Raw genomic sequence first — 55,146 nt, 5'->3', positions numbered from 1 at the left:
CGCAGTTTCACCAGGGCGGCGGCAAAGCTCGGAACCTCGCAGTCGACCCTGAGTTCGACAATCAAGGAGCTTGAAGCTCGCCTTGGCGTCCGCCTGCTGACGCGTACGACGCGGAGCGTCTCTCCGACCGAGGCCGGCGAGCGACTTTTCCAATCTCTCGTTCCCCGCTTCGAGGAAATCGAATCCGACCTCGCAAGCCTGGTGGCGTTTCGCGACAAGCCCTCCGGAACGGTCCGCATCACCCTGTCCGACCATGCGCTCCAGACGACCGTCTGGCCGAAGCTCCAGCCCTTGCTCAACGACAATCCTGACGTGCGCGTCGAGCTCTACAGCGACAACGGCATGAAGAACATTGTGGAGGAGCGCTTCGACGCAGGCGTGCGGCTTGGTGAGAGCATCGACAGGGATATGATCGCAGTGCGCATCGGGCCGGATTGGAGGCTCGTGGCCGTGGCTTCGCCGGACTACTTTTCCCGCCATCCGGCTCCGACCGCGCCCCAGGACCTGGTCGATCACGATTGCATCAATATGCGGCAGGCGACGTTCGGCGGACTGTACGCCTGGGAATTCGCCAGGGATGGCCGCGACCTCCGTGTGCGGGTGGAAGGCCAACTTACCTTCAATTCGTCCATTCCCATGATCGAGGCTGCGACAAGCGGCTTCGGCATCGCCTACGTCCCGGAAAACCTCGTCAGCCACCACATCGCCAAGGGACGCCTCAGGCTCGTGCTTGACGACTGGAGCCCGCCTTTTGCCGGCTATCACCTCTACTATCCGAGCAGGCGACAGCTCTCCCCTGCGATGGCGGTGATCATCGACGCGCTCCGCCATCGCATCTGACCGCAGGGACTGTTTGGATTGAAGCTGACATTGGCAAATGGCAGGTTCTACCTGGGCATCGCCCGGCTGTTCATGCCGCCGCTGCAACAGGCACTGCGCCGCCGCTGCGATTTTGTTGGTGGAAGGCTTCCAAAAAAGGAAGAACCCGGAATCCCGACTGGGAAGCTTATGCCACCCGATCTTTTCGCCGGTTTTTCCGAACTGTTGAATTTTGTTTCTGGAGTGTGTCTGGGGGGCTTGGCCGGCCCTTGTTCACCCTTGCGGAGGGAATGCTGCAGCGCGCCCTACATGAGCGAGCCTCATGCAGACGGCGCCAGCGAGGCTGCCTACGGCGCTGCCGATTTTCTATCGCTGGCGCCGACCTTCGCGCTGATGGTACTGCTGACCTGTATTTTCAGGGGCGAGGCAACCATGAGGTGCATGGGGCGGACAGGGCGCTTTGGCCGCTGGATGATCTGCGGTTTTCGTGGGCATTCCTCTGGTTTCCAAGGCCGCCAGATGGAACAGCACTATTGCAGGCCCAAGAGCGCTTTGAGCGCACTCCATGCGGCCGCTGCCGCTTCGCCAATTGGCGCATCAGCGAACTTAGCCGCGAGATAGGTGACGGTGCCGACAAGGGCCGCCTTCACTGTTGCCAACGATAGCCATTTACTGCCAAGCAATCTTCGGCCGGCCTCTAGTTCCGCAATACGCCGCTCCTGATCCTCAGGGTCCGCTTCACGGTAGACGTTGCTCTCGCGCACGACGACAATCAGTTGATCTACTGCGGCCACAGCTGTCAGGTAGGCAGCTGAGTTGTGATCTAGGCCGACAATCCTGTCTGAGGCCGGCGCGAGGCCGCGTGTCCCGGCTTCCAGATTTTCGATGTGTTCGTAGCTCAACACGCCAGCCATGAGCATTGCTCGGCTATCATCGAGACCTGCAACTGCCTTCAAGACTCCGCCAGTATCAACCTCGAATCTGTGTGCGAATTCAATCGTCCGATCCTCTTCCCCCTCAACGCATCCAATGACGATCCGTTGACCCAGAAAATCGATTTCAATCTGGCCGATACCATTGTCGTCGAAGGTCTGGTCTCGTTTGAAAGACAGCAGCGGTTCGCCCAAATAGTCTCGAGAAACTGTCAGCGCGCGCGCATATCCAGTTGCGCTCAAACGCGCCGATGGTCCCTGCTGGCCGGGTTCGGCAGGATCTCGGTCCGTTGCCATCATGCCAGCCGCCGTGAGTCGTTGCACGGCTGCATCGACGTCACCCTCGCTGCAACGCCAACCTTCGAAGCGAGCTATCCGGCGAACGTTTCCAGTAAACTCAGCACGACGCGTCGTCAGAGGACTTAACTCCTCATCTGATGCCATCTGCTCGCGTTTCGCCAAGGCAATCAGGATCAGATTCTCCAACTCTTTCTTGGTTGGCTTGCGGTTCTTCAACTCTGCTGATTTCAATCCTATTCTCTCCCAATTGCCCAGATCGAACCGTCAGATAAATGATAGCCAAGCGGCTCGCATTGCCACGCCGACTAAAGCCACCAAAAGGGTGCTGGCAATCCCAAGTCCGAGCAGCACCCGATTCTGCGCTTTGTCCACCGCGTGTATTCGATTGCTGAGGTCGGTGTTCTTGTCATTTACTTTTTTGATCTCCTCACGCACTCGCCTATCCAGCGCATATATTGAATCCACTACACCGGTAATGTTGTTGATCATGGCCGGCGGAATGCCATCGGGCCCGGGCTTCGATTTGCGCTTTTTTGAAGGCGCATCGAGGTCGGCAATCCAGAGTAGGAACAGCGGCAGCCCCCGCTGGAGGTGCACCGGCGCAGGTCCCACGTTAAACACGGCGAAAATAAGCGGCCCAGACCAACCCGGGTCGACATGAAACCCGGATACGTTGACCAGCCCTTTGAGTTTGTACGTCGCTTTGATGGAGATGAAGCCCATAGCCTCGATTGGGATCGTTATGGTTTCTTCCGTCAACAAAAATGCGAATTGCCCTGGCGGGATGGCAAATGGCTCATCTACATCGAGCAGTTGCTTGGTGTGGGAGGCGGGAGCCGCTTGCTCGAGCCCAGGGGTGATATAGATCTCCCTTCCGACCCGCAGCGTAACGGCGTTGCAGTCAACCAGATCCTTGTTCGAACCATCTACAAGCCTGCCAAGTTTCGCCTCAAGTGTCTGACTGCTCCAGAATGTCATGTCGCCCCCCTGTATGTATCACTATGCTCTATACTTACGCCAAAGCAGCCGTTTTCACGACACCGTAGATTCGTTGAAATCCTGCTCCCCAAAACTCCGGAAAAATTGCATTATGTTCCGCGGGGAGAATCGGTATGAGCGTGGCTGATGGAACTGAACTGATGCGATCGCAGGCGTCGCTTTTCGATGATGCCGAAGCACCGGTTGGCCTCGACGAGTATCAGCAATTCACCATCCGCACCGATCGCAACGCTCATCCGGGTACGGAGGGTCTCGGCTTCGTCCTGCTGGGCTTGTTCGGGGAGGTAGGCAGTCTGCTCAGTGCACTCAAGAAGAAACAACGCGACAAGGACGCGTTCGTCGCCTACCACGATGCCGTGATTGAAGAACTTGGCGACGCGCTCTGGTACTTCGCAAACGCCGCACTCCGCGCAGGTCTGTCGCTATCAACTCTTGCCCAACACGCGTCTGCAACGCTAGAGAAATGGGACTATCATGGCTTGGCACGAGCGGTGACTTTCGCAGACCTTCAACAAAGCCATTCCCTCTTTGCTGGCCCCATCGCCAGCGATATTGTTGAACAGCGCCTGCTTGCGCTCGCAGGAAAAGCCGGCCGGCTACTCGAAGATTGGAGCAGTGGGCGGATCGCAGCCAACCGCGATGTTCTCTCGGCTGACCTGGTCGAGATATTCCGGGCATTGCTTATCGCCGCCGACGATGCCGAAGTCAGCTTGGACGAAGCGGTCAGGCGCAACGTCGTCAAAACGCTAGGTCGTTGGCCCGACCGCCTTGACTGGGGACCGCTCTTTGACGCTGACTTCCCCTCCGACGAGCAGCTTCCTCGGCATATGACGATGGTCTTCACGGAGCGTACGGTGGCTGGCAGATCTTATGTCGTCCAGCAGCTCAATGGGGTGAACATTGGCAGTCGCCTCACCGACAACCGGCACGAGCCCGACGACTACCGCTTCCATGACGTCTTTCATCTGGCCTTTGCTGCGATCCTGGGTTGGTCGCCAACGCTCCGTGCGTTACTGAGCATTAAGCGCAAAAGTCGACCTGAGATCGACGAGAACGAGGACGGTGCCCGCGCCGGGATTATCGAGGAGGGCATCTCCACCTGGATATTCAACCATGGGGTCCGTAATGCTGATTTTCGCAACGTTGCGACACTCGACTATGGGCTTCTTAAAGCAGTCCACGAACTCGTCAGAGGCTATGAAGTTGAGGCGCGACCACTTTGGCAATGGGAACGCGCCATCTTAGAAGGGTTCCGTATTTTTAGGGATTTGCGTCATCATCGAGGCGGCGCTGTAACGATCGACCTTGAGCGCCGGACGATTGACTTCGAGGTGCCTCAGTGAAACGCACGAGCAAACAGGTCGACATGTTTGTCAATCGCGTGGCGGAACTCTCATTCGACTCCACCTTCAATCCCTACGCCGAAGCTTGTGCCGAGCATGATGGTGCTGACGCACCCGCAATACGGCGACGGAACCTCTCGCTCGTACTCGACGCCGCAATCTCGCACGGGGTCGATTCTCTCTGGATTGCCCGCGACCTCGGCTACCGTGGCGGGCGTCGAACAGGGCTCGCTTTGACTGATGAAGTGCACCTCGGCGCCCATGCAAGCCTATTCGGAACGCCGCCACTGACGCGAGCGACAAGGGGACCGGCGGTCGCCGAGCGTACAGCCACGATCATCTGGCAGGTCTTGAAGCACCTCGATCAACCTATCTTTCTTTGGAACGTGTTCCCACTTCATCCACACGAACGCGGTGACCCCATGTCTAACAGGTGCCACACTCGTTCCGAGCGACAAGCGTGCAGACCACTGCTCATGCGGCTGCTCGATATGCTCCAACCCAAAACGATCGTCGCGATCGGTCGCGACGCTCAGATCGCACTTGCCGATCTTGGTGTTGATGCCAACAAGGTCCGTCATCCGAGCTATGGCGGCCAGGCTGAATTCATCGCCGGCACTTGCGACCTGTACGGTCTTCCGGCACGTTCGGTTCTGAAAGAGCCTCTGCTTCTATGAATCAGGCAGCTTGGACCTTTGGCGGGGCAGCTTGGATCGTTTCGCACTGCGCATAGAGGGCTTTGATCTGATCTTGCGTGGCGCCAGCAGTGTCGATTTGAGCGTGCGTCGACAGGATTGAAAGCGGGCCAAGCTCAACCTTAGTTTCGTCCGCTACGAACGCCATAAGCCGTCCCAGCCCTATGAGGTTACCGAGAAGCTTCTCGGTATAGAAGTGGTTGCGATAGACAGCTGAGAGCAGAAGGCGATTATTTTCGTCCAGTTTGAAACTCAAATGGCTAAGACATTGCCTGCCGATCGGCGATCCAATGCGGTCCTTCATTGGATTGTAAATTGGTAGCTCGTAGACATTTCGATAGGTGCGGTTCCCCGCCAGATTTCGCTTCATATCGGCGATAAGGTCGGCGAGGAGGTTCTCCGGCTTTCCGCCGGTAGGGTATGCCATCATGCGCTCGAAATAGCGCCCCCAATCGCGCGACGAGCGTTTGAGCCGAGGGAAGATTTTTTTTATATAGATATCGTAAAAGGCTGGCGAACCATGCGCCTCATATGTCGCCTGTGGGAAGATCGTGTTGGCAACTGTCCTCACGAGAAAACCATTTTCCGTGTGAACCGAAAGAAAGATGTCAACAGCTTCGATCATGGCGGCGTCTTGCACCGACAATGCAACCGGGTCTTCCACATCGACGACGATATGATGACCTTCGTGTCCCGGCAGTGCATACACGGCTTTGGACGCAGCCAGCCAAGCGCTGGCGCAGCTAGGCTGCGAGATTCTGGGCAGGAACATGAATTTCCTCCGTCAAAAGGGCGACGCGGGTGAGCCGCGGTGCGATGAAAGTCTCGGGGAGCCAAGCATGGCCAACCAGACCCCAATCGGTCCCCCAACTGTTTCGAACGAGAATGGCGCGTCCACCGTCTATCCTGCCATGACCAACGGCGATGACGGCGTGCCGCCGCGCGGGATCGGCAGCCTCGCCAATGGGAGCACGAACAATGCCAAAGGCATCTGGCGAATAGAATGCATCGGACAGCATCATCAGCATCACCGCCGGGCTACCGGCATCGATATGCGCAATGATCTCGTTGACGCCGTCAAGTTGAGGTTCTCCATTTCTGCGGAATACCAGCACTTTGTCAGGCGGGCCGTAGCCGTCGAGATTGGCCGGCAGGGTCGCGAGGTATGGCCAATCACTTTCGACCGGCTGCCCGTCCTCCTTCAAGGCAGCAAGTATGTCGGTCAGGCGAGCGCCAACCGTTGGCGGACGGCCCGCACGCCGTTGTGCATGGTAAAAAGCAAATTCGCACGACAGCGCAGTCCAAGGATCGCGCAACGCAGCGTGAGTATCGCTAGCGGCGAAGGCTAGACAGGTGGGGCGCGCACCCTGATCGCGCACTGGGCCGAAACGAGGCCTGAGATCAGACACCACGTCGATCGCCATCATGCGGCCTCAAGCGCCTGACGATGTTGCTGGCGCTGGTCCTTGTACCAACCCTGTTGCTCAGCACCGGTGAGACTATATTGGACCGCGAACGTATTGAGAGTAACGGTCGGCTGCCATGGCCTGCGCTCGGCAAGCCGCAACTCGCCGGTACGACGATCGCGCGCCATGGCGGTAATCAGCCGCATCGTCGGGCCGCCAATGCCTTCGACATCGGAGTCCTCGCGCCCGTCAGCGACGACCGCTAGGGCTTCCCCGTCGATTGACTCGATTTGCCAGAGATAGCCCGCGCCACTATGCTCGGCGAGCTTGACGACGAACAGGTCTTTCGGCCCGCCATGAAGACGCACGTCCGCGTCGCGCTCGGTTACCAACCACACATCGACATCGCGAAAATTCTCCGGCGCATAGCTACGCAGGAGAGCCTGCTTAACCTTCTTCAGTTCGAGGTCTGCCATCAGACGCGCGGTTGTACGGCTGAACACCTCATAGCGGTGCAACGTCCAGACGGTTGCGGCATAGCTTGTGCCGACTCTAAGTGCCAATTGATAGACCAGCGCGGGATCATGAAGATGGGCATCGGTCCAGTCCTGACGCTCACAATGCCAATCAAGCAACCAGCGTGGCAGAAGAAACGCTGCAGCAAAGGCTTCGGCTTCCACTTCATGAAGGCTATCGCCGGTGCGCGCCTGAAAGGGTGCCCGACCCAGAATGCTTTCGTCGTCAAGGCTTGGCGTGTGCCCAAGATAATGGTGCCCAAGCTCGTGGGCCGCAGTAAAGCGCTGCTGACTAAGCGGACGTTCCGTCGTTACTAGAACGCCTGGCGTGGGCTCGCGATAGTAAGCGCCGAGCAGACCGTCCAACTTCGTGAATACAAGGGGCACACCGAGTCGCGTGATCGTGTCATAGACGTCGACACGGCCAATGCCACGCACGACCTTGGCTTGGATCCCAAGGTCGCGGTGAAGGCGCGTGGCTTCGAGCGCCGCCCTTCTGATCGCGCTGGCGTAGTCAGCCATCACTTCGCCCCTGGCGTCGCGCGCGTCTTAAGGAACTCCGCGAAGCGACCTAGTTCCTCGCGATCCTTAACCGATAGCTTTGCAGCCTGACGGGCGAGAAGCGCTACGTCTGCGGGTAGTGACGCAGACGCTTCCTCTTCGCCGGTGAAATGGCCAACCGGCTGACGATACAGCTCCGCAAGGCGTTTCAACTCGAGCGCCTCAACCTTGCGCTGGCCACTCTCGATGTTGGTGATCGCTGTGCGAGGCACCTTGAGGAAGGTCGCCACTTCATCTTGTGAAAAGCCAACATATTCCCGAGCTTGACGCAGTTGCTCGCCAAGACTGCGCCGTTCGGCATCATCGTTGGAAAGATTGGGGATCGTCATGCTTTGCCTCCTGCGTGATGCTTGTTCCACTTCGTTTCGATCCGGCCGACGACATGGTTCACTGCGGCTTCGATGGAGCCATAGCCCCCTGCCTTGACCACGCATTCCGTCACTTTAAAGGGTAGGATGTCGTCTAAATTCGAAAGGAGCTCCACAACGGTGAGGGAGTCGATCTCAACAGCCAGGACGACAACCTCCGTGTCCGCCTTTGGTAAGGCCTGTCCTTTGCGCCGGAAGCGCGATCGGACCGCACGCAAGAGCTCTTCCTGCATTACCGCAGCGATGGCGGTGCCCGGATAAGCCGGCACCGTCTTCGCAATAGGAACTGTCGTTACATCCATGATCGACTCCTGGAACTGACGAGTACGCATATAGCATGGCAATGTCCGAAAATCAAACATTTGTTGTCCGTTTTGTATTTTTGCGGTATGTGTCAGCCTTGACGGGAGTGGCGGATGATCATTGGCATTGGAACGGACTGCTGCGACGTGGAGAGGATCGCAGGTGCAATCGAGCGGCGCGGTGATCGTTTCCTAACCCGCTTGTTTACCGATGCCGAGCGAAAAGCAGGGGCAAAACGACCTGAGCCCGCACCTTATTTTGCCAGACGCTTTGCGGCTAAGGAGGCGTGCGTCAAGGCGCTCGGATCGGGGATTACCGAGCACCTCGGCTGGCATCAAGTCGAAGTTCTGAACGGACCCAAAGGCCAGCCAATCTTGCGATTGACTGGCAACGCGCTGCGGCGACTCAATAAGCTGATACCGAAAGGGCACGAACCGGTCTTGCACTTATCTCTCGCTGATGATCCTCCAATGGCACTCGCGTTCGTGATTCTTGAAGCCAGGCCTAAGGTATGACTTTCGCAAGCCCGCATCGTGCCGGTGATTGCCATCATTCCCGCATCTGATGGATACCCCTTGCCATCCCGAAATTCTAATCCTAGTCTTCTCTGAGAAAACGTTTTCTCAAACCTCGCAACATCCGCATCCACCCACCTCGACACGCCGCAGCTCAGTAAGAGAAAACCTTTTCCCAAACCGAGGACCGACACCCCAACAATGGCTTCCACCTCGCCACCACCCGCCAAGACCCCCGTCACCCTGCGTGAAGTCGCGGCGATGGCTGGTGTCAGTGTGGCCACGGCCTCCAAGGCGCTGAACGGGCAGGGGCGGATGACGGCCGAGACGCGGCAGCGCATTCGCGAGACGGCGCAGCGGCTCGGCTTTCGCCCCAACAGCCTGGCGCAGAGCCTGCTGCGGCGGCGCTCCTTTACCGTCGGGCTGTTGACCAACGATACCTATGGCCGCTTTTCGCTGCCGGTCATGTCCGGCATTTCCGACGCGCTGGTCGATGCCGGCGTGTCGGTGTTCATGTGCAATGTCGAGGACGATCCGCGGCTGGCGCAGCTGCATGTCGAGGCGATGCTGGACAAGCGCATCGACGGCATCATCGCCAGCGGCAAGCGCATCGACCGCCATTTGCCGGTCGACCTCGCCAATCTCGGCGTGCCCGTCATCTACGCCTTCAGCCAGCCCGATCCCGATGCCATCGCCTTCGTCTCCGACGATGCCGGCGGCGCGCGGCTGGCGGTCGAGCATTTTTGCCGCCTCGGGCGGCGGCGCATCGCCCATGTCAGCGGTCCCGCCAGTTTTGCCGTGGTGAATGAGCGGGCACAGGCTTTTCGCGATGTGCTGGCCGCGCACGGCCTGCCGGTGACCGAGCCCTTGCTCGGCTCGTGGTCGGAAGCCTGGGGGCATGAAGCCGTCGGAAAGCTGTTCGACGGCCCAATGCTCTTCAACAAGAAGGGGGAGAAACCCGACGCCGTGTTCTGCGGCAACGACCAGATCGCGCGCGGCGTCATCGATGCGCTGCGCGAGCGCGGCTTAGGCGTGCCCGGCGATGTCGGCGTCATCGGCTTCGACAATTGGGAGATCGTGGCCGAGGCGACCCGCCCGCCGCTGACCTCGGTCGACATGAACCTGGCAGCGCTCGGCCGCGAGGCCGGCCTCACACTGCTTTCGCTCGTCGGCGGCCAACCCGCCGCGCCGGGCATTCGAAAACTGCCGTGCCGGCTGGTGGTGCGTCAGTCATGCGGCCGTCCATTGGGCGGCTAGGAGAACGCGCGGCGCCATCTAAGGGAGCGCCGCAACAGGGAGGAGGAGAAAACCATGAGGAGGAAAACCATGAAGACCATGATTACCGGGTTCGCGCTCGCCGCGAGCATCATTGCCTTGCCTGCAATGGCCGCCGACACCGCCAACATCTGGGTTCGCGCCGACGGCTCGAACTTCATGCCGCGCATCGTCGATGCCTTCAACAAGGGTCATGAGAACCAGGTCAAGCTGGACATCATTCCCAATGCCGAGATCATCCCGAAATATGGCGCCGCCGCCGCCGGCGGCACGGCGCCCGACGCGCTGTCGCTCGACCTGATCTATACGCCGTCCTTTGCCGCCGCCGGCCAGCTCGAAGACATCACCGACTGGGCGAAATCGCTGCCCTATTTCGCCAGCCTGTCGCCGGCGCACGTCAAGACCGGCACCTACAAGGACCACATTTACGGGCTGCCGTTCTCGGCCGACGCCTCGGTGCTGATCTGGAATAAGAAACTGTTCAAGCAGGCGGGGCTCGATCCCGACAAGGGGCCGGCCAACTGGGCCGAGATCGAGGCCGATGCCGAAAAGGTCAACGCGCTTGGCGGCGACATCAAGGGCTTCTACTTCTCCGGCAATTGCGGCGGCTGCAACATCTTCACCTTCACGCCGCTGATCTGGGCCTCGGGCGGCGACATCCTCTCCGAGGACGGCTCGAAGGCGACGCTCGACAGCCCGCAGCTGCGCGGCGCCATCGACCTCTACCGCTCGATGGTCAAGAAGGACCTGGTGCCGGCCGGCGCGCAGACCGACACCGGCGCCAATTTCTTTGCCGCCTTCGCCACCGGCAATATCGGCATTTCGCCGTCCGGCGCCTTCGCCATCGGCGCGCTCAACACGCAATATCCGGATATCGACTATGGCGTCACCTTCCTGCCGGGCAAGGACAGCGGCTGGTCTTCGTTTGCCGGCGGCGACAATTTCGTCGTCACCAAGGGCACCAAGAAGCTCGCCGTGGTGAAGGAGTTTCTCGACTTCGCCTATTCGCTCGAAGGCCAGACCATCCTGGCCAAATACGGCAGCCTGCCGGTGCGCGGCGACATCGCCAAGGAGGCGCTGAAAGATCTCGATCCGCGCTACCAGATCGCCGCCGAAGCCATGGCCAAGGGCCGCACGCCCTATTCCGTGGTGTTCAACGACCTGATCAACTCGGCCAACGGTCCGTGGACGCAGATGATCAACGAGGTCGTCTTCGGCGACGACGTCGATGGCGCCATCGCCAATGCACAGGAGACCATGCAGTCGATCATCGACCAGGCGCAGAAATAAGGACTGGCCGGCGGCGAGGGCGCATGACGCCCCTGCCGTCGCAGGTCCTGATCCGGCCGCCCGATCCGTCTCCCTGGACGGGCGGCCGGCGCTCCTTACCCTCCCCCTTGTGGGGAGGGTCGCTGCGAAGCAGCGGGGTGGGGGAGGTGTGTCCCACCGCCCTACGAGATCCAACGGAAGAGCAGGCATGACCCCTGGCATTCGCAATCATGGCACCGACGCCCTACCTCCCCCTTGTGGGGAGGTCGGACCGGTTCGGATGGGGGGGCGGCGCGGGCGGGGGGGGGGGGGCGGGCCCGGGCCGGGGGCCGCCCGCCCCGCCCCGCGGGCCCGCCGCGGACGGCGCCCCCCCCCCCCCCCCACCCCGCTGCTGCGCAGCGACCCTCCCCACAAGGGGGAGGGTAAATGACCGCCATCACCACCACCCCGCCACGCGCCAGAAAACTGGTCGGTGCCGGCCGCCGGCAGTGGATCGGCCTGCTCTATGTCGCGCCGGCAGTGGCACTGGTCGTCGTCTTCTTCATCATCCCGCTCGGCATGACCGCGTGGATGTCGCTGCACAACTGGCCGCTGATGGGCGAGCATTTTTATATCGGCTTCGACAATTACCGGGCGATCCTGCGCGACAACCGTTTCTGGAACGCGCTGAGCTTCACCGCCTACTACACCGTGATCGTCACCATCGTGATCTTCGCCGTCGCCTTTCCGCTGGCGCTGTTCATCGAAAAGCCCAGGCGGCTGACCGGCTTTTACCGGACATCCTTCTTCATGCCGGCGGTCGTCGGTTTCGCTTCCGCCAGCCTGCTCTGGTCGTGGCTGCTCAATGTCGATTCCGGCCTGTTCAGCCCGGCCGCCTACGACCTCGGCCTGACCGGGAAAAAGTTCAACCTTCTGGCGACCTTCCAGCCGGCCTTCTGGTCGATCATCGCCATGGTCGTCTGGAAGGTGGCGGGCTTCACCATGATCATCCTGATGACCGGCCTGCAGTCGATCCCGACCGATCTGCAGGAAGCCGCGATGATCGACGGGGCAGGGCCGTTCGCGCGCTTTCGCGCCATCACCCTGCCGCTGATGCGCCGCACGCTGGCGCTGGCGCTGATCCTGTCGATCGCCGGTTCGATCCTCGCCTTCGACCAGTTCTACATCATCCTGCGCGGCGGCCCGCGCAACCAGACGCTGACCGCCGTCTACTGGATTTTCAACCAGTCCTTCGTCTCGTTCAAGCTCGGCTATGGCGCGGCGCTGTCGATGATCCTGCTGGCCATACTGGTGGCGCTCAGCCTGGTTCAGCTGTGGCTGCTGCGCAAGCCGGAGGGCATCGACTGATGGCGCAGGCAAGAAGCCGCAGCAGCCGCCTCTGGCTCAGGATCGCCGAGCATTCGACCGGCATGATCGCCTCAGTGCTGTTCATCGCGCCGATCGTCTGGGCCGTGCTGTCGACCTTCAAGCCGGCGCAGGAGGCGCGCCAGCCGCCGCTGCCGCCATGGCCGACGACCGGCTTCTCGATCGAAAACTACCGCACGCTCGACACCTTTGGCGACGGCCTCTGGCTGCCGGCGCAAAACAGCCTCTATGTCGCCTCGATGACGGTGATCCTGTCGGTCATCGTCAGCGTGCTGGCCGGCTATGGCTTTTCGCGCTTCCGCTTTCCCATGAAGGATGTGCTCTTCATTGTCATCCTGTCGACGATCATGATCCCGTTCCAGTCGATCCTGACGCCGATCTTCCTGGTGCTGACCAAGGTCGGCCTGCACAACACGCTGACCGGGCTGGTCCTGGTCTACACCACGCTGCAATTGCCGTTCTCGATCTTCATGATGCGCAACGCCTTCGACGCGGTGCCGCGCGAGATCGAGGAGGCCGCGCGCATGGACGGCGCCAACAACGTCACCATGCTGCTGAAGGTGATGCTGCCGCTGGTCTGGCCCGGCATCGTCACCATCGCGCTGTTCGCCTTCCTCGGCGCCTGGAACGAATTCCTGGCCGCACTCGTGCTGATGACCGACCAGTCCAAATTCACGCTGCCGATCATGATGACGGCGCTTCAGTCGGGCCGCTTCGGCGCCATCGACTGGGGCGCGGTGCAGGCGGGCGTCACCGTGATGATGGTGCCGTGCCTGGTGCTCTTCCTCTTGCTGCAGCGCTTCTACATCCGCGGCCTGATGGCCGGCGCGGTGAAATGACCCGCCGTGAAATGACCACTATCCAACGGAGTGACACGATGACCGTTCAACCAACCGCCAAGCCCGGCAAACTCGCCTTCCGCCCGCTGCCGGTGCCGCAGGTCGATGTCCGCGGCTTCTGGGGCGACCGTGTCGATGCCGTGGCGTCGCGCACCGCCGACATCCTCTACGAGCGCTGCGTCGAGGCGCGCATGCTGGAGCAGATCGACCCGGACCGGCCCTCGCCGGGCGTCGTCATTCCGTTCCATTCGCCGTCGCCCGACGAGGCGGCCAGCCCCGGCTTCACCGGCTCGACGGTGACGACGCAGATGTTCTGGGACTCCGATTGGGGCAAGACCATCGAGACCGCGGCCTATTCGCTCTACCGGCGCAAGAACGCGGCACTCGAGACGAAGATCGATGCCGTCATCGACCTCTACGGCAGACTGCAGCAGGAAGACGGTTATCTCTCCAGCTGGTACCAGCGCATCCAGCCCGGGAAGCGCTGGACCAATCTGCGCGATTGCCACGAGCTCTATTGCGCCGGCCATCTGATCGAAGGCGCGGTCGCCTACTACCAGGCCACCGGCAAGCGCAAGCTGCTGGATATCATGTGCCGCTATGTCGACCATATCGCCGACACCTTCGGCCCGGAGCCGGGCAAGAAGAAGGGCTATTGCGGCCATGAGGAGATCGAGCTGGCGCTGGTCAAGCTGGCGCGGGCAACCGGCGAGCAGAAATACATGGACCTGGCCAGGTATTTCATCGACCAGCGCGGGCAACAGCCGCATTATTTCGACGAGGAGGCGCGTGCGCGCGGCGCCGACCCAAAGGCCTATCATTTCAAGACTTATGAGTACAACCAGTCGCACAAGCCGGTGCGCGAGCAGGACAAGGTCGTCGGCCATGCGGTCAGGGCGATGTACCTCTATTCCGGCATGGCCGACATCGCCACCGAATATGGCGACGACACGCTCAGGGTAGCGCTCGACCGTCTGTGGAACGATCTCACCACCAAGAACCTCTATATCACCGGCGGCCTCGGGCCGTCGGCGCACAATGAGGGCTTTACCAGCGACTACGACCTGCCCAACGAAACCGCCTATGCCGAGACCTGTGCCTCGGTCGGCCTCGTGTTCTGGGCCAGCCGCATGCTCGGCATGGGTCCCAACGCCCGCTACGCCGACATGATGGAGCGGGCACTCTACAACGGCTCGATCTCCGGCCTGTCGCTCGACGGCTCGCTGTTCTTCTACGAGAACCCGTTGGAGAGCCGGGGCAGGCACAATCGCTGGAAATGGCATCGCTGCCCCTGTTGCCCGCCCAATATCGGCCGCATGGTCGCCTCCATCGGGAGCTATTTCTACTCCCTCTCGGATGATGCGCTGGCCGTTCATCTCTACGGCGACAGCACCGCGCGCTTCGACATATCGAACCGGGCGGTCAGTCTGATTCAGACCAGCAATTATCCTTGGGATGGCGCGGTCTCGATCCGGATCGAAGCCGACGCGCCGGTCGAGTTCACCTTGCACCTGCGCGTCCCCTCCTGGTGCGGCAAGGCGGCGCTCAAGGTCAACGGCGCCGCGGTCGGTCTGGACGGCATCACCAGCGACGGCTATGCCGCGATCCGGCGCGAGTGGCGCCAGGGCGACCGGGTCGAACTCGATCTCGAAATGTCGATCGCCCGTCTGTTCGCCAATCCGGAGGTGCGTCAGGACATCGGCCGCGTCGCACTTGCGCGCGGTCCGCTGATCTATTGCGTCGAGGAGACCGACAATGCCGGCCAGTTGCATCGGATCGCTCTGCCGCGAACGGCAAAAATCGAGGCGCATGCCGAGCCGAACCTGCTCGGCGGCATCGTCACGCTTTCGGCACTTGCCAGCAAGGAAGCTCAGGAAAACTGGGAAACCGGGCTCTATCGCACCGATCCGCCGGCGGTGAGCGAAACGAAAATCACCGCCGTCCCGTACTTTGCCTGGGACAACCGTGAACCCGGTGAGATGCTGGTCTGGCTGCGGGACGGATGAGTTACAGGCTGACAAACGCCGTCAGCGGCAAATGATCCGACGCAACCCGCGACAGCGGCGTATCATGAGCTTCCACCGACGAGACCATGCCGTGCCGGTTGGCCATGATCCGGTCGAGCGCCAGTACCGGCAGGCCTGAGGGGAAAGTCGGCACCGCCGCCGGCGTGAAACCAAAGGTGGCGTGCAGCGTCTTGAGCGCCGAGCGGTTGCCCAGCCGCCATTCGTTGAGGTCGCCGAGCAGCAAGGTCGGCCTTTCATCCTGGTTGCTCATGATGTCGAGCACGACGCGGGCCTGCTCCGAGCGCGAGCGGCGCAACAGGCCGAGATGCGCGGCGATGACGCGCAGAGTGCGCGTTTCGTCGAGGTCGATCTCGGCAACCAGCGCGCCGCGGGGCTCCAGTCCCGGAAGCTTGATCTGATGGACGTCGCGCACCGTGCCGCGCTTGAACAAAAGCACGTTGCCACGCCAGCCATGGCCCTTGCCGCTTCCGGAAACCGGCACCGGCACCAGCCCGGTTTCGTGTTCGATCCGGGCAAGATCGAGCAGCCCGGCGCGGTCGCCGAATCGGTTGTCGGCTTCCTGCAGCGCGATGACGTCGGGGCCGATCTCGCGGATGACGCGGGCGGTCCGTTCGGGGTCGAACCTGCGGTCGGTGCCGATGCATTTGTGGACGTTGTAGGAGGCGACCACCATCTGGGCCCCTTCAATGTGCTTGCGCGGCGTCGCGTTCGCCTTGCGCGCTTTCCTGCCGCGGATCGACAGGAGCACGGTTTCAGGAAGGCTGCGTCCGTTTATATCCATAGGCCTGCGTTCAATCTGTCCTGATTCTAAAGATAGGGCGATCCCAGCCATAACAACCGGTCAAAAACCCGGATGACAAATGGCCGCGCTCTTAGGGTTGCGAGTGTGACGGGTTTGGCGGAAGCGATTGCCGCTCCGATGCGCCCCTCGATCTCGGCGGCAAAGCCGGTATCCAGCACCTCCAGGTCGATTTCGAAATTCAGCCGCAGCGACCGGGCGTCGAGGTTGGAGGAGCCGACATAGGCCCACACGCCATCGACCGACAACAGCTTCGAATGGTCGAACGACCCTTCATGGCGCCAGACGCGGCAATAGTGCTTCAGCACCTGGTCGTATTGCGCCGTCATGGCGCGGCCGACCAGGAAGAGATTGTTGACCGCGGGCACGACGATGTCGATCTCGACGCCGCGCCGGGCAGCCGTGACCAGCGCGCTGACAAATTCCCGGTCCGGCAGGAAATAGGGCGACATGATGCGGATCGATTTGCGGGCGACGGAAAATGCGCCCATCAGCAGCTTGTGGTTGGTTTCGATGCTGGCATCCGGCCCCGACGCCACCGCCCGCACCAGGATCGGCTGACCGGGAGGCGGCGAGGGCTTTGCCACGTGCCAGACCTCGTCCTTGAGCGCCTCGTTGCCGGCAAAACGCCAGTCCTCGGCGGCAACCGCGAACAGGTCGGCCACGACCGGCCCCGTGACCTGGAAATGCGTATCCGCCGAGCTGGCAGTGCCAGCGAATTCAGCCGAGAACCCCTTGCGGATGTTCATGCCTCCGGTGAATGCCACCGCGCCGTCGACGATCAGGATTTTCCTGTGCGTCCTCAAATTCGCATAGGGAAGTCTCAGGCCCATGACGATGTTGCCGTTGAACAGATCGACGGTGACGCCGGCTTCCCGGAGTGTCCCAAGAATGCTGGGCACGGAATAGCGCACGCCCACCGCATCGATCAGCACGCGAACCGTCACACCGCGCCGGACCGCTCCGGCCAGCGATCCGACAAAACGTCGTCCGATCTCGTCATTGTCGAAGATGTAGGTCTCGAGCAGAATGCTGCGCTGTGCACTGTCTATCGCCCGGCACATTGCTGCGTAAGCTTCGTCGCCGGTCCTGAGGATCGTGATCGCGTTTGCCGACGTCAGTGCGCGCCGCGCCACCCTGTCGCCTAGCGTCTTCAGGCCGGCAAAGCGCTGGCCGAATTCGGCTGAAATGAGTGCTTCGAGCGCAATGTCGTGGTCGTGTTTGGCTGTCTCGGCTTCACCGGCGACGGGCCGCATGGCGCTGATCGTGGCGCGGCGGATGCGGTTGATGCCGGCAATGGCATAGATGATCGCGCCAAGGAACGGCGACAAGATCATCACGCCGACCCAGCCGGTGGCGGCGCGCACGTCTTCCTTGGTCATGATTGCGTGGACGATGCCGATGGCGGCCATCAGCATCGGAATGATCACAAGGATCAGAGGCCAGTAGGTCACAAAGGTCTGCCACATCGGCAGGACTATCGAGCCAGCGGCCGCAGAAGGCAATGCAACGGATCAACCAGGACGGAAGCGCTCGCGCGTCAGTCCTTCGCCCGCTCCACATAAGCACCGTCAGCCGTCATCACCACCACGCGGGTGCCCGGCGCGATGTGCGGCGGCACCAGCGTGCGCACGCCGTTGGAAAGCACGGCCGGCTTGTATGACGAGGACGCCGTCTGGCCTTTGGTCGTCGGCTCCGTCTCGACCACTTCGAAAGTAGCGCGCTGCGGCAGCACCAGGGCTATGGCGATGCCGTTGAACTGCGAGATCTGCACCGCCATGCCTTCGAGCAGGTAGGGCGCCATGTCGCCGACCACGCTTTCCGGCACCGCGACCTGGTCGTAGCTTTCCGGGTTCATGAAGTGATACCCCTCGGCGTCGGCGTAGAGGAAGGTGTGCTCGCGCTCCTCGACATAGGCGCGCTCGACCTGCTCGGTGGTGCGGTAGCGCTCCGAAACCTTCACCCCGTCGGAGATGCGGCGCATGTCGAGCTGGGTGACCGGCGTACCCTTGCCAGGGTGGATGTTTTCGGCAAAGAGGATCACGTAAAGCTTGCCGTCCTTGTCGACGACATTGCCTTTACGGAGCGAACTGGCGATGACCTTCACCACGGTTTTCAATCCTAGACTTCGTTGGCCTGAAACGATCGTTCGGCGCAAATCGGCTGCGAGAGCCGTCGCCGTAGCGCATCTTGGCCCGAACCGCCAGCCCTGTCAGCAATTCCGTTGCCCGGCAAACCCATGACTGGCGCTTCGCCCTGGTGGACGCCGGATGTTCACGCCGACCGCCGGCCGCGGCTGATGGCCCGCAACGCCATAGCTGCCGCAATGCGCGGCTGGTTTGGCGAGCGCGACTTCATCGAGGTCGAGACGGCGGCATTGCAGATTTCGCCCGGCAACGAGGCGCATCTCTCAGCCTTCGCCACCGAGGCGATCGGCGCCGACGGCGCGCGCCGGCCGCTTTATCTCCACACCTCGCCGGAGTTCGCCTGCAAGAAGCTGCTTGCCGCCGGCGAGCGGCGGATCTTCAGCCTGGGCGCCGTCTGGCGCAACCGCGAGCGCGGCCCCTTGCACCATCCCGAATTCACCATGCTGGAATGGTATCGGGTCGGCGAAACCTATGACAGCCTGATGGCCGATTGCGCCGAACTGCTGAAGCTGGCAGCCGAGCGGGCCGGCGCCAAAACCTTCCGCTTTCGCGGCCGCGAGGCCGATCCGTTCGCCGAACCGGAACGCGTGAGCGTGGCGGAAGCTTTTGCGCGTTACGCCGGCATCGATCTTCTTGCCACCGTTTCTGCCGATGGCGGCACAGACCGCGCCGCACTCCATGATGCTCTGGTCAAGGCCGGCCTGCGCACGGCCGACGATGACAACTGGGCCGATTTGTTCAGCCGGGTAATGGTCGAGAAGGTCGAACCGGTGCTGGGGCAGGGGCGGGCCACCATCTTGTACGGCTATCCGATCTCGGAAGCGGCGCTCGCCCGGCCGAGCGCGGAGGACCAGCGCGTGGCCGAGCGCTTCGAGCTCTATTGCTGCGGCGTCGAGCTCGCCAATGCTTTTGGCGAACTGACCGATCCGGTCGAGCAGCGCCGGCGCTTTGCCGCCGAGATGGACGAGAAGGAGCGCGTTTATGGCGAGCGCTATCCGCTGGATGAGGATTTTCTCGCCGCCCTCGCCATCATGCCGCAAGCCAGCGGCTCGGCGCTTGGCTTCGACCGGCTGGTGATGCTGGCAACGGGCGCGACGAGGATCGATGACGTGATCTGGACGCCAGTCGCCACTCCTTGACGGAAATCGGCCTTGGTTAAACTCACAAACCGGTCAAGCCGCGCGTCTGTGGCGGCCGCCGCGGATGGGCTTTGCGGGCCGCTTGGGCGCTATGCCGCAGCGGGACAATTGCCCGTGCGCCATTGCACAAGCCGCATTGGGACAATAGATGGTGCAACAGCCGCTACCGCCCGGCGCGGCTTCAGCCAGGACCATGCGCATGACCGATACACCAGAGGCAGCGAAATTGACCGACCGCGTCGCGGCACTGGTCGAGGCTGCCAAGCGGGCCGGCGCCGACGCCGCCGACGCGGTTGCCGTGCGCGGCCGCTCGATCGGCGTGTCGGTGCGGCTGGGAAAGGTCGAGAACACCGAAGCGTCCGAGGGCGACGATGTCTCGCTGCGCGTCTTCGTCGGCAACCGGGTGGCGAGCGTCTCGGCGACGGCGGCATCGGACCCCAAGGCGCTGGCTGAGCGCGCCGTGGCCATGGCCAAAGTCTCGCCCGAGGACCCCTATCAGGGTCTCGCCGATCCGGCTTTGCTGGTTGGCAAGGTGCGCGACCTCGATCTGTTCGACGCCACCGAGGTTTCGGCCGATCAGTTGAAGGAAGCGGCCCTTGCCGCCGAGGAAGCGGCCCTTGCAGTCAAGGGTGTCACCAATTCGGCCGGCAGCGGCGCCAGCGCAGGCCTCGGCGGGCTGGTGCTTGCCACGTCGGACGGCTTCGTCGGCCACTATGTCGCGTCGCGCTTTTCGCGTTCGGCCAGCGTGATTGCGGGTGAGGGCACCGGCATGGAGCGCGACTACGAATACTCCTCGAACCAGCATTTTTCCGATCTCGACGCGCCGGAGCTGATCGGCCGCAAGGCCGGCGAGCGCGCCGTGCGCCGCCTCGGCGCCCGCAAGGCGGCGACCGGTCCGGTCAACGTGGTGTTCGATCCGCGCGTCGCGCGCGGCATTGCCGGCCATCTCGCCGGCGCCATCAACGGCGCTTCGGTGGCGCGCAAGACCAGTTTTTTGCGCGAGATGATGGGCAAGCAGGTTGCGTCGGCTGCCATCACCGTCACCGACGAACCGCTGCGGCGTCGCGGTCAGGCCTCGCGCCCGTTCGACGGCGAAGGCGTCGAGGGCGAAAAGCTGTTGATGGTCGAGAACGGCGTGCTGAAGCACTGGTTCCTGTCGACGTCCGCCGCGCGGGAATTGGGGCTGACCACCAACGGACGCGGCGCGCGCAGCGGCTCGTCGGTATCGCCGTCTTCGACCAATCTCGCCATCGAGCCGGGCGACAGGACGCCGGAAGACCTGATCAGGTCGCTGAAATCCGGCTTTTATGTCACCGAAGTGTTCGGCCAGGGCGTCGACATGGTGACCGGCGAATACAGCCGTGGCGCATCCGGCTTCTGGATCGACAATGGTGAGCTTGCCTATCCGGTGGCCGAGGTGACCATCGCCTCCAATTTGAAGACGATGTTCCTCAACATGGTGCCGGCGAGCGATCTTGACCGCGATTTCGGCACCGCCGCACCGACGCTGCTGATCGAAGGAATGACCCTTGCCGGAGCGTGACCCGGTCATATCGGCCGGGGCCTCGGAAGACCTCGATCTGCTGCGCGACGCCGCCCGCGAGGCGGGCGCGATCGCCATGCGCTATTTCGGCAAGAACCCGCAAGTGTGGATGAAGGGCGGCACCTCGCCGGTCAGCGAAGCCGACCACGCGGCGGACGCCTATCTGCGCGAGACCCTGCTTGCGGCGCGGCCGGACTATGGCTGGCTATCAGAGGAAACGACTGACGATCCGGCGCGGCTTCTGGCGCGGCGCACCTTTGTCGTCGACCCCATAGACGGCACCCGCGGCTTTCTCGAAGGTCTGCGCTCGTGGTGCGTCAGCGTCGCGGTGGTCGAGAATGGCCGCACACTCACCGGTGTGCTCGAATGTCCGGCCAAGGGCGAAACCTATTGGGCGTTGCCTGGCCATGGAGCTTTCTGCAACGGCAAGCCGATTGCCGTGCGCCAGTTGGGCGAGACGGTCGAGATCGGCGGGCTGAAGCAGTTGATCGACCTGATGCCGCCGCAATGGCAGGGCCGGGTGCGGCGGGCGGCGCACATTCCCTCGCTCGCCTACCGGCTGGCGATGGTCGCCAACGGCACGCTCGACGCCACCTTCGTCAAGCCCAACGCGCATGACTGGGATATCGCCGCCGCCGATCTCATCTTGCGCGAGGCTGGCGGCGCCGTGCTCGACGGCCATGGCCGCGCGCCGCTTTATGCCGGGGAGATCATCCGTCACGGCGCGCTGGTCGCCGGCAGCGGCCAGCTGCTGACCGTGCTTGCCGGCGTCATTGCCGATACGGAAGCGTGATCGAAGGTTCCAAAGTCGGCAGCTTTGGGCTAGACCTGTCGCAAACTCACAATATGTGAAGGACCGAAATGGCCGCGGAAGACGGAAAGAAACAGCTTTTGCACCTGGTGTTCGGCGGCGAGCTGAAGCAGCTGGGCGGCACCGAGTTCCGCGATCTCGACGCGCTCGACATCGTTGGCGTTTATCCGGACTATCAAACCGCGCACACCGCGTGGAAGGCAAAGGCGCAAGCCAGCGTGGACAATGCCCATATGCGCTATTTCGTCGTCCATCTGCACCGGCTGCTCGACCCTGAAAGCAAGGCCGCCGGTTGACAGCGATGGAGCATGAAGCGGTGAAAGGGCAGCCCACCGGCGCCGCGGTCCGAAGAAGACGCGGGGGCAGTTCGAAGACATTCTGGCGCAAGATCCGCGAGCCGTTGGCGCAGTCGCGAATCGTCAAGAGCATGATCGTCAGCCTGCTCGCCCAGTTCGTCCGCCTGGTGCGCCTGACCAACCGCGTGGTCGAAGGCTCGGCTAAATTTTCAGGCGGCGACTACGCCGAATTCGAACCCGGCATCATCGCGCTCTGGCATGGCCAGCATCTGCTGACCCCAGCCTATTATCCCAAGGGACGGCCGCTGGTCGCCATGGTCTCGCGCAGCGCCGACGCCGAACTCAACGCGCTGATGATCGAAAAATTCGGCATCGAGGCGGTGCGCGGCTCCGGCGGGCGTGAAAGCACGAAGCATCTCGACAAGGGCGGCGCCAAGGCGCTCATCGCCCTGAAAAAGTCACTCGTGGCCGGCAAGAACGTCGCCATGATCGCCGACATTCCCCACGGCACGCCGCGCGACGCGGGGCTTGGTATCGTTCTGCTGGCACGCCTTTCCGGCCGGCCGATCATGCCTGCCGCCATCGCCACCAGCCGCCGCAAGGTGCTGGAAAGGAGCTGGGACAAGACCACCATCAACCTGCCGTTCGGCCGCTCCTCGATCGTCATCGGAACGCCGGTTTTCGTGCCGGCCAATGCCGACGAGGCCGAAATGGAGCGCAAGCGCAAGGAAGTCACGGCCGCGCTCAATGCCGCAACCGCCGAGGCCTATCGGCTCGTGGACGGCAGGCCATGAGCGTCGGCTGGGCGCGCGCCTTCCTGGCGGCCTACCGCCTTGCCGGTGCAGCCGCCTATCCGCTGATGGGTCCCTATGTCGCCTGGCGCACATCGCAGGGCAAGGAAGACCGCAGCCGCAGCCGTGAGCGCTACGGCGTTGCCGGGCGGCCGCGCCCCGAAGGGCCGGTGATCTGGATCCATGCGGCAAGCGTCGGCGAGACCCTTGCGGTCGTGCCGCTGGTGCAAAGCATCCTCGACTACGGTGTCAACATCGTGCTGACGACGGGAACAGTGACCTCGGCGCAGGTTGCCGACGAACGGCTGGGCGACCGCATCATCCACCAATATGTTCCGCTCGACCTGAAGCCGGCCGTCAGCCGCTTTCTCGATCACTGGCGGCCGGACCTGGCTATCATCGCCGAATCCGAGATATGGCCGATGACGATCCTCGAGCTCGGCGCCCGCCACGTGCCGCAGGTGCTGGTCAACGGCCGGCTTTCCGACCGTTCGTTCAAATCCTGGAAGAAGCGCGCCAACATCGCCGAGGCGCTGTTCGAGAACCTCGCCCACGTCGTTGCCCAGTCGGATGTCGACGGCGAACGGTTTCGCGCGCTTGGCGCCCGGCCGGTCACCGTGTCCGGCAACCTCAAGGTCGACACCTTGCCGCCGCCGGTCGACGAACGGGCGCTGGCGACGCTGAAGCGCCAGATCGCCGGCCGCCCGACCTGGGCGGCAATTTCGACCCATGACGGCGAGGAGGTGGTCGCGGCGGAAGTCCACGCCACGCTCTACAAGCGCCACCATGGCCTGCTGACGATCATCGTCCCCCGTCATCCCGACCGCGCCGAAGCGCTGGCCGCACAGATTTCCGGCATGGGCCTGAAGCTGGCGCGGCGCAGCAAGGGCGACCGGATCACCGCCGACAGCGATATCCTGCTCGGCGATACGATCGGCGAGATGGGGCTTTATCTCCGGCTGACGGAAATCGCCTTTGTCGGCCGCTCGCTGACCTCGGAAGGCGGCCAGAATCCGTTGGAGCCGGCCATGCTCGACACCGCTGTGCTGGCCGGCCGCAACGTCCAAAATTTTCGCGAGGCCTATCAGCGCCTGCTCGACAGCGGCGGCGCCAAGCTGGTGCGCGACCGCGACATGCTGGCCGGCGCCGTCAATTTCCTGCTGAGCAATGAAGTTGCGCGCCATGAGATGATGGCGGCCGGTGCCGCCACAGTCGACCAGATGCGCGGTGCGCTGGCGCACACGCTGAAGTCGCTCGAGCCTTATATCCAGCCATTGATCGTCAAGTCGCGCCTGAAGGGCGCCGACGGGCGATAGGTGGCGTCGGAAGCACCACCTTTCTGGTGGGAAGCGCCGGACTGGCGGGTCTTTGCGCTGTCGCCGCTATCAGCCGTCTATGGCATCGTCGCCGGCCGCCGCATGCATCGGGCGGTACGTGAAAAGATCGACGCGCCAGTGCTTTGCGTCGGCAACTTCACCGTCGGCGGCAGCGGCAAGACGCCGATCGCCATCGCGCTGGCCAAGCAGGCCCGGCGCATGCAGCTCAATCCCGGATTCCTGTCGCGCGGCCATGGCGGCTCGTTCGCGCAGCCGCATGTCGTCGATGCCAGTCACGACGCTGCAAAGCATGTCGGCGACGAGCCGCTGCTTTTGGCCGAGCACGCGCCGGTTGCGGTGAGCCCCAACCGCGCTGCCGGCGCCAAGCTGCTCATGGAAGCCCATGGCTGCGATTTCCTGATCATGGATGACGGTTTTCAGAGCGCACGCATCCATATCGATTATGCGCTGGTCGTCGTCGACGCCCGTTACGGCATCGGCAACGGCCGGGTCATTCCGGGCGGTCCGCTGAGAGCCAACATCGTCGACCAACTGGTGTTCACCGACGGGCTGTTGAAGATGGGCGAGGGCGCTGCCGCCGACCAGGTCGTGCGCCAAGCGGCGCGCGCCGGCCGGCCGATCTTCGAGGCGCATGCCGAGCCCGCGGCCAAGGAGCGGTTCGCCGGCCGGCGGTTCCTCGCCTTTGCCGGCATCGGCCACCCCGAAAAATTCTTCGACACGCTGCGCGGCAGTGGTGCGGAAGTGGCGCTGAGCCGGTCGTTTCCGGACCATCACTTCTATGCCCCTGATGAACTCGCGGAACTGGCGGCAACCGCGCGCCGCGATGGACTGGGCCTCGTCACCACCGCCAAGGACGCCGCCCGGCTGCGCCACGGCGCTGCCCCGGCCGATTTCCTCGCTGAACTCGCCGTGCTGGAGATCGACGCCACGTTCGAACTCGACACTGTGCCGGAGCGCATCATCGACGAGACGCTGGATGCCTGGAGACAGCGCCGGCTGCGAGGGTAGGGCGCTCCCGCGTTGACACAGGATATTTCTCGCCGCTTATCACTATTATAAGTCAGACCGGCTTCAGCGCGGGGGGTGGATAGGTTGCGGGCACTCTTTGTGGGCTTTGTTCTTGTGGCGATGGCGAACCCATCTTCGGCGCAGGCACCCACCGCGACCGACAGCGAATTTCTGGTCTCGGTCACCGAAGCGGACGGTGCTACCCACGTTCGGCCCTCAAACATTGTACCGCTTATCCCCGATAGCGCCTGCTTTGAATGGCGCGTACGTCTGGCGCAAGGCGACAGACTGGTATCGGTCACCGAGGTGTTCGCGCTTCCCGCGGAGCCCAGGCAGTGGGGTGGTATCGACGGAAACGAATACAGCTTGAGCAAGCTATCGGGCGATCGAAGGGTCTCCGAGACCACCATGTTCTACAAACCGCAGGACGGATGGATCTCGCATGGCTGGTGCATGGCCGAGGGTGATCCGATCGGGCCGTATTCCATCAAAGTGCTTGTCGGAGATCGGCTTGTTCATAAATTCGACTTTTCGGTCGAAAACGCGCCGGCATCCTCAAAGCCATAGTCCTGCAGGCGTTCCAGGAAAATCAGATCGACGGTGAGCCTTGCTTTCCGGTGTGCCGATCTAACCCCGGCTGCGCAGGTCCGGATGCATCTCGATCTCGCGGCGCAGCGAGGCGGCGGCGCTGACATAGGGCTCCTGCCTGGCGACGCTCCAATATTTGAGCTCGTCCAGCGGAATGCTCTCGCCGGTCACCGCGCAGCGCACGAAGGCGCCGGGGCTGGTGACCTGGAAGTCGCCGTCGAGATAGCGGATACGGGCTTCCTTGCCGCCGGGGCCTTCGAAGCGGTTCATCATGGAGTGGTGCCAAGGTTCATGCTGATTTCATCGCCATAAATTGCCGGCAAGGTCAAGCTTGACGCAATGCTGAGGCGCTATTGTCGCTCCAAACCATTCTTATGGGACCGGCATGGACATTTCATCCGCCCGCCTGACCGCGCTGCTGCGTGAGGCCATGATGTTGGCAGCGTTGCCGTCGGCGAAGGCCGATCCGGCGAAAGCAGCACTTATAAAGGCGCTGGTGCAGCCGCCGACGCCGTCCGGCGCGCCTTTGCAGCCGGCAGCGGCGCCGGCGCTGCAGGCGCTGTTGTCCGCAGCCACCGCAAAGGGGCAGCAGACGGGTTCTGCCGAGATCCTGCAGGCCTATCTGGCGCTTGCCGAACCGGGTGACGCGGCGCCCGACGATTTCGGGCCGACAACGGCTGCGACAGGCAAGGCGACGCCAGCCAACGACGATGCACAGCGCGGTCTGCCGGTGCCGCCGGCCAGGGCCGATGATGGCGCTGCCGCAAAGCCGGCAGGACTGCCCTGGTTTGCGCTTCTCGCACCGGGGGTTTCGCCGCCGCGCCGCGCCTCCGCCACCGACGCGGCGGCGAAGCGGGGGCAGGCGATGTCTGGGTCGAATGACACGGTCCAGCCCGAAGGCCGGCAGCAGATGCGTGTCGGCCTGATGGCGCTGGCAGCCGGGTTTCTGGCCGTCGCCATTGTCGGGCTCGCCTTGCTGGTGCTTGGCTGAGCACCGAACGATCGCCGCTATCGCTCGGCTTCGAGGAAAGCTTCCATCTTGTCCATCGCCAGCCCCGCCTCGACAGCGATACGGCGTGAAAGTTCGGCGGCAGCCGTACGCGGCCGCCCCAGCGGCCGGTCCAGCCAGTACGACACCGGGTTCAGCGCCGTGCGCTCGTCGACGGCGACGATGCGGCCTGCCTCCAACTGGTGTCCGGTCAGCGGCGGCCGTGCCAGCGCGATGCCGAGCCCATAGGCGGCAGCGTCGAGCACCAGATTATACTCCTCGAAGCGGCGATCCTGCGGGCGCGGGCGGTAGTCCATCCCTTGCGCGGCAAACCAGGCACGCCAGCCGGAGGCGTCGGAATCGTTGATCAGTGGAAACCTCAGCAGCCGGGCCGGGTCGCCGCGGCCGATCTCGCGGGCAAGGCCGGGCGCGGCGACGGGAAAGACATGTTCCTCGAACAGCTTCACCGAGATGCGGCCCGGAATGCCGCCGCGGCCGCAGCGGACCGACAGGTCGATGCCTTCATCGGCAAGGTCGGCTTGGCGGATGTCGACGTCGAGCACGATGCGCAGCTTGGTGGGATTGTTCTCCAGCGCCGCCATGCGTGGCATCAGCCACAGCCCGCTGACGGAGGGTATCGAGGTCAGCCGCACCACGGCGGTGCCGCGCGGCTCGACCCAGCGGTCGGAATGGCTGGAGATCAGCGCAAAGGCTTCCGCCGTGCGCAGATGCAGGCGGTTGCCCTCGATGGTCAGCGAGACGCCGCGCGCGCCGCGGTCGAACACTTTCAGGCCCAGCCAGTCTTCCAGCTTGGCGATCTGCCGGCTGACGGCGCCGTGGGTGATGTTGAGCTTCTCGGCCGCGGCCGAAAAGCTCCCCGTTCGCGCCGCCGCATCGAAGGCGCGCAGGGTCTCGAGCGGCACCATTGTGTCTGAGCTGTGATCCACAGTCACAGGTGATCCTCGATTTGATCGTTTGTCAACCGCGCCGAAAAGGCGCTTTCTGCCTTTCAACACTCTGGGAACCCGAGGACAGGCAGATGAGCGCAACGACCAGCATGTCGAATCCGACACAGCGGATGGACACCACGGCGGCCATCGCCGTGGCGTTGACGGTGGTTGGCTGGGCCTCGGCCTTTCCGGCGATCCGTGCCGGCCTCGCCGCATTCGGGCCGCTGGAACTCGGTGCGCTGCGCTTTGCCATTGCCGCGGTGCCGGCGGCGATCTTTCTTGCCGTCAAGCGCCCGGCGCTGCCGAGGCTCGACGAAGTGTGGCGCCTGGTCTTTGGCGGCGCCATCTTCGTCGCGCTCTACACTGTCATGCTCAATTTCGGCGAATTGACGGTTTCGGCGGGTGCCGCCGGTTTCATCATCAATGTCAGCCCGATCTTCACCGCCATCATGGCAATGGCATTGCTCGGCGAGCGCTTCTCAAGCTGGGCCTGGTTCGGCACGGCGATTTCTTTCGCCGGCATCGGCATCATCGCCGTGGCCGACGGCAATGGCTTGAGTTTCGACACCGGCGCGCTGCTGGTTCTTGGCTCCGCGCTGTGCTCGGCCGTCAACACGATCATCCAGAAGCCGCTCTTTGCCCGCCATCACCCGCTGACCATTTCGGCCTCCAACATGATCCTTGGCGCGCTTTGCCTGGCACCCTTTCTGCCAAGCGGCTTTGCGCAGGCCGCGGCCGCCAACACGGCCGGTATCGGCGCCGTGATCTTTCTTGGCATCGTGCCCAGCCTGATCGCCTATGCCGCATGGGCAACCGCACTGTCGCGCCTCCCGGCAGCACGCGCCTCGAACTTCCTCTATCTGGTCTCGCCCATGTCAGCCCTGATCGGCTTCTTCTGGCTGGGCGAAGTGCCGACGCTGCTCGGCATAATCGGCGGTGCGCTGGCGCTCGGCGGCGTCATCGTGGTGAATTTGAAGCGTTAAAACAATGATTGGAGCTGTTTTCGGACTCAAACCGGGAACCGCTTCCATCAGAATGCAGATATCCAGAGGAAGGACAGCTATGGTACGCTGCCTTCACTGGGGGACGGAATGGGAAGACTGTTCATATCGGCAATGTTTTGCGTTTTGCTGCTGACCGGGAAAGCCGCCGCGGGCTGGTATCAGGTCGAAAACTACGAAGGCTCCATCGGACCTAACCCCGTCCACCTATCGCTGCAGAGATATGACAGTTTCGGCAGCGGGATTACGGTCGAGGGGAGCTATTTCTACGACGCGAAGCAAAGCCCGATAGCGGTGTACGGCAAGATCAGTGGCACCAGCGTCTTCCTTTGCGAGATTGCGGACGACAGGGAGTTCGACCGGGTGCTGGTCATGGGATCGAAAACGCCCGTTGGCACCGCCGGATGTCCGTTTTCTCTCGACCTTGGCGAAAGCGGCGCAACAGGGACTTGGAGCAAGGGCTCGGACAAGTTCCCGATCACGCTGAAGAAGGTCGCAAGCCTCGATGATACCGGCGAGGCGAAGGTTGACGGCACCGTCGAGATTCCCTTCTGGGCGCAGACAGCCACCCACAGATTTGCCGGGGTCTACGAGAAAGCGGGCTTTCTCGTCTGCATGAATAAATTGCGGGTCATCGATAAGAAGAAAAAGAAGGTCGTTCAGGAGATCGCTTTCGATGACGACGATTGCGATGCCGGCATGCTGATGACTCCCATCTACATGAATGTTCAAAAACAGGTTGGGAGAAGCTTCGAGATAATCTCCGTGAATTTTCGCGGCGGTAGCGCCGGCTACTCAAGGGATTACGTTTTCTCTCATAGGTTCAAGGATTATCGCCTGTTGGTGAATTGAGCGTGTGGCCTGACCTGGCTTGTGCTCACCGCCTTCCGAACAACCGCTCGATATCGGCGAGCTTGAGTTCGATATAGGTCGGGCGGCCGTGGTTGCAGGTGCCGGAGCCGGGAGTCGCCTCCATCTGTCGCAGCAGTGCGTTCATCTCCTCGGCCTTAAGCAGCCGGCCGGAGCGCACCGAGCCATGGCAGGCCATGGTGGCGGCGATCTTGTCCAGTCGTTCCTTCAGCGTCTCGATCGTGTCGTTGTCGGCGATCTCGTCGGCAAGATCACGCACCAATTGCTGGACATTGGTTTCGCCGAGCATCGACGGCGTCTCGCGCACCGCCACCGCGCCGGGACCGAAACGCTCAATGCCGAGGCCGAACCGGGCCAGCGTTTCGGAATGCATGGCCAGCCGCTCGGCGTCCTCCTCCGGCAGGTCGACGATCTCCGGCAAGAGCAGCATCTGCGAGGGCACCGCGCGCGAGTGCAGGGCATTCTTCAACGCCTCGTAGACCAGCCGCTCATGCGCGGCGTGCTGGTCGACGATGACAAGCGAATCCCTCGTCTGGGCGACGATGTAGTTCTCGTGGACCTGCGCGCGGGCGGCGCCCAGCGCGGTGCCGAGCAGCGTCTCGGCCGGCTCGGCTAAGCCGGCACGCGCATCGGCGCTGGCGAGCGGACCGGCGTCGAATGCAGCCTGGTCGTTTTCGCGGAAGCCGGCGCCGTCAAATCCCATATCCAGCGGCCGCTGTGGCGAGCGGTCAAAGCCCGAAAAGCCCGAGGCCCGGTAGGCCGCGTCATAACTGCGATGACCGTTGGCAGGACCCGCATGGGCGTAGGAGGCGGCTCCCGGCCGGAACGCCGCCACCATCCCGGCGGCCCCGCTGGTGGCGGCGCGGATGCCGGCATTGGCCAGCGCCTCGCGAATGGCGCCGACGATCAGCCCGCGCACCAGGCCGGGGTCGCGAAAGCGCACATCGGCCTTGGCTGGGTGGACGTTGACGTCGACGGTCGCCGGATCGAGCGTCAGGAACAGCACGGTCACCGCGTGCCGGTCGCGCGGCAGCACATCGGCGAAAGCGCCGCGAATGGCGCCGGCGATCAGCTTGTCGCGCACTGGCCGGCCGTTGACATAGGCATATTGCTGCAGCGCGTTGGCGCGGGTGAAGGACGGGATCGAGACGTGGCCGGTCAGGTGCACGCCGTCCCGGCTGGCGTCGATAGCGATGGAATTGTCGGGAAACTCGGCGCCCATCACCTGAGCGACGCGGCGCAGGCTGCCCTCGGTACTGTCATCGGTCGCCGGCAATTCCAGCGTCGAGCGGTCCGAGCCGGCCAGCGTGAAGCGCACGGCGGGGAAGGCGATGGCGATGCGCTTGAGCACGTCGCTGGTGGCGGAGCTTTCGGCGCGCTCGCCCTTCATGAACTTGAGCCGGGCCGGCGTGGCGAAGAACAGGTCGCGCACCTCGACCGTGGTGCCGCGGTTGGCCGCCGCCGGTTTGACCGCCGAAACGCGGCCGCCTTCGATGGCGATCTCGGCTGCAGCGTCGCCTGCGGTTGTGCGCGAGCGAACCGACAGTCGCGACACCGAACCAATTGACGGCAATGCCTCGCCACGGAACCCGAGCGAGCTGATATCATGAATGTTGTCGGCAAGTTTCGAGGTGCAGTGGCGCGCAATGGCCAGCGCCAGTTCCTGTTCGGGGATACCGGAGCCGTCATCGGTGACGCGGATCAGGTTCAGCCCGCCGCCGGCAGTGACGACCTCGACGCGGGAGGCGCCGGCGTCGAGCGCGTTTTCGACCAGTTCCTTCACCACGCTCGCCGGACGCTCGATGACTTCGCCGGCGGCGATCTGGTTGATCATCGTTTCGGAAAGCTGGCGAATGGGCATGGGGGTATTATAGGCGGATTCGAAGGGTGTGCGGAAGGCTTCAATGAATGCCGGACATTGGAGATGCCAGCGGGACAGCACCCCCCTCTGGCCTGCCGGCCATCTCCCCCGCAAGGAGGGAGATCAGATGTCACGACGGCTTTCGCCAATCTTCAATGCTTGAAGGGTGACGCGACATATGAACTGCCAATCTCCCCCCTTGCGGGGGAGATGTCGGGCAGGACAGAAGGGGGTGTGAAGGAACTCCGCGATAGTGACTACGCTGCAACCGATTTCAAGCCTGCGCCGCCAGCCAGTCCCTGACTTTCCGCGCATTCTCGCTCAACTCCCGGTTCTTCGGCCAAACCACATAGAACGCCTTGCCGGTTCTCAGCACATGGTCGGTCACCGGCACCAGCAGCCCCGACGCCAGGAGCCGTTCGGCCAGATGCCGCCAGCCGAGCGCGATGCCCTGGCCCTCCATGACGCCCTGGATCACGAGGCCGTAATCGTTGATGCGCAGGCCGCGCGCGGTGTTGTCGAGCCTGCCGCCCGCAGACTGGAACCATTCGTCCCAGCTAGCCGCCTCGCGGTAGGGCTCCTCGAGGTGGATCAGGCGATGCGTCGCCAGCTCCGCGACGCTCCTTGGCATGCCGAATTTCGCGAGATAGCTGGCGCCAACCACCGGAAAAATCTCCTCGTCGGCCAGCGGCAGCGAATGATAATCGGCCCAGTCGCGCGGTTCGCCGCCGCGAACGGCGAGCGGGATGCCCTCGGCGATGATGTCGAGATCACGGTCGGCGGTCTGGATGCGCAAGTCGATGCCCGGCAGTTCGTCGCGGAACTGCTGCAGGCGCGGCATCATCCAGAACGAGCCGAAGGCGGTCGACGCCGCCAGCGTGACATGGCCGCCGCTCGCCTGCAGGCGCAGATCCTCGGCCGATTTGCGGATATGCGACAGACCGAGCGAGACGTCGGCATGGAAGCGTTCCCCCGCTTCTGTCAGGACGACCTGGCGGTGGCGGCGCTGGAACAGCTGCGCGCTAAGCTGTTCCTCCAACCCGCGCACCGCATAGGAGACGGCGGCCTGCGTCATGCCGAGCTCGCGCCCGGCGGCGGTGAAGCTCGACAGCCGGCCCGCCGCCTCGAAGACGATCAGGCTGCCGGCCGAGGGCAGGAGGTGGCGCAGGCTTCGCATAAGCTGAGCTTATACAAGAGATCAGGATTTTCCAGCGTCACATCCATATTTCCTCTCGCTAACTTGGTTGGACGGAATGAGGAGGCTCCATGAACGCACCGGCCGCTGAACTGACTGAGCAAACCCACCGCCGCGGCGGCGGTCGCCTCGGACGCAAGGCGCTGAGGAGCGCCCCCGTCACCTCGTTCCCAACGCTGGTCCGCGAGATTCCCACCTACCAGATGGTCCCGGACGAGGCGGTGGAACTGATCCACCAGGAGTCACTCGCCATCCTCGAAGAGGTCGGTTGCGAGTTCCGCGACGACGAGGCGATCGCCATGTGGAAGGCGGCGGGCGCCGACGTGTCCGAGACACGCGTCCGCATCGACCGCGGCCTGCTGATGGAACTGGTCGCGAAGGTTCCGTCCGAGTTCACCCTCAATGCGCGCAATCCCGAGCGCACCGTGAGCGTCGGCGGCAAGAACTCCATCTTCGCGCCGATGTATGGCGCGCCTTACGTGCGCGACCTCGACAACAACCGGCGTTATGGCACGCTTGAAGACCTCAACAATTTTCACAAGCTCGCCTACATGGCCCCGGCGCTGCATTCGTCGAGTTCAATCATCTGCGAGCCGATGGAGATCGCGGTGCCGAAACGGCATCTCCACATCATCCATTCGGCGCTGAAGCACTCCGACAAGCCGTTCATGGGCATCGTTACTTCCAAAGATCGCGCCGAAGACACGATGGCGATGGCCGGCATCGTCTTCGGCGAGGAGTTCGTCCGCGACAACCCGGTCCTGGTGTCGATTACCAACTGCAACTCGCCGCTGGTGTGGGACGCCACCATGCTGGACGCGATGAAGGTCTATGCGCGCAGCAATCAGCCGCTGATCCTGGCGCCCTTTGCGCTGTGCGGCGCATCGACTTCGGCCTCGGCCGTCGGCGCGGTGGCGCAGGTCAATGCCGAAGCATTGGCCGGTGTCGCTTTCACCCAGCTGCTGCGTCCTGGTTCGCCGCAAATCTACGGCCAGTTCATGGTGACGGTCGACATGAAGACCGGCGCGCCGATGGGCGGCACACCGGAAGCCGCCCAGATGATGTATCTGATGGGCGCGCTGGCGCGGAAATACAAACTGCCCTGGCGAACCTCCGGCTTCCATGTCGGCTCCAAGCTCAACGACGCCCAGGCCGGCTATGAATCCAACATGCTGATGCATGCCGCCATCCTCGCCGGCGCCAATTATATTTGGCACTCCGCCGGCTGGTTGGAGGCCGGGCTGACCTGCGGCTATTCGAAATTCGCCACCGACTGCGAGCAGCTTGTCGGCTGGTACAAATATGCCGGCGGCCTGCCGTTCGACGACTTCAAGGAGGCCATGGCGGCGATCCGCGAGGTCGGGCCGCAGGGCCATTTCCTCGGCACCCAGCACACGCTCGATCATTACGAGTCGGCATTCTTCATGCCCACCATCATGGATTTCAACTCCTACGAACAATGGAAGGCTGGAGGGGCGAAGGACCACGACACGCGCGGCCGCGAGAAAGCCCGCAACATGCTGGCCGACTATGAAGAGCCGAAACTCGATGAGGGCATTGCCGAGGGCCTCAGGGACTTTATCGCGCAGCGCGAAGAGAGGCTGCCCGACAGCGTTAGCTAAGAGAACGACGAATGAGTTGATAACGGGCGAAGACCCGATGGGAACCGCAAGGGAGAAAGATATGACACTTTTCAAAAGCAATGGCGATCGCGTGCCAACGGCCATCGAGGCGATGGCGCAAGAGACGCGTGCTGGCCGTATGGACCGGCGCGAGTTTCTTGCATTGGCAAGTGCGTTCGGCGCATCGACGGCGCTGGCCTACGGCATGATCGGCCTTGCCGCGCCGGGACAGGCTTTTGCCGAGGAGCCGAAGAAGGGCGGCACGCTGCACATATCGATGTCGGTCAAGGCCCAAAAAGATCCGCGCACCTATGACTGGGTGGAACTCGCCAACATCTCGCGCTGCTGGCTGGAGCCGCTGGTCCGCTACACCAGGGAATTCACCTTCGAGCCAGTGCTGCTCGAAAGCTGGGACATCAATGACGACGCCACGGAATACACGTTGCATGTGCGCAAGGGCATCACCTGGAACAATGGCAATGCTTTCAACGCCGATGACGTGGTCTTCAATGTTACCCGCTGGTGCGAGAAGAAGGTCGCCGGCAACTCCATGGCCGCTCGCGTCGGCGGGCTGATCGACGAAAAGTCGGGCAAGGCCAGGGAAGGCGCGATCGCCAAGGTCGACGACAATACGGTCAAGCTGACGCTCAGCGCGCCCGACATTTCGCTGATCCCGAACCTCACCGATTATCCCGCGCTCGTCGTCCACCGCAATTTCGACGCCGAAGGCGCCGACCCGGTCAAGAAGCCGATCGGCACGGGCCCGTTCGAACTGGTCTCCTACGATGTCGGCCAGAAGGCGGTGGTCAAGCGTCGTGAAAACGGCAAGTGGTGGGGTGGTGAAGCGCCGCTCGACAGCGTCGAGTTCATCGACTACGGCACCGACTTCAACGCTTCGATCAACGCCTTCGAATCCGGCGAGATAGACCTCAATTTCGAGACGCCGGCCGACTTCATCGACATCCTGGATAAGATGGGGCTGGAGAAGTCCGAGGTTGCGACGGCAACCACGCTGGTTGCCCGCACGAACGTTACCCACAAGCCCTATGACGACCAGCGGGTGCGCAACGCGCTGCAGATGGCGGTCGACAACAATGCGGTGCTGGAACTCGGCTATGCCGGGCGAGGGACGGTCGGTGAAAACCACCATGTCAGCCCTATCCATCCTGAATATTTCGCGCTGCCCAAGAAGACGCGCGACGCGGCCGGCGCCAAGAAACTGATGGCCGACGCTGGGCAGGCCGATTTCGAGCACGAGCTGATCACCGTCGAGGACGATTGGCAGAAGAACACCGGCGACGCGATTGCCGGCCAACTGCGCGACGCCGGCATCAAGGTCAAGCGCACGGTGCTGCCGGGCTCGACCTTCTGGAACGACTGGACGAAATATCCCTATTCGATGACCATCTGGTACATGCGCCCGCTTGGCGTCCAGGTCCTGGCGCTTGGTTATCGCACCGGCGAGGCCTGGAATGAATCGGCCTATTCCAACCCGGACTTCGACGCCAAGCTGAAGCAGGCGCTGTCGCTGATCGATGTGGAGAAGCGGCGTGAGGTGATGAAGGATGTCGAGCAGATCCTGCAGGATTCCGGCGTCATCATTCAACCCTTCTGGCAGAAGCTCTACAGCCACATGAACAAGAAGGTGAAGAACTACGGCGTCCACCAGACCTTCGAGATGGACCTGCAGAACGTCTGGCTTGATGGCTGAGACGGTGCAGCCGGGGCTTCATGAGCCGCAAAAAAACCGATATGCAGGATGTCTGGTATTGCACCTTGCCGCCAAACGTCCGGAGTGCCTGCATGAAACCGATAGTGCTTGCCGCTGTCTTTTCGATTGCCTTGCCAGCGACAGTGCTGGCCGGGCCGGCTTCCAACGCCGTCAAGTTCTTTTATGTGCCTGAAGTGAAATTCGAGGGAGACGCAAAGTACCGCGACCGCTTCACCGAGCCGGTGACCAAGCTGTTCGATCTCAACGACCAGGCAACGAAGAACAAGCCCGACGAAGTGGCCTGCCTCGACTTCGATCCCGGCCTCGACGCCCAGGATTTCGACCAGAAGTCGATTGCCAAGACATTGAAGCTGGCCGAGACCGTCAATGGCGATACGGCCGAAGTCACCGCCACCTTCAGCCTTTTTGCGGAAGGCGATGATTCCAAACGCGAAATGCTGTGGTCGCTGAAGAAAATCGACGGCAAATGGAAGGTCGCCGACATTACCTCCAAGACCAGCAGCTGGACGCTGAGCGCGCTGGAATGCATGCCCGACAAAGCGCCGGAGTGATCCTGTGCTCCGCCGTCTTGCCCTGGCGCTGTCGCCCATGTGCGTGCTGGCGGTGGCTATGAGCGCAGCCGCGGCACAAGGCCTGTTGGGCCCGCCGCCAGCCAATGCCCCGGCCGTGACGGCACCGGCCGGCGCAGCACCGCCCGCAAATCCACCCGGGACAGCGGTGGAAGCGGCGACACCGCCGGTTGGGTGGTCGCCGGCCGACGCCGCACCGGCCGCACCCATTCTGCCGGGATCCCCGACGGCGGTGGTGCGGCCATTTTACGATCAGGTGGGGCTGGAGATCGATCCGGCGCAGCGCAGCCACTTCATCGACCCGGCAAAAACCGTTCTCGACAAGAGCGACGCGTTGCGCAAATCCGGGCAGGGCGAATGCCTCGACCCCAACATGGCGCTCGACAATGCCGACTATGACAAGGCCGAGATCGATAAGAGCCTGAAGACACTCGAAGCGATCAATGGCGACCAGGCCAAGGTCATTGTCGCCTTCGTCGTCGCCGGCAACCCGCATCGCCTTGAATGGAAATTCAGGAAAGTCGACGGCGACTGGAAGATATCCGATCTGCTTTCGGTGACCGGTGAATGGGCGCTCAGCCAGTATCAGTGCGAATAATGTTGATTGAGGGTCAGCGCCTGCGATCCTTCGCGCCCCCCTCTGTCCTGCCGGACATCTCCCCCACGGGTGGGGAGATCAGCAGTTCCAGCGTCTCGCCCGCTCCGCATCATTTGAGATTAGCGAAAGCCTATGTGGCGGCCAATCTCCCCCCGTGTGCGGGAGATGTCCGGCAGGACAGAGGGGGGCGCTGTCCCGCTAAAGGTCCGCAAAATAGCTTCAGCCCCTTCCGCGATAGGGGGCAACGCCGGTGTCGGGCAACCAGGCGCCTTCGGGCGGAGCGCCGGTCTGCCAGAAGACATCGATCGGAATGCCGCCGCGCGGATACCAATAGCCGCCTATGCGCAACCACAGCGGCTTCGTTGCCGCCACAATGCGGCGGCCGATCATCACCGTGCAGTCTTCATGGAAAGCGCCATGGTTGCGAAACGAAGTCAAAAACAGTTTGAGCGACTTCGATTCCACAAGGGTGGCATCGGGTGCGTAGTCGATGACGATATGAGCGAAATCCGGCTGTCCGGTTACCGGGCAGAGCGAGGTGAATTCCGGGCAGGTGAAGCGCACGATCGCCGGCGGTCCGTCGCCGCGCTGGAACGGCACGGTCTCCAGGACCGCGGTCTCCGGGCTCTGTGGCGTCTCGACGTGGGCGCCGAGCTGGGTGAGGGTTTTGGTATCGATCATCGTGGTTTTCCTGGGGATTTTCCACGCTCATTAGCATCGGATCAAAAAGTGTGCAGCGATTTTCGGATAAATTCGATGCTTAAGACAAGAACTGGAGCAGCGCGCGCTGCTCCGACACAAACTGGAATGGTAGGAAGATGATGACCAGCAACGACCCGCTTCTCCAGCCTTACCAGCTCAAACACCTGACGCTGAAGAACAGGGTGATGTCGACCAGCCACGAGCCGGCCTATTCAGAGGACGGCATGCCGAAACAGCGCTACCGGCTCTACCATGCCGAAAAGGCCAAGGGCGGCATGGCGCTGACAATGACGGCGGGCTCGGCCATCGTCTCGCGCGACAGCCCGGCCGCCTTTGGGAATCTGCATGTCTATGACGACCGCATCGTGCCGTGGCTGGCCGAACTGGCGGACGCCTGCCACGAGCATGACTGCAAGGTGATGATCCAGATCACCCATCTTGGTCGCCGCACCGGCTGGAACAAGGCCGACTGGCTGCCGGTGCTGTCGGCCTCGCCGGTGCGTGAGCCGGCGCACCGCGCGTTCCCGAAAACTATCGAGGACTGGGACATCGAGCGCATCGTCGCCGACTATGCGTCCGCTGCGCAGCGCTGCCAGGCGGCCGGCCTCGACGGCATCGAGTTCGAATCGTACGGCCATCTGATGGACGGGTTCTGGTCGCCGGCCACAAACCATCGCGACGACGAGTTCGGCGGTTCGCTCGACAACCGGCTGCGCTTCACCGACATGGTGCTGGATGCCGTGCGGGCTGCCGTCGGTGAGAAGTTCATCGTCGGCATCCGCATGGTCGCCGATGAGGATTTTGACAAAGGCCTGTCAAAGGCGGAGGGCGTCGAGATCGCCAGACGGCTCGCCAATTCCGGCAAGGTCGATTTCCTGAACATCATCCGCGGCTCGATCGAAAGCGACGCGGCGCTCACCAAGGTTATCCCGGTGACCGGCATGCGCTCTTCCCCTCATCTCGATTTCGCCGCCGAGGTGAGGGCGGCAACGAAATTTCCGACCTTCCATGCGGCGCGGATTTCCGATGTCGCCACGGCGCGCCACGCCATCGCGACCGGCAAGCTCGATATGGTCGGCATGACCCGCGCCCATATCGCCGACCCGCACATCATCAAGAAGGTCATGGAAGGTCGCGAGCACGAGATCCGGCCTTGCGTCGGCGCCACCTATTGCCTCGATCGTATCTATGAAGGCGGCGAGGCGCTGTGCGTCCACAATGCCGCGACCGGCCGCGAGGCCGAGATTCCGCATATCATCGTCATGACCGAAGGGCCCAGGCGGAAAGTCGTCGTCGTTGGCGCCGGCGCCGGCGGGCTGGAGGCAGCTCGCGTCATGGCCGAACGCGGCCACCATGTCACCGTGCTCGAAGCATCCGGTCAGGCCGGCGGCCAGGTTCGGCTGGCGACGCAGAACCCGCGCCGCAAGGAGTTGATCGGCATCATCGACTGGCGGCTGGCCGAACTCGACCGGCTCGGCGTCGGGATCCGCTACGACACCTGGGCCGAGCAGGACGATGTGCTGGCGCTGTCGCCCGACGTGGTGGTGATCGCCACCGGCGGCCTGCCGCAGAACCCGCCGCTGACATCGGGCGACAATCTCGTCACGTCGAGCTGGGACATCATGGCCGGCAGTGTCAAGCCGGCGGAGAACGTGCTGCTCTTCGACGACAATGGTGGCCACCAGGGCATGGGCGCGGCGGAGCTGATCGCCAATGCAGGGTCAAAACTGGAGCTGGTTTCGCCGGAGCGCTTCTTCGCCCCCGAAATGGGCGGCATGAATCACGTGCCCTATATGCGCGCCTTCCACGAGAAGGGCGTCACCATCACCATCAACACCAGGCTGCGCTCGGTGCGGCGCGAAGGCAATCAGCTGGTTGCCGAACTCGCCTCCGACTTTGCCAATGGCTGGCGCGGCGAGAGGCGGGTCGACCAGGTGGTGGTCGAGCACGGCACGGCGCCGCTCGACGATCTCTATCTCCGGCTGAAACCGCTGTCGAAGAATGGTGGAGCGGTCGACTATGAGCGGCTGGTCGGCGGCGGCGATATTTTTCCTTCACGCAATCCCGAAGGCGGCTTCGTGCTGTTGCGCATCGGCGATGCGGTCGCATCGCGCAACATCCACGCGGCCATCTATGATGGCATCAGGTTCGGCTTGCGGGTGTGAGCTTTACAAGCGGCCTACGGCTTGTTCCAAAACTCGATCTCACCCTTCCGGCGGGCGCAACTCGATCGATCAAAGTGATGGGTGGCGCGCAGCCAAACCTCTGTGCGGAGAGCCACCTTGCACATCCGTCCGAACTGCGCGCCGCGTACGCCACCGCCCGGGAGCCAGGCGACGCACGATGCGGAATGGTCTTCAACCGGGAGGCGACATGCGGCAGGGCTCAAATCATCCTGGCCGTCGCCATGCAAAGCACGGTGAGTACCAGAAGCCAGGCGGCGATGCGCTCGCCGCGGGCCATTTTGGTGCGCAGCGCCGCTTCCGTTGCGGCGTCCGCGCCGGCAAGCTGCCGGCTGGTCTTGCGGACGACGACGCTGAGAACGCCGGCAGCGGCGAAGGCGGCCAGGATGCCCAGCGCCAGCACCATTTCCATCGAGCCGAAATAGGCGCCGTGGAAGAAATACCAGAGCAGGGCGCCGGTCACGAACACCATGCCGGCCGAGCCCATTTGCGGTCCGATAAAGCGCTCCGCCCTGATCTCGGGGTCGCGGGCAAGCGTGATGGTGGTGCCGGCCCAGAACACGCCGGACATGACGTGAAGGCCGATAACGACGATGTAGACATATTGCATGACCGCTTCCTCCTTGCCGCCGCCCGTCCTCGGATCCCTGTCGAACGCGGATAATACGAACTCGGCAGATCGACACGCATGATAGTTAGATATCAAATGGTTCGATGTCAATGTATAATGCCGCGTTCCATCGCTCGGCGCCTTGTTCTACTGTCGGCGCATGACTCCCTTTGACCGTCCGCCAATCGGCATGAATCTCGCGCGCACCTCCAAGCTGGTGGCGCAGGCATTTGACGCCGCTTTGGTCGAGGCCGGGGGCACGCTGCCGGTGTGGCTGACCTTGCTTTCGGTCAAGTCGAGCGAGCTTGCCAACCAACGCGAACTTGCCGGCATGATCGGCATCCAGGGCGCCACGCTCACCCACCATCTCAACGCCATGGAGGCGCAAGGCTTGCTGACGCGCCGCCGCGATCCGGACAACCGCCGGGTTCATCTGGTCGAGCTGACGCAGGCGGGCGAAACGATGTTCCTGAAGCTGCGGGCGGCGGCTCTCATCTTCGACAAGCGGCTGCGCGCGGGATTGCCGGACGACAGGCTGGCGGAGTTCGCCGAGGTGCTGGCGGCATTGCGGGCGAATGTCGCGCCGGCCAAATGACCGGCACCGGTGGGCAATAGTCTAGGCTAAATTGCCCTGAAGCACCTTCAGCTTGGCTTTCTTCGGGCTGCGCGCCAGCAGCCATTCGCGCGCTTTGTCCTGCGGCATCGGGAAGGCGATGGAATAGCCCTGCACCTGATCGCAGCCGATTGCCATCAGCGAATCGAGCTCGGCTTCGGTTTCCGCGCCCTCGGCGACGATCGAAATGCCGAGACCGCGCGCCAGCTCGGTGATGGCGCGCACGATCTTGGTGTTGTCGCCATTCTCGTTGATGTTCTGGACGAAGCGGCGGTCGATCTTCAGCCGGTCGATCTCGTTGGGATTGACGTGGCTGAGCGAGGCATAGCCGGTGCCGAAATCGTCGAGCTCAAGATGGACGCCGGCAGCGCGGATGTGGCGCAGCTTCGCCGCGATGCCCGTCTTCTCGTCGTCGAGAATGACGGATTCGACGATTTCCAGCGACAGTTTCTGCGGAGCAAGGCCGGCCTTTTCCAGCGTTGCGAACAGGAAGCGGTCGAAGTCGGGTTCGCGCAGCTCGGTGCCGGACACGTTGACGGCAAGCCGGCCGAAAGCGATGCCGGCGCGATCCCATTCGGCTGCTTGCTCGATCGCCTTGGTAAAGACGATGCGGCCGATCTCGGGCATGAAGCCGCATTTTTCGGCGACCGGAATGAACTCGCCCGGCGCAATCATGCCGCGCTCGGCATGCTTCCAGCGCACCAGCGCCTCGATGCCGCTGATGGCGCCGTTGCTCAGCGACACCTGCGGCTGGAAATAGACCTGGAAGGCGTTCTCCGAAATCGCGACCTTGATGTCGTGCTCGAGCTGCTTGCGGTAGTCTAGCTCGCGCCTGAGTTCCTCCGAGAAGAACGAGAAGCTGCCGCCGCCGAGCTTTTTGGCGGAATAGAGCGCGAGGTCGGCGTGGACGAGCAGATCCTCGGCATTGTCGGCGTCGATGGGATAGACGGCAATGCCGGCGCTGGCCCCTGGAAGGATGGTCGTGCCCTGGAAGGTAATCGGCTCGTTGATCTCCTCCAGGATGCGACGGGCCAGCATGTTGATGTCCTCGGGGCCGCCGGCGCCATTGAGGATCATCACGAATTCGTCGCCGCCAAGGCGCGCGCACAGATCCGACGCACGGCAGGAATCGCGCATGCGCTGCGCGGTGACGACCAGCACATAGTCGCCGGCGGCGTGGCCGAGTGTGTCGTTGATCTGCTTGAACCGGTCGAGGTCGAGCTGGATGACCGCCAGCCTCTCACGCCGGCGATGCGCGCCCTTGATCAGCGTTTCGAAGTGGTCGGTCAGGAAGGTGCGGTTGTGCAGGCCGGTCAGCCCGTCATGTACGGCGATGAAGGCCATCGAGTTGCGGGCATCGACAAGCTCATGGGTCTTGCGCAGGATCGCCTTCGACATCGGCCGGAAGATGAAAAGCGCCACCAGCACGATGACGCCGATGGTGGCGTAGAACAAGGTGCGGTGGAGATCGAGGAGCTTTTCCGACCGCTCGTCGGCGAATGCGGCGATGCGTTGGCCGAGCGCGGCATAACCCGACAGCGTCGCATTGGCGACGGAAGCATCGAGATTGACGCGCTCGCCGCCGCCCTTGTAGGCGGCATTGCCGGAGAGCTGGGATTCGAAGGACGAGATCAGCCTTTCGCCATTGGCGACCAGCCCGACCGAGAAATAGTCGAGGTGGAACGGCTTGCCGTAGAGCACGCTCTCGATCGACTTTGGATCGGACAATGCTGGCGACAGTGGGTCGGCTCCCGTCTGTTTGAGCAGCAGGTCGTAGTTCGTCTCGAACTCGGCGGTCGCCTGTTTCAGCGCGGCAACCAGGGCCGGCTGCTTGTCACGCGCGGCGGAGCCGGTTGCGCTGGTCAAAAAGACAATGCGCTGCGACAGCGCCTTCTGGGTGCTGACGATGTCGAGCAGAGTATGGTTGTGCTGTTGCGCCGCCATCATCTGCTGCAGCAGGATGAAGGAGGCCATCACCATGGCGGCGATGATCAGCAGCGCCAGCCAGTAGCCGCTCTTGATCAGCAGGATGAGTTTGCCCGAGACGGTTTGCGCCGGCTGCTGCGACATATTCTAGGTGACCCCTCGGTCGACGGATTTCTGCCACCGATTCGTGGCAAGAACACCATTGCCTTGAAAGGGTTAACAGGTCTGGAAGCCGGCGGAACTGCTGCTTCCGCAGTAAACGAAAGCTGCCGAGATGGTTATCATGTTATTTCGCGGCATGGCCGTATTCGCGTGCCTGCTACTCCAGCATGCTGGCCATGCGATCGGATCGCGCCAGGGTTGAGGCAGCCGCGCCACCGAAGCGGTCGCTTTTGCGGTGGATTTTTAGTGCGCGTAGCGCGACAGTCGCGCCAATCTCAACAGGACCTGATCATGAGCGCGGCATTCCTCTCCCATATCGACAACGAACTGCAAGGGCTGAAATCCGCCGGGCTCTACAAATCCGAGCGGGTGATCACCTCGACCCAGTCGGCTGAGATCGAAGTCGGCGGCGACAAGGTGCTGAACTTCTGCGCCAACAACTATCTCGGCCTCGCCGACAGCGCCGAGTTGCGCACCGCGGCCAAAGGCGCGCTCGACCGCTACGGTTACGGCATGGCCTCGGTGCGCTTCATCTGCGGCACGCAGGAAGAGCACAAGCAGCTTGAATCAACGATTTCATCCTTCCTCGGCCTGGACGACACCATCCTTTACGGCTCCTGCTTCGACGCCAATGGCGGCCTGTTCGAAACGCTGCTCGGCGAGGAGGATGCGATCATCTCCGATGCGCTGAACCATGCCTCGATCATCGACGGCGTGCGGCTGTCGAAGGCCAAGCGCTTCCGCTATGCCAACAACGACATGGCCGACCTCGAAGCGCGGCTGAAGGAGGCGAAAGACTGCCGCTTCCGCCTGATCGCCACCGACGGCGTGTTCTCCATGGACGGCATCATCGCCAATCTGAAAGGCGTCTGCGACCTCGCGGAAAAGTACGGCGCCATGGTGATGGTCGACGACAGCCATGCCGTCGGCTTCGTCGGCAAGAACGGCCGCGGCTCGGCCGAGCATTGCGGCGTCGAGGGCAGGGTGGATATCATCACCGGCACGCTCGGCAAGGCGCTCGGCGGCGCCTCCGGCGGCTACACCTCCGGCAAAAGCCAGGTCGTCGACTGGCTGCGCCAGCGTTCGCGGCCTTATCTCTTCTCCAACACGCTGATGCCGGCGATTGCCGGCGCTTCCATCAAGGTGTTCGAGCTGATCCGCAATGGCGACGCCCTGCGCGAACGCCTCTATGCCAATGCGGCGCGCTTTCGCTCCGAAATGGGCAAGCTCGGCTTCACGCTGGCCGGCGCCGATCATCCGATCATTCCGGTGATGCTGGGCGATGCCAGCCTGGCGCAGGAAATGGCGGCGCGCATGCTGAAGCGCGGCATTTATGTCATCGGCTTTTCCTTCCCGGTGGTGCCGAAAGGCCAGGCGCGCATCCGCACGCAGATGTCGGCGGCGCATTCCAGCGCCGACATCGACCGCGCCGTGGCAGCGTTCGCGGCGGTCGGCAAGGAACTGGGCGTGATTGGCTGAGAGTTTTACCCTCCCCCTTTGTGGGGAGGGTCGACTTCCGACCGCTTGCGAAGCAAGCGGGCGGGAGGCGGGGTGGGGGTCTGCAGGGTCACGACCTCCGCCAGTTTTTGACCCCCACCCGGCCCTTCGGGCCACCCTCCCCACAAGGGGGAGGGTAAGGAGTTGTAGCATGTCGAACATGATGAAGGCGCTGGTGAAGGCCAAGGCCGAACCGGGCATCTGGATGGAAGAGGCACCGGTGCCGGAGATCGGCCCCAACGACGTGCTGATCAAGGTCAAGAAGACGGCGATCTGCGGCACCGACGTCCACATCTACAATTGGGACCAGTGGGCGCAGAAGACCGTGCCGGTGCCGATGGTGACCGGCCATGAATTCGTCGGCACGGTGGCCGATTTCGGCGCTGCGGTCACCGAATACAAGGTCGGCCAGCGTGTCTCCGGCGAAGGTCACATCGTCTGCGGCCATTGCCGCAATTGCCGCGCCGGCAGGGGGCATCTCTGCCGTAACACGCTCGGCGTCGGCGTCAACCGCCCCGGCGCCTTCGGCGAATATCTGGCGATCCCGCAGCACAATGTCGTGCCGATCCCCGACGATGTGCCCGACGAGATCGCCGCGATCTTCGATCCCCTGGGCAATGCCGTCCACACCGCTCTGTCCTTCGACCTGGTCGGTGAAGACGTTCTGGTCACCGGCGCCGGGCCGATCGGCATCATGGGCGCGCTCGTTGCCCAATGTGTGGGGGCGCGAAAAGTCGTCATCACCGACATCAACCCGGTGCGGCTGGCGCTGGCCAAAAAGCTCGGCGTCCAGCATGTCGTCGATGCCTCGAAGGAAAAACTGCGCGACGTTATGCCGGCGCTGGGCATGACCGAGGGTTTTGACGTCGGCCTCGAAATGTCGGGCGCCGCGCCCGCCTTTCGCGACATGATCGACACCATGAACAATGGCGGCAAGATCGCCATTCTGGGCATCGCGCCGACCGGCTTCGAAATCGACTGGAACAAGGTCATCTTCAAGATGCTGCACTTGAAGGGCATCTACGGCCGCGAAATGTTCGAGACTTGGTACAAGATGATCGCCCTGGTGCAGGGGCCGCTGGATGTGTCGGGTCTGATTACGCACCGCATTGGGATCGACGATTTCCAGACGGGGTTTGACGCGATGCGGAGCGGCAGTTCGGGCAAGGTGGTGATGGATTGGTGAGGCACGTGTGGGTGCAAGATGGCGGACAATGAGCACGGTCGTATCATTGCCTCGCAGGCAAAGCTCGTACTGAAGCCGGCCGGATTTCGACGCAAAGGGCAGTCCCGAATCTGGATCGCCGATCGCGGCTTCTGGCTAAGTGTAGTCGAGTTCCAGCCCAGTTCCTGGTCCAAGGGCACTTACCTTAACGTAGCAGTCCACTGGCTCTGGGGTTCGCTTCCGGAAGCGATTACCTTCGATCGCGTTGAGCGCATTGGACAGTTCGTTCCGTTCGAGAGCCCGCCACAGTTTCTTCTCGCGGTTGATCAAATGGCCAAGAAGGTCGTCGAAATCGATCAGGTTCACCGATCGATGTTCCCTTCCGTCCAGGCGACAGCGAAAATCCTCGTGAGTGAATTGCAGCCGGGCGCCTACGGCGAGTGGGCGGCCTTCCACGCCGGGGTGGCGGCTGGTTTGGCCGGTGGTTTTGAAACGGCAAGGCGACTGTTTGAAAGCGCTCAAAGACACGCGGCTTCGCAAGCGCAGGCGCTTCTAGCCTACATTGATGATCCGGTGGCATTTCGAAGCCGTGTCAGAGGCTTCATTGAAGCCGAACGCGCCTATTACGGTCTAGGGGCGTTGCCTGCCGCATTCGCGATCTGATTTCAGCGACGGTCGAACTTATGGGAAGATCTCAACCCAAGGTGAGTTTTGCCTCCAGCGCCGCCACCCCATTCACAATCGCCGCCCGCTCTTCCGTACCAAGCCTCGCCAGCAACTGCCGTTCAAAGGCTTTCGCCAGCGGCACCATCTCGCGATAGGCGGCCAGTCCCGCCTTGGTCAGCGCCAAATGCTCCACACGCCGATCATTCTCGTCCGGCGTGCGCGTCAGCCAGCGCCGCCGCTCAAGCTCCGCCACCGCCCGCGAAACCTTGGTCTTGTGCATGGCCGACTGCTCGCCGAGCGCCGTCGCGGTCATCGTGCCGCGCTGTCCGAGCCCAGAGAGTGTGCGCCATTCCGGCCGCGTCAGACCGTGACGGTCGCGGTAGATTTTTGAAAATTCTCGGCTGACAGCGTCGGCCAGCCGGTAAAGCCGGTAGGGCAGGAAATTTTCGAGTTCGAGGGTTTCCATATGCGCACCGTGGATGCGGCATCAGCCGTTGATAGTTACATTTTCGATGGTTACAAATGAAACCAGTTTGGTCAACATCGCCGGCAGGCCGCGCTTCGCGGCGGTCGGGATCAGGGAGGATCGGATGGAATTTTCCTACATGCCGGGCTTCGGCAATGATTTTGAGACCGAAACGCTGCCCGGCTCGCTGCCGCAAGGGCGCAATTCCCCGCAGCGGCCGGCTTACGGACTTTATGCCGAGCAGCTCTCGGGCTCGCCCTTCACCGCCCCGCGCGGCACCAATGAGCGCTCCTGGCTCTACCGCATCCGGCCGAGCGTAAAACACACCGGCCGCTTCAAGGCGGCGAGCTATCCCCTGTGGAAGACCGCTCCCAATGTCGGCGACCACGAGCTGGCGCTCGGCCAGTACCGCTGGAACCCGGTGCCGATGCCGAAGGAGCCGACCGATTTCATTCAAGGGATGCGCACCATCACCACCGCCGGCGACGTGCTGGGCCAAAGCGGCATGGCGGCGCATGTCTATGTCGCCAACCGCTCGATGGTCGACGACCATTTCTTCAACGCCGACGGCGAGTTGCTGATTGTCCCCCAGGTCGGTGCCTTGCGCTTTTTCACCGAGATGGGCGTCATCGAGCTTCGGCCCGGCGAGATCGCCGTGCTGCCGCGCGGTCTGGTGTTCAAGGTCGAGCTCGCCGACAAGGAAGTGCGCGGCTATGTCTGCGAGAATTACGGCGCCAAGCTGACGCTGCCCGACCGCGGCCCGATTGGCGCCAACTGCCTGGCCAACCCACGCGACTTCAAGACGCCCAGCGCCTGGTTCGAGGAGAAGGAAACGCCGTGCCGGCTGACGGTGAAATGGTGCGGCAATTTCCATGTCACCGAGATCGGCCATTCGCCGCTCGATGTCGTCGCCTGGCACGGCAACTACGCCCCCTACAAATATGATCTGGCGACGTTTTCTCCGGTTGGCGCCATCCTGTTCGACCATCCCGATCCGTCGATCTTCACCGTGCTGACGGCGCCGAGCGGCGAGGAGGGCACCGCCAACATCGACTTCGTCATCTTCCCGCCGCGCTGGCTGGTGGCGGAGGATACGTTCCGCCCGCCCTGGTACCACCGAAACATCATGAGCGAGTTCATGGGCCTGATCCACGGCCAGTATGACGCCAAGGAGGAAGGTTTTCTCCCGGGCGGCATCAGCCTGCACAATCTGATGCTGGCCCACGGCCCAGACGCGCCTGGCTTCGAAAAGGCCTCGCGCTCGGAGCTGAAACCGGTCAAGCTCGACAACACCATGGCCTTCATGTTCGAGACCCGATTCCCGCAAATGCTCACCCGCTACGGCGCCGAGCTTGAAACGAGGCAGGACAATTACATCGATTGCTGGACCGATCTGAAGAAGCGTTTCAACGGCACGCCGGAGGGCGACTGGTCTTGAGATCAGCCCAATGAACGACCGGCTGGTGCTTCTCGGCTCCAAGGGCGGCCCGGCGCTGCGGCCGGGCGGGCCGTGGCCGAGTTCGTCGCTGCTGGAGCTTGGCGGGCGAACCATCGTCGTCGATTGCGGGCTCGGCGTCACGCGCGGTCTGGTCGATTCCGCCGTCAGCCTGAAGGCGCTCGACCTGGTCTTCGTCACCCACCTGCATTCCGACCATGTGCTGGAACTGGGTCCGTTGCTCCACACCGCCTGGACCGCCGGCCTCGCCAGCCCGGTGACGCTGTTCGGACCACCCGGCACCGGCCAATACTGGCGCCGCTTCTGCCAGGCGATGGAGTTCGACATTGAAATTCGCATCGTCGATGAGGGCAGGCCGGACATTCGCGAAATGGCTTCGATCGTGGAATTCGGCGAGGGCGAGATTTTTGCGCAGCGCGGCCTGAAGGTCTCGGCACTGCGCGTCGACCATCCGCCGGTCACGGACTGTTTCGCACTGAGTTTCGACCACGCTGGCAAAAGCATCGTCTTCTCGGCCGACACAGCCTTCTTTCCGCCGCTCGCAGGCTTTGCCCGAAATGCCGACATTCTCGTCCATGAGGCCATGCTGGAAGAAGGCATCGAGCGGCTGGTCGCCAGGACCGGCAATGGCGCGCGGCTGAAAGAGCATCTGCTTGCCAGCCACTCATTTGCCGAGCAGGCAGGTCGCATCGCCAGCGATGCCGGGGTGAAGAGGCTGGTGCTCAACCACCTCATTCCGGCCGATGATGCCGCGATCGGCGAGGCCGACTGGGAGGCGGCCGTCAGGAAATCGTGGGCGGGTGACTTGACGATTGCCCGCGACGGCCTTGTTGTGAACTTAGACGGCGCCAAAGCCGCATCAGGAGAGGAAACCGCATGAAGCTTGCCACATTGAGGGACGGGACGCGCGACGGAAAGCTTGTCGTCGTCTCGCGCGACCTGACGCGCTTCACCGACGCCTCGTTCCTGGCGCGCACGCTGCAGGCGGCACTCGACGACTGGCAGCGGATTTCGCCGCACCTGGCGACGATCGCCGAATCGCTGGAGAACAATGCGGTGCCGTCGGCACGCTTCCATGAGCATGACGCCCATTCGCCGCTGCCGCGCGCCTATCAATGGGCCGATGGTTCTGCCTATGTGAACCACGTCGAGCTGGTGCGCAAAGCCCGCGGCGCCGAGATGCCGGCAAGCTTCTGGACCGATCCGCTGATCTACCAGGGTGGCTCGGATTCCTTCATCGCGCCGCGCGAGCCGATCCGCACGGCGGACGAAGCCTTCGGCATCGACATGGAGGCGGAAGTCTCCGTCATCGTCGACGATGTGCCGATGGGCGCCAGCCTCGACCAGGCGCGCGCCGCCATCCGGCTGGTCATGCTGGTCAATGATGTGACGCTGCGCGCGCTCACCGGACCCGAGCTCGCCAAGGGGTTTGGCTTCTTCCAGTCGAAGCCGTCCTCGGCTTTTTCGCCGGTGGCGGTGACGCCGGACGAACTCGGCGACGCCTGGGATGGCGGCAAGGTCAACCTGCCTCTGCTCGCCGACGTCAACGGCAAGCCGTTCGGCCGTGCCAATGCCGGCGTCGACATGACCTTCGACTTCCCGGCGCTGATTGCCCATGCCGCAAAGACACGGCCGCTGGTTGCCGGCACCATCATCGGTTCCGGCACCGTCTCCAACAAGCTGGATGGCGGGCCGGGCAAACCGGTGGCGGCCGGCGGCGCCGGCTATTCCTGCATCGCTGAACTGCGCATGATCGAGACCATTGAGTCTGGCGAGCCCAAGACGCCGTTCCTGCGCTTTGGCGATACGGTGCGTATCGAGATGAAGAATAAAAGCGGAAACTCGATCTTCGGCGCCATCGAGCAGAAGGTCGAGAAGTCCCAGGCATAAGAGGGGGCAATAGTGACGGGAGAGGCGTTCTACCTGCTGGCCGGCGTCTGGGCGCTGGCCATTCTGGTGGTCTTCATCCAGGCGATCCGGCTGAGCTACCGCATCGAGGCGCGCTCGCCCGATCTGACCAACCGCAGTGGCTACCCGCGCAAGGCGATGATGTTCCACACCATCACCAACACCAATGTGGCGCGGGACGAGGAGACGCAGGCGATGCGGCGGCGCATGAACCGCCTTTTGCTGATCGTTGTCGCCGGCTTCGCGGTGATGGCGGCAGGCTTGTATCTGATGCGATCGACGGGAGCGTGAATGGCAGATGGCCTATACCGCTTCTTATCTTTGGTTTCTTGGGCTTTGCAGCGTCGCAACCGGCTGGCTTTTGATTTCCGCAATTCGGCTCTGCCGGCAGGTCGAGGATCGGTCTGAAAGGCTGCGTAATTTCAGCAGCGAGGCGCGCCTGCCGAGGCTTGTGTACGTCGCTTTGAACCGGGAAGTCGCAAGCGATGCAGGAACGCAAGAACTGCGCCGCGGTATGAACGCTCGTCTTCTGGGGATAGCTGCCATACTCGTCATTCTGAAGTTGGTGGACTTGGTCGGTTGGCCAAGCGCATAACATGGATATTCTCACCCACTTCAGCCGCATGGCCGGCAACAATCTCTGGTCGAATGACCGGCTCTACCGCGCTGTGCTTGCGCTGAAGCCCGGCGAATTCGAAGCCGAACGCACCAGCTTCTTCCCGTCGATCAAGGCAACGCTCAACCACATCCTTGCGGTCGATCATCTCTATCTCGATTTTCTCGAAGAAGGCGGCGTCGGTGCGGCCGCCTATGACGACTACGTGCCGTTCGATGTGCCGCAGGCGCTGTTTGCCGCCCAGGTCGCAGCAGATCGACGCCTGATCGCCTTTTGCGAGAAGCTGTCGGAGGCGGATCTCGACCGTCAGGTCATCACCGACCGGCGCGAGGATGGCATGATCCCCGAAAAAATCGGCGACATTCTCGCCCATGTCTTCCTGCACGACATCCACCATCGCGGCCAGGTGCACGCGATGCTCTCCGGCACGTCAGTCGCGCCGCCGCAACTGGACGAGTTCTTGCTCGATTATGATTTGAAGGTGAGGAGGGAAGAGGTCGTGCGGCTGGGCCTCTGACCTTTATCTGGTGTACTCGTTCCATTCAGGGCCGAGTTTGTCGAAATCGTCAGAAATCCAAATCTTGCCCTTCAGGGCACCTATGCGCGACAACAAGTCTTCTCGAACTGGTGGCACGAGCCGCGCCGCGATCTTGCCGTGATGAGTGATGACTATCTCCTCGCCGGCCTCCGCGCGGCCGACGAGTTCCGTTAGTTTGGCCTTTGCTTCGGTTATGGAGACGTTCACGGTTCACGCCGCCTTGCCATCGACCTTGATCACGCCGCGCTTGATCTGGTCCTGCTCGATCGACTCGAACAGCGCGCGGAAATTGCCTTCGCCAAAACCTTCGTCGCCCTTCCTCTGGATGAATTCGAAGAAGATCGGGCCGATCACGGTTTTGGAGAATATCTGCAGCAGGATCTTGGTCATGCCGCCGTCGACCACGCCTTCGCCGTCGATCAGGATGCCGTGCTTCTTCATCCGCTCGATCGGCTCGTCATGCCCGTTCACCCTGTTGTACGACATGTCGTAGTAGGTCTCCGGCGGACCGGGCATGAACTTCAGCCCGTTGTCGGCAAGCTTGTCGGTGGCGGCGTAGATGTCGTCGGTGCCGACAGCGATATGCTGGATGCCTTCGCCATTGTACTTCTTCAGATACTCGGCGATCTGGCTGGTGTCGTCCTTGGACTCGTTCAGCGGGATACGGATCTTGCCGCAGGGCGAGGTGATGGCGCGGCTGACGAGGCCGGTGATCTTGCCGTCGATGTCGAAGAAATGGATCTGCTTGAAGCCGAACAGCTCGCGATAAAAGTCCCACCATTTGTCCATCTGGCCGCGATAGACATTGTGGGTGAGGTGGTCGAGGAAATAGAAGCCGACGCCTTGCGGCCGCGGGTCGCGTTCGCCCAGCCACTCGAACTCGGCATCATAGGCCGAGCCCTTCTTGCCATAGGCTTCGATGAAATAGAGCAGCGAGCCGCCAATGCCGACAATGGCCGGCACGTCGAGCGCCTTGTCGTTGCCGTCGTAGGGCGTGGCGCCTTTCGATACCGCATGCTCGAATGCGTGCTTGGCATCGACAACACGCCAGGCCATCGAGGCGGCGCAAGGGCCGTGTTTGTCGACGAACTTCATCGCATGCGAGCCCGGTTCGGCATTGACGACATAGTTGATATCGCCCTGGCGCCAGACGGTGATGTCCTTCGTGCGGTGCTTGGCCACCGCCACATAGCCCATGCGGGTGAACAGTTCTGCTAGCTTCTGCGGCTCCGCATGCGCGAACTCGACGAACTCGAAACCGTCGGTGCCGGCGGGGTTTTCCTTGCTGATCTTTGCGGGCGGGGCGTCGTGCGGGAAGGGACCCATGGCATTCCTCCAAACGGATGGTGGCCGCATCGGACCACGAGATGACGCATGATAGTGCGAAGTGACCGCACGGTGCTTGCATTCAAACGCTTGAAATGATCATCTTGTGCGTAATTCATGCATGATTGGAGATGAATCGATGAATGAAGCGCGCATCGATCAATTTGACCGCAAGATAATGGCTCTCTTGCAGGGCGACGCGCGGCTCACCAACAACGATCTCTCGGAGCGCGTGAACCTGTCGGCATCGCAATGCTCACGCCGCCGCCAGCGGCTGGAGGAAGACGGCTACATCAAGGGCTATCGCGCCGTGCTCGACCGCGACAAGCTCGGCTTCTCGCTGGTCAACGTCATCTCGGTGACGCTCGCCACCCATAACCGCGACAATGCCAGGCGCTTCGGCGAGCTGCTGGCGCGGCTGCCGGAGGTGCAGGAGGCGCACGCGCTGACCGGCGAGATGGATTATATCTTGAAGGTGGTGACGCCCGATCTGAAATCATTGTCGGAATTCGTCAACGGTGTGCTCCTGCCGCACGAATCCGTGCAGCATGTGAAGACGGCGATCGTGTTGGAGACGCTGAAGGAGACCGGCGCGCTGCCGATCTAGTTTGAGAGAGTTTCAGTTGATACGTCGGCGGGACAGCACCCCTCTCTGGCCTGCCGGCCATCTCCCCCGCAAAGAGGAGATCAGCAGCTTTGTCCAGCGCTCATCCTGCAACGTCGGCGATTGGCGAAGAGCGAAGGCGACATCCGATCTCCCCCCGGGGGAGATGTCCGGCAGGACAGAGGGGGGTGTGAGGGATCGCCAGCGCCTCAGGATGCTCACCCCTTGGACTGCTGAATCAGCCCGTAGAGATTGGTGCAGCGCGCGCCGGAGCGGCAATAAGCAAATACCGGGCCTTCGAGCGCGTCGAGCGCTTCGGCCTGATCTTCGACATTCTCGGCTGTGATCTGGCCGCTGATTACCGGGATGTAGCGGAAGGCCAGCCCCGCGGCTTCGACCGCCGCCTTGACGCTGTCGGCCGAAGGCTGGTCGGGCTGCTCGTCATCCGGCCGGTTGCAGATCACGCTCTTGAAACCTGCTTCCTTGATGGCGGCGGCATCTTCGGGCTGGATCTGGCCCGAGACCGAATAGTCCTCGCTGATTTCTCGATATTCCATGGCTCTCATCCTCTCAACCTGGTTTGGCGCGAAGTCTTGCCACTCTCACACGAGGTCGGCAATCCGCGCCGGAAAGAAATACCTCGGCGCAGATAGACATTTGCGGTCTAAGATCCAACCCAGGCTCAAGAGGTTTCGCGCTGTTGGCCTTGCCCGAAGCCGGCAGCGACTCTAAACAGGCGCACCGACAAACGAAGGAACCATCCCATGAGCATTCGTCGCATCGATGTTGGCCCGCGCATGAGCCAGATCGTCATCCACGGCAACACCGTCTATCTCGCCGGCCAGGTCGGAACGCCCGGCGCCAGCGTTGGCGAACAGACGAGGTCGATCCTCGCATCTATCGACGAACTGCTGGCCAAGGCCGGCACCGACAAGACCAAGATCCTGCAGGCGATCATCTGGCTGGCCGATATGGGCACCTTCGCCGAGATGAACAAGGAATGGGACAAGTGGGTCCCGCAAGGCAACACGCCCGCCCGCGCCACGGGTGAGGCCAAGCTTGCAGGGCCGGAATACACCGTCGAGATTATCGTTACGGCGGCGATTTAGAGCGCGGCGCCTTACCCTCCCCCTCGAGGGGAGGGTCGGCGAGTAGTCGAAGCGAAGCGGAGACTGCGAGACGGGGTGGGGTCGGCGAGGCTGCACCGCCCCCCCCCCCCCAAACCCCAGGCGCCGGGGGGGGCCAGGAACGCCCCCCCCCCCAAGAGCGGGGGCGGGTGAGCCCCCGCCCAACGCCCCGCACCGCCCCCCACAAGGGCGACAACCCCCCGGG

58 protein-coding genes (1 of these 58 only partly in view) are annotated in these 55,146 nt (G+C 62.8%); 37 read left to right on the top strand and 21 right to left on the bottom strand.

Features of this window, described 5'->3' with window-relative positions; all coding sequences use genetic code 11:
- A protein-coding gene (locus tag NKJ88_RS26810) for a LysR family transcriptional regulator (RefSeq protein WP_352446213.1) crosses the window boundary here: on the top strand, positions 1 to 840 show its 3' portion. 54 nt of this gene lie to the left of the window's left edge; only the last 840 of its 894 coding nucleotides appear in the window; its start codon lies beyond the left edge, outside the window; its stop codon occupies positions 838 to 840.
- Positions 841 to 1,349: 509 nt separating this feature from the next.
- Here NKJ88_RS26810 and NKJ88_RS26805 read toward each other — a convergent pair.
- Together NKJ88_RS26805 and NKJ88_RS26800 are read right to left on the bottom strand one after the other, a co-directional pair.
- Positions 1,350 to 2,282 (bottom strand): hypothetical protein, encoded by a 933-nt coding sequence (locus NKJ88_RS26805; RefSeq protein WP_352446211.1) that lies wholly within the window; start codon positions 2,280 to 2,282, stop codon positions 1,350 to 1,352.
- A 33-nt stretch (positions 2,283 to 2,315) separates the two neighbouring features.
- Positions 2,316 to 3,029, bottom strand: a complete 714-nt coding sequence (locus tag NKJ88_RS26800; protein WP_352446209.1) for a dCTP deaminase domain-containing protein — start codon at positions 3,027 to 3,029, stop codon at positions 2,316 to 2,318.
- 134 nt (positions 3,030 to 3,163) lie between these two features.
- Between NKJ88_RS26800 and NKJ88_RS26795 the strand changes: the two genes are divergently transcribed.
- Together NKJ88_RS26795 and NKJ88_RS26790 are read left to right on the top strand one after the other, a co-directional pair.
- Positions 3,164 to 4,393 (top strand): nucleoside triphosphate pyrophosphohydrolase family protein, encoded by a 1,230-nt coding sequence (locus tag NKJ88_RS26795; protein ID WP_352446207.1) that lies wholly within the window; start codon positions 3,164 to 3,166, stop codon positions 4,391 to 4,393.
- Positions 4,390 to 5,070: a uracil-DNA glycosylase gene (locus NKJ88_RS26790; RefSeq protein WP_352446205.1), complete on the top strand. Its 681-nt coding sequence runs from the start codon at positions 4,390 to 4,392 to the stop codon at positions 5,068 to 5,070. Before NKJ88_RS26795 ends, NKJ88_RS26790 begins: the two co-directional genes overlap by 4 nt.
- A 1-nt stretch (position 5,071) precedes the next feature.
- On the opposite strand, the gene NKJ88_RS26785 is transcribed toward NKJ88_RS26790, so the two are convergent.
- From NKJ88_RS26785 to NKJ88_RS26765, 5 genes are read right to left on the bottom strand one after another with little or no spacing between them, the layout of a single operon-like run.
- Complete coding sequence (locus NKJ88_RS26785; RefSeq protein WP_352446203.1) at positions 5,072 to 5,860, bottom strand: thymidylate synthase family protein; 789 nt, start codon at positions 5,858 to 5,860, stop codon at positions 5,072 to 5,074.
- Positions 5,832 to 6,515 carry a C1 family peptidase gene (locus NKJ88_RS26780; protein ID WP_352446201.1) on the bottom strand — a complete coding sequence of 228 codons (684 nt, stop codon included), beginning with the start codon at positions 6,513 to 6,515 and terminating at the stop codon, positions 5,832 to 5,834. Before NKJ88_RS26780 ends, NKJ88_RS26785 begins: the two co-directional genes overlap by 29 nt.
- Positions 6,512 to 7,531 carry an ImmA/IrrE family metallo-endopeptidase gene (locus tag NKJ88_RS26775; RefSeq protein ID WP_352446199.1) on the bottom strand — a complete coding sequence of 340 codons (1,020 nt, stop codon included), beginning with the start codon at positions 7,529 to 7,531 and terminating at the stop codon, positions 6,512 to 6,514. The genes NKJ88_RS26780 and NKJ88_RS26775 overlap by 4 nt, the downstream gene beginning before the upstream one ends.
- The gene (locus tag NKJ88_RS26770; protein WP_352446197.1) at positions 7,531 to 7,899 is read right to left on the bottom strand and encodes a helix-turn-helix domain-containing protein; all 369 of its coding nucleotides are present in this window, start codon (positions 7,897 to 7,899) and stop codon (positions 7,531 to 7,533) included. The genes NKJ88_RS26775 and NKJ88_RS26770 overlap by 1 nt, the downstream gene beginning before the upstream one ends.
- Complete coding sequence (locus NKJ88_RS26765; protein WP_352446196.1) at positions 7,896 to 8,240, bottom strand: hypothetical protein; 345 nt, start codon at positions 8,238 to 8,240, stop codon at positions 7,896 to 7,898. The genes NKJ88_RS26770 and NKJ88_RS26765 overlap by 4 nt, the downstream gene beginning before the upstream one ends.
- 114 nt (positions 8,241 to 8,354) lie before the next feature.
- Here NKJ88_RS26765 and acpS point away from each other — a divergent pair, with 114 nt between their 5' ends.
- The 6 genes from acpS to NKJ88_RS26735 all read left to right on the top strand — a co-directional run bounded on the left by acpS (position 8,355) and on the right by NKJ88_RS26735 (position 15,510).
- Complete coding sequence (gene acpS / locus NKJ88_RS26760) at positions 8,355 to 8,756, top strand: holo-ACP synthase (RefSeq protein WP_352446194.1); 402 nt, start codon at positions 8,355 to 8,357, stop codon at positions 8,754 to 8,756.
- 201 nt (positions 8,757 to 8,957) lie between these two features.
- A complete protein-coding gene (locus NKJ88_RS26755) occupies positions 8,958 to 10,013 on the top strand; it encodes a LacI family DNA-binding transcriptional regulator (protein ID WP_352446193.1) in 1,056 nt (351 codons plus the stop codon).
- A 69-nt stretch (positions 10,014 to 10,082) separates the two neighbouring features.
- A complete protein-coding gene (locus NKJ88_RS26750; protein ID WP_023715223.1) occupies positions 10,083 to 11,321 on the top strand; it encodes an ABC transporter substrate-binding protein in 1,239 nt (412 codons plus the stop codon).
- A gap of 405 nt (positions 11,322 to 11,726) precedes the next feature.
- Entirely contained in the window at positions 11,727 to 12,647 is a 921-nt protein-coding gene (locus NKJ88_RS26745) for a carbohydrate ABC transporter permease (RefSeq protein ID WP_352446191.1), read from the top strand.
- Complete coding sequence (locus NKJ88_RS26740; RefSeq protein WP_023826127.1) at positions 12,647 to 13,504, top strand: carbohydrate ABC transporter permease; 858 nt, start codon at positions 12,647 to 12,649, stop codon at positions 13,502 to 13,504. Before NKJ88_RS26745 ends, NKJ88_RS26740 begins: the two co-directional genes overlap by 1 nt.
- A gap of 38 nt (positions 13,505 to 13,542) precedes the next feature.
- The gene (locus NKJ88_RS26735) at positions 13,543 to 15,510 is read left to right on the top strand and encodes a glycoside hydrolase family 127 protein (protein WP_352446189.1); all 1,968 of its coding nucleotides are present in this window, start codon (positions 13,543 to 13,545) and stop codon (positions 15,508 to 15,510) included.
- 1 nt (position 15,511) lies between these two features.
- Here NKJ88_RS26735 and NKJ88_RS26730 read toward each other — a convergent pair whose 3' ends face one another.
- From NKJ88_RS26730 to efp, 3 genes are all read right to left on the bottom strand, one after another.
- Positions 15,512 to 16,312 (bottom strand): endonuclease/exonuclease/phosphatase family protein, encoded by an 801-nt coding sequence (locus NKJ88_RS26730; protein ID WP_023671569.1) that lies wholly within the window; start codon positions 16,310 to 16,312, stop codon positions 15,512 to 15,514.
- Positions 16,313 to 16,338: 26 nt separating this feature from the next.
- Entirely contained in the window at positions 16,339 to 17,799 is a 1,461-nt protein-coding gene (locus NKJ88_RS26725; RefSeq protein WP_023705755.1) for a phospholipase D-like domain-containing protein, read from the bottom strand.
- Between the two features lie 71 nt (positions 17,800 to 17,870).
- On the bottom strand, positions 17,871 to 18,440 hold the full coding sequence (efp, locus tag NKJ88_RS26720; RefSeq protein WP_023682947.1) for an elongation factor P: 570 nt from the start codon (positions 18,438 to 18,440) through the stop codon (positions 17,871 to 17,873).
- A gap of 129 nt (positions 18,441 to 18,569) precedes the next feature.
- Between efp and epmA the strand changes: the two genes are divergently transcribed.
- The 8 genes from epmA to NKJ88_RS26680 all read left to right on the top strand — a co-directional run bounded on the left by epmA (position 18,570) and on the right by NKJ88_RS26680 (position 25,969).
- Positions 18,570 to 19,616, top strand: a complete 1,047-nt coding sequence (epmA, locus tag NKJ88_RS26715) for an EF-P lysine aminoacylase EpmA (RefSeq protein WP_352446187.1) — start codon at positions 18,570 to 18,572, stop codon at positions 19,614 to 19,616.
- A gap of 199 nt (positions 19,617 to 19,815) precedes the next feature.
- Positions 19,816 to 21,159 carry a TldD/PmbA family protein gene (locus tag NKJ88_RS26710; protein ID WP_352446185.1) on the top strand — a complete coding sequence of 448 codons (1,344 nt, stop codon included), beginning with the start codon at positions 19,816 to 19,818 and terminating at the stop codon, positions 21,157 to 21,159.
- Entirely contained in the window at positions 21,146 to 21,952 is an 807-nt protein-coding gene (locus NKJ88_RS26705; RefSeq protein WP_352446183.1) for a 3'(2'),5'-bisphosphate nucleotidase CysQ, read from the top strand. The genes NKJ88_RS26710 and NKJ88_RS26705 overlap by 14 nt, the downstream gene beginning before the upstream one ends.
- Positions 21,953 to 22,020: 68 nt before the next feature.
- The gene (locus NKJ88_RS26700) at positions 22,021 to 22,266 is read left to right on the top strand and encodes a DUF4170 domain-containing protein (protein ID WP_023671575.1); all 246 of its coding nucleotides are present in this window, start codon (positions 22,021 to 22,023) and stop codon (positions 22,264 to 22,266) included.
- A gap of 5 nt (positions 22,267 to 22,271) precedes the next feature.
- Positions 22,272 to 23,060, top strand: a complete 789-nt coding sequence (locus NKJ88_RS26695) for a lysophospholipid acyltransferase family protein (RefSeq protein ID WP_352446181.1) — start codon at positions 22,272 to 22,274, stop codon at positions 23,058 to 23,060.
- Positions 23,057 to 24,373: a lipid IV(A) 3-deoxy-D-manno-octulosonic acid transferase gene (waaA, locus tag NKJ88_RS26690; RefSeq protein ID WP_023689593.1), complete on the top strand. Its 1,317-nt coding sequence runs from the start codon at positions 23,057 to 23,059 to the stop codon at positions 24,371 to 24,373. The genes NKJ88_RS26695 and waaA overlap by 4 nt, the downstream gene beginning before the upstream one ends.
- Entirely contained in the window at positions 24,374 to 25,402 is a 1,029-nt protein-coding gene (lpxK, locus tag NKJ88_RS26685) for a tetraacyldisaccharide 4'-kinase (RefSeq protein ID WP_023832859.1), read from the top strand.
- Between the two features lie 84 nt (positions 25,403 to 25,486).
- On the top strand, positions 25,487 to 25,969 hold the full coding sequence (locus tag NKJ88_RS26680) for a PM0630 family protein (RefSeq protein ID WP_155922435.1): 483 nt from the start codon (positions 25,487 to 25,489) through the stop codon (positions 25,967 to 25,969).
- Positions 25,970 to 26,029: 60 nt separating this feature from the next.
- Here NKJ88_RS26680 and NKJ88_RS26675 read toward each other — a convergent pair whose 3' ends face one another.
- On the bottom strand, positions 26,030 to 26,263 hold the full coding sequence (locus NKJ88_RS26675) for a DUF2093 domain-containing protein (protein WP_023694434.1): 234 nt from the start codon (positions 26,261 to 26,263) through the stop codon (positions 26,030 to 26,032).
- A gap of 112 nt (positions 26,264 to 26,375) precedes the next feature.
- On the opposite strand from NKJ88_RS26675, the gene NKJ88_RS26670 reads away from it, so the two are divergent.
- Entirely contained in the window at positions 26,376 to 26,981 is a 606-nt protein-coding gene (locus NKJ88_RS26670) for a hypothetical protein (protein WP_023832860.1), read from the top strand.
- A gap of 17 nt (positions 26,982 to 26,998) precedes the next feature.
- Here the strand turns inward: NKJ88_RS26670 and NKJ88_RS26665 are convergent, their stop codons facing one another.
- A complete protein-coding gene (locus tag NKJ88_RS26665; protein ID WP_352446241.1) occupies positions 26,999 to 27,904 on the bottom strand; it encodes a LysR family transcriptional regulator in 906 nt (301 codons plus the stop codon).
- 113 nt (positions 27,905 to 28,017) lie between these two features.
- On the opposite strand from NKJ88_RS26665, the gene NKJ88_RS26660 reads away from it, so the two are divergent.
- Both NKJ88_RS26660 and NKJ88_RS26655 read left to right on the top strand, forming a co-directional pair.
- On the top strand, positions 28,018 to 28,911 hold the full coding sequence (locus tag NKJ88_RS26660) for a DMT family transporter (protein WP_352446178.1): 894 nt from the start codon (positions 28,018 to 28,020) through the stop codon (positions 28,909 to 28,911).
- A gap of 108 nt (positions 28,912 to 29,019) precedes the next feature.
- Positions 29,020 to 29,781 (top strand): hypothetical protein, encoded by a 762-nt coding sequence (locus tag NKJ88_RS26655; protein WP_352446177.1) that lies wholly within the window; start codon positions 29,020 to 29,022, stop codon positions 29,779 to 29,781.
- 25 nt (positions 29,782 to 29,806) lie between these two features.
- On the opposite strand, the gene mutL is transcribed toward NKJ88_RS26655, so the two are convergent.
- A complete protein-coding gene (mutL, locus tag NKJ88_RS26650) occupies positions 29,807 to 31,660 on the bottom strand; it encodes a DNA mismatch repair endonuclease MutL (RefSeq protein ID WP_352446176.1) in 1,854 nt (617 codons plus the stop codon).
- A gap of 274 nt (positions 31,661 to 31,934) precedes the next feature.
- Complete coding sequence (locus NKJ88_RS26645; RefSeq protein ID WP_023671586.1) at positions 31,935 to 32,837, bottom strand: LysR substrate-binding domain-containing protein; 903 nt, start codon at positions 32,835 to 32,837, stop codon at positions 31,935 to 31,937.
- 89 nt (positions 32,838 to 32,926) lie between these two features.
- Between NKJ88_RS26645 and NKJ88_RS26640 the strand changes: the two genes are divergently transcribed.
- From NKJ88_RS26640 to NKJ88_RS26625, 4 genes are all read left to right on the top strand, one after another.
- Positions 32,927 to 34,477 carry a trimethylamine methyltransferase family protein gene (locus NKJ88_RS26640; protein WP_352446174.1) on the top strand — a complete coding sequence of 517 codons (1,551 nt, stop codon included), beginning with the start codon at positions 32,927 to 32,929 and terminating at the stop codon, positions 34,475 to 34,477.
- Between the two features lie 61 nt (positions 34,478 to 34,538).
- Entirely contained in the window at positions 34,539 to 36,188 is a 1,650-nt protein-coding gene (locus NKJ88_RS26635) for an ABC transporter substrate-binding protein (protein ID WP_023824540.1), read from the top strand.
- 92 nt (positions 36,189 to 36,280) lie between these two features.
- On the top strand, positions 36,281 to 36,760 hold the full coding sequence (locus NKJ88_RS26630; RefSeq protein ID WP_023694426.1) for a DUF3828 domain-containing protein: 480 nt from the start codon (positions 36,281 to 36,283) through the stop codon (positions 36,758 to 36,760).
- Positions 36,761 to 36,764: 4 nt separating this feature from the next.
- Entirely contained in the window at positions 36,765 to 37,376 is a 612-nt protein-coding gene (locus tag NKJ88_RS26625; protein WP_023824541.1) for a hypothetical protein, read from the top strand.
- 219 nt (positions 37,377 to 37,595) lie between these two features.
- On the opposite strand, the gene queF is transcribed toward NKJ88_RS26625, so the two are convergent.
- Positions 37,596 to 38,057, bottom strand: coding sequence for a preQ(1) synthase (gene queF, locus NKJ88_RS26620; RefSeq protein ID WP_023713074.1), 462 nt, complete (start codon positions 38,055 to 38,057; stop codon positions 37,596 to 37,598).
- A 140-nt stretch (positions 38,058 to 38,197) separates the two neighbouring features.
- Between queF and NKJ88_RS26615 the strand changes: the two genes are divergently transcribed.
- Positions 38,198 to 40,243 (top strand): oxidoreductase, encoded by a 2,046-nt coding sequence (locus tag NKJ88_RS26615; RefSeq protein WP_023824542.1) that lies wholly within the window; start codon positions 38,198 to 38,200, stop codon positions 40,241 to 40,243.
- Between the two features lie 220 nt (positions 40,244 to 40,463).
- Here the strand turns inward: NKJ88_RS26615 and NKJ88_RS26610 are convergent, their stop codons facing one another.
- Positions 40,464 to 40,871 (bottom strand): hypothetical protein, encoded by a 408-nt coding sequence (locus NKJ88_RS26610; protein ID WP_023824543.1) that lies wholly within the window; start codon positions 40,869 to 40,871, stop codon positions 40,464 to 40,466.
- A 190-nt stretch (positions 40,872 to 41,061) separates the two neighbouring features.
- Between NKJ88_RS26610 and NKJ88_RS26605 the strand changes: the two genes are divergently transcribed.
- Entirely contained in the window at positions 41,062 to 41,466 is a 405-nt protein-coding gene (locus NKJ88_RS26605; protein WP_023672921.1) for a MarR family winged helix-turn-helix transcriptional regulator, read from the top strand.
- Between the two features lie 21 nt (positions 41,467 to 41,487).
- On the opposite strand, the gene NKJ88_RS26600 is transcribed toward NKJ88_RS26605, so the two are convergent.
- Positions 41,488 to 43,554: a putative bifunctional diguanylate cyclase/phosphodiesterase gene (locus NKJ88_RS26600; protein ID WP_023672920.1), complete on the bottom strand. Its 2,067-nt coding sequence runs from the start codon at positions 43,552 to 43,554 to the stop codon at positions 41,488 to 41,490.
- 309 nt (positions 43,555 to 43,863) lie between these two features.
- Between NKJ88_RS26600 and NKJ88_RS26595 the strand changes: the two genes are divergently transcribed.
- The 3 genes from NKJ88_RS26595 (at position 43,864) to NKJ88_RS26585 (ending at position 46,897) form a co-directional block, all read left to right on the top strand.
- Complete coding sequence (locus NKJ88_RS26595) at positions 43,864 to 45,051, top strand: glycine C-acetyltransferase (RefSeq protein WP_023715232.1); 1,188 nt, start codon at positions 43,864 to 43,866, stop codon at positions 45,049 to 45,051.
- Between the two features lie 169 nt (positions 45,052 to 45,220).
- Positions 45,221 to 46,255, top strand: a complete 1,035-nt coding sequence (gene tdh, locus NKJ88_RS26590) for an L-threonine 3-dehydrogenase (RefSeq protein ID WP_023715233.1) — start codon at positions 45,221 to 45,223, stop codon at positions 46,253 to 46,255.
- Between the two features lie 18 nt (positions 46,256 to 46,273).
- On the top strand, positions 46,274 to 46,897 hold the full coding sequence (locus tag NKJ88_RS26585; protein ID WP_023824545.1) for a DUF4304 domain-containing protein: 624 nt from the start codon (positions 46,274 to 46,276) through the stop codon (positions 46,895 to 46,897).
- 31 nt (positions 46,898 to 46,928) lie between these two features.
- On the opposite strand, the gene NKJ88_RS26580 is transcribed toward NKJ88_RS26585, so the two are convergent.
- Positions 46,929 to 47,366, bottom strand: coding sequence for a MarR family winged helix-turn-helix transcriptional regulator (locus tag NKJ88_RS26580; protein WP_023724852.1), 438 nt, complete (start codon positions 47,364 to 47,366; stop codon positions 46,929 to 46,931).
- 124 nt (positions 47,367 to 47,490) lie between these two features.
- Here NKJ88_RS26580 and hmgA point away from each other — a divergent pair, with 124 nt between their 5' ends.
- The 6 genes from hmgA to NKJ88_RS26550 are packed head-to-tail and all read left to right on the top strand — an operon-like array spanning position 47,491 to position 51,863.
- The gene (gene hmgA, locus NKJ88_RS26575; protein ID WP_023824546.1) at positions 47,491 to 48,804 is read left to right on the top strand and encodes a homogentisate 1,2-dioxygenase; all 1,314 of its coding nucleotides are present in this window, start codon (positions 47,491 to 47,493) and stop codon (positions 48,802 to 48,804) included.
- Positions 48,805 to 48,814: 10 nt separating this feature from the next.
- A complete protein-coding gene (locus tag NKJ88_RS26570; protein WP_352446170.1) occupies positions 48,815 to 49,702 on the top strand; it encodes an MBL fold metallo-hydrolase in 888 nt (295 codons plus the stop codon).
- Positions 49,699 to 50,712, top strand: coding sequence for a fumarylacetoacetate hydrolase family protein (locus tag NKJ88_RS26565; RefSeq protein WP_023672913.1), 1,014 nt, complete (start codon positions 49,699 to 49,701; stop codon positions 50,710 to 50,712). The genes NKJ88_RS26570 and NKJ88_RS26565 overlap by 4 nt, the downstream gene beginning before the upstream one ends.
- Before the next feature lie 12 nt (positions 50,713 to 50,724).
- A complete protein-coding gene (locus NKJ88_RS26560) occupies positions 50,725 to 51,021 on the top strand; it encodes a hypothetical protein (RefSeq protein ID WP_023743661.1) in 297 nt (98 codons plus the stop codon).
- A 7-nt stretch (positions 51,022 to 51,028) separates the two neighbouring features.
- On the top strand, positions 51,029 to 51,325 hold the full coding sequence (locus NKJ88_RS26555; RefSeq protein WP_023743660.1) for a hypothetical protein: 297 nt from the start codon (positions 51,029 to 51,031) through the stop codon (positions 51,323 to 51,325).
- A gap of 1 nt (position 51,326) precedes the next feature.
- Positions 51,327 to 51,863: a DinB family protein gene (locus NKJ88_RS26550; RefSeq protein ID WP_023824548.1), complete on the top strand. Its 537-nt coding sequence runs from the start codon at positions 51,327 to 51,329 to the stop codon at positions 51,861 to 51,863.
- Positions 51,864 to 51,866: 3 nt separating this feature from the next.
- Here NKJ88_RS26550 and NKJ88_RS26545 read toward each other — a convergent pair whose 3' ends face one another.
- Together NKJ88_RS26545 and hppD are read right to left on the bottom strand one after the other, a co-directional pair.
- Positions 51,867 to 52,091 (bottom strand): type II toxin-antitoxin system Phd/YefM family antitoxin, encoded by a 225-nt coding sequence (locus tag NKJ88_RS26545; protein WP_023743658.1) that lies wholly within the window; start codon positions 52,089 to 52,091, stop codon positions 51,867 to 51,869.
- 3 nt (positions 52,092 to 52,094) lie between these two features.
- On the bottom strand, positions 52,095 to 53,210 hold the full coding sequence (hppD, locus tag NKJ88_RS26540; protein ID WP_023694412.1) for a 4-hydroxyphenylpyruvate dioxygenase: 1,116 nt from the start codon (positions 53,208 to 53,210) through the stop codon (positions 52,095 to 52,097).
- 139 nt (positions 53,211 to 53,349) lie between these two features.
- On the opposite strand from hppD, the gene NKJ88_RS26535 reads away from it, so the two are divergent.
- Positions 53,350 to 53,817 (top strand): Lrp/AsnC family transcriptional regulator, encoded by a 468-nt coding sequence (locus tag NKJ88_RS26535; RefSeq protein ID WP_023734215.1) that lies wholly within the window; start codon positions 53,350 to 53,352, stop codon positions 53,815 to 53,817.
- Between the two features lie 215 nt (positions 53,818 to 54,032).
- On the opposite strand, the gene NKJ88_RS26530 is transcribed toward NKJ88_RS26535, so the two are convergent.
- On the bottom strand, positions 54,033 to 54,371 hold the full coding sequence (locus NKJ88_RS26530) for a protein tyrosine phosphatase family protein (RefSeq protein ID WP_023672907.1): 339 nt from the start codon (positions 54,369 to 54,371) through the stop codon (positions 54,033 to 54,035).
- 207 nt (positions 54,372 to 54,578) lie between these two features.
- Here NKJ88_RS26530 and NKJ88_RS26525 point away from each other — a divergent pair, with 207 nt between their 5' ends.
- On the top strand, positions 54,579 to 54,923 hold the full coding sequence (locus NKJ88_RS26525; protein WP_023672906.1) for a RidA family protein: 345 nt from the start codon (positions 54,579 to 54,581) through the stop codon (positions 54,921 to 54,923).
- Positions 54,924 to 55,146 lie beyond the last annotated feature (223 nt).

This window comes from Mesorhizobium sp. M0016 (genome assembly GCF_040324035.1).
Taxonomy (GTDB): domain Bacteria; phylum Pseudomonadota; class Alphaproteobacteria; order Rhizobiales; family Rhizobiaceae; genus Mesorhizobium.
This window is presented reverse-complemented; position numbering and strand designations above follow the sequence as displayed.

Coding starts and splice junctions, on each gene's coding strand:
- NKJ88_RS26675 (WP_023694434.1), bottom strand. CDS start 26,263: ATGATGAACCGCTTCGAAGGCCCCGGCGGCAAGGAAGCCCGTATCCGC.
- NKJ88_RS26750 (WP_023715223.1), top strand. CDS start 10,083: ATGAAGACCATGATTACCGGGTTCGCGCTCGCCGCGAGCATCATTGCC.
- NKJ88_RS26735 (WP_352446189.1), top strand. CDS start 13,543: ATGACCGTTCAACCAACCGCCAAGCCCGGCAAACTCGCCTTCCGCCCG.
- NKJ88_RS26635 (WP_023824540.1), top strand. CDS start 34,539: ATGACACTTTTCAAAAGCAATGGCGATCGCGTGCCAACGGCCATCGAG.
- NKJ88_RS26765 (WP_352446196.1), bottom strand. CDS start 8,240: ATGGATGTAACGACAGTTCCTATTGCGAAGACGGTGCCGGCTTATCCG.
- NKJ88_RS26670 (WP_023832860.1), top strand. CDS start 26,376: ATGGACATTTCATCCGCCCGCCTGACCGCGCTGCTGCGTGAGGCCATG.
- NKJ88_RS26535 (WP_023734215.1), top strand. CDS start 53,350: ATGAATGAAGCGCGCATCGATCAATTTGACCGCAAGATAATGGCTCTC.
- mutL (WP_352446176.1), bottom strand. CDS start 31,660: ATGCCCATTCGCCAGCTTTCCGAAACGATGATCAACCAGATCGCCGCC.
- NKJ88_RS26615 (WP_023824542.1), top strand. CDS start 38,198: ATGACCAGCAACGACCCGCTTCTCCAGCCTTACCAGCTCAAACACCTG.
- queF (WP_023713074.1), bottom strand. CDS start 38,057: ATGATCGATACCAAAACCCTCACCCAGCTCGGCGCCCACGTCGAGACG.
- NKJ88_RS26595 (WP_023715232.1), top strand. CDS start 43,864: ATGAGCGCGGCATTCCTCTCCCATATCGACAACGAACTGCAAGGGCTG.
- NKJ88_RS26530 (WP_023672907.1), bottom strand. CDS start 54,371: ATGGAATATCGAGAAATCAGCGAGGACTATTCGGTCTCGGGCCAGATC.
- NKJ88_RS26550 (WP_023824548.1), top strand. CDS start 51,327: ATGGATATTCTCACCCACTTCAGCCGCATGGCCGGCAACAATCTCTGG.
- NKJ88_RS26700 (WP_023671575.1), top strand. CDS start 22,021: ATGGCCGCGGAAGACGGAAAGAAACAGCTTTTGCACCTGGTGTTCGGC.
- NKJ88_RS26740 (WP_023826127.1), top strand. CDS start 12,647: ATGGCGCAGGCAAGAAGCCGCAGCAGCCGCCTCTGGCTCAGGATCGCC.
- acpS (WP_352446194.1), top strand. CDS start 8,355: ATGATCATTGGCATTGGAACGGACTGCTGCGACGTGGAGAGGATCGCA.
- NKJ88_RS26570 (WP_352446170.1), top strand. CDS start 48,815: ATGAACGACCGGCTGGTGCTTCTCGGCTCCAAGGGCGGCCCGGCGCTG.
- NKJ88_RS26785 (WP_352446203.1), bottom strand. CDS start 5,860: ATGTTCCTGCCCAGAATCTCGCAGCCTAGCTGCGCCAGCGCTTGGCTG.
- waaA (WP_023689593.1), top strand. CDS start 23,057: ATGAGCGTCGGCTGGGCGCGCGCCTTCCTGGCGGCCTACCGCCTTGCC.
- NKJ88_RS26780 (WP_352446201.1), bottom strand. CDS start 6,515: ATGATGGCGATCGACGTGGTGTCTGATCTCAGGCCTCGTTTCGGCCCA.
- NKJ88_RS26580 (WP_023724852.1), bottom strand. CDS start 47,366: ATGGAAACCCTCGAACTCGAAAATTTCCTGCCCTACCGGCTTTACCGG.
- NKJ88_RS26640 (WP_352446174.1), top strand. CDS start 32,927: ATGAACGCACCGGCCGCTGAACTGACTGAGCAAACCCACCGCCGCGGC.
- NKJ88_RS26725 (WP_023705755.1), bottom strand. CDS start 17,799: ATGTGGCAGACCTTTGTGACCTACTGGCCTCTGATCCTTGTGATCATT.
- NKJ88_RS26565 (WP_023672913.1), top strand. CDS start 49,699: ATGAAGCTTGCCACATTGAGGGACGGGACGCGCGACGGAAAGCTTGTC.
- NKJ88_RS26710 (WP_352446185.1), top strand. CDS start 19,816: ATGACCGATACACCAGAGGCAGCGAAATTGACCGACCGCGTCGCGGCA.
- NKJ88_RS26610 (WP_023824543.1), bottom strand. CDS start 40,871: ATGCAATATGTCTACATCGTCGTTATCGGCCTTCACGTCATGTCCGGC.
- hmgA (WP_023824546.1), top strand. CDS start 47,491: ATGGAATTTTCCTACATGCCGGGCTTCGGCAATGATTTTGAGACCGAA.
- NKJ88_RS26665 (WP_352446241.1), bottom strand. CDS start 27,904: ATGGTGCCGCTCGAGACCCTGCGCGCCTTCGATGCGGCGGCGCGAACG.
- NKJ88_RS26800 (WP_352446209.1), bottom strand. CDS start 3,029: ATGACATTCTGGAGCAGTCAGACACTTGAGGCGAAACTTGGCAGGCTT.
- NKJ88_RS26745 (WP_352446191.1), top strand. CDS start 11,727: ATGACCGCCATCACCACCACCCCGCCACGCGCCAGAAAACTGGTCGGT.
- NKJ88_RS26775 (WP_352446199.1), bottom strand. CDS start 7,531: ATGGCTGACTACGCCAGCGCGATCAGAAGGGCGGCGCTCGAAGCCACG.
- NKJ88_RS26770 (WP_352446197.1), bottom strand. CDS start 7,899: ATGACGATCCCCAATCTTTCCAACGATGATGCCGAACGGCGCAGTCTT.
- NKJ88_RS26655 (WP_352446177.1), top strand. CDS start 29,020: ATGGGAAGACTGTTCATATCGGCAATGTTTTGCGTTTTGCTGCTGACC.
- tdh (WP_023715233.1), top strand. CDS start 45,221: ATGTCGAACATGATGAAGGCGCTGGTGAAGGCCAAGGCCGAACCGGGC.
- NKJ88_RS26645 (WP_023671586.1), bottom strand. CDS start 32,837: ATGCGAAGCCTGCGCCACCTCCTGCCCTCGGCCGGCAGCCTGATCGTC.
- NKJ88_RS26525 (WP_023672906.1), top strand. CDS start 54,579: ATGAGCATTCGTCGCATCGATGTTGGCCCGCGCATGAGCCAGATCGTC.
- NKJ88_RS26755 (WP_352446193.1), top strand. CDS start 8,958: ATGGCTTCCACCTCGCCACCACCCGCCAAGACCCCCGTCACCCTGCGT.
- NKJ88_RS26585 (WP_023824545.1), top strand. CDS start 46,274: ATGGCGGACAATGAGCACGGTCGTATCATTGCCTCGCAGGCAAAGCTC.
- NKJ88_RS26730 (WP_023671569.1), bottom strand. CDS start 16,312: ATGGATATAAACGGACGCAGCCTTCCTGAAACCGTGCTCCTGTCGATC.
- NKJ88_RS26605 (WP_023672921.1), top strand. CDS start 41,062: ATGAATCTCGCGCGCACCTCCAAGCTGGTGGCGCAGGCATTTGACGCC.
- NKJ88_RS26795 (WP_352446207.1), top strand. CDS start 3,164: ATGAGCGTGGCTGATGGAACTGAACTGATGCGATCGCAGGCGTCGCTT.
- NKJ88_RS26695 (WP_352446181.1), top strand. CDS start 22,272: ATGGAGCATGAAGCGGTGAAAGGGCAGCCCACCGGCGCCGCGGTCCGA.
- NKJ88_RS26555 (WP_023743660.1), top strand. CDS start 51,029: ATGGCCTATACCGCTTCTTATCTTTGGTTTCTTGGGCTTTGCAGCGTC.
- epmA (WP_352446187.1), top strand. CDS start 18,570: ATGACTGGCGCTTCGCCCTGGTGGACGCCGGATGTTCACGCCGACCGC.
- NKJ88_RS26600 (WP_023672920.1), bottom strand. CDS start 43,554: ATGTCGCAGCAGCCGGCGCAAACCGTCTCGGGCAAACTCATCCTGCTG.
- hppD (WP_023694412.1), bottom strand. CDS start 53,210: ATGGGTCCCTTCCCGCACGACGCCCCGCCCGCAAAGATCAGCAAGGAA.
- NKJ88_RS26630 (WP_023694426.1), top strand. CDS start 36,281: ATGAAACCGATAGTGCTTGCCGCTGTCTTTTCGATTGCCTTGCCAGCG.
- NKJ88_RS26660 (WP_352446178.1), top strand. CDS start 28,018: ATGAGCGCAACGACCAGCATGTCGAATCCGACACAGCGGATGGACACC.